General features: G+C 70.3%; 65 protein-coding genes and 1 tRNA gene (2 of these 66 cut by a window edge). 35 read left to right on the top strand and 31 right to left on the bottom strand.

Annotation, left to right across the window (positions count from 1 at the left end):
- Positions 1–872: the 5' portion of a hypothetical protein gene (locus BLT36_RS06625; protein ID WP_092093147.1), read on the bottom strand. It extends 457 nt beyond the left edge of the window; 872 of the gene's 1329 nt are visible here — the first part of the coding sequence; the start codon lies at positions 870–872; the stop codon falls past the left edge of the window.
- A complete protein-coding gene (locus BLT36_RS06620) occupies positions 869–1618 on the bottom strand; it encodes an ABC transporter ATP-binding protein (RefSeq protein WP_217638266.1) in 750 nt (249 codons plus the stop codon). Before BLT36_RS06620 ends, BLT36_RS06625 begins: the two co-directional genes overlap by 4 nt.
- A gap of 175 nt (positions 1619–1793) precedes the next feature.
- On the opposite strand from BLT36_RS06620, the gene BLT36_RS06615 reads away from it, so the two are divergent.
- Positions 1794–2633, top strand: coding sequence for a helix-turn-helix domain-containing protein (locus tag BLT36_RS06615; protein ID WP_092093145.1), 840 nt, complete (start codon positions 1794–1796; stop codon positions 2631–2633).
- A gap of 25 nt (positions 2634–2658) precedes the next feature.
- On the opposite strand, the gene BLT36_RS06610 is transcribed toward BLT36_RS06615, so the two are convergent.
- Positions 2659–4863 carry an ATP-binding protein gene (locus BLT36_RS06610; RefSeq protein WP_092093142.1) on the bottom strand — a complete coding sequence of 735 codons (2205 nt, stop codon included), beginning with the start codon at positions 4861–4863 and terminating at the stop codon, positions 2659–2661.
- A gap of 141 nt (positions 4864–5004) precedes the next feature.
- On the opposite strand from BLT36_RS06610, the gene BLT36_RS06605 reads away from it, so the two are divergent.
- Positions 5005–5835: a helix-turn-helix domain-containing protein gene (locus tag BLT36_RS06605; RefSeq protein ID WP_175529518.1), complete on the top strand. Its 831-nt coding sequence runs from the start codon at positions 5005–5007 to the stop codon at positions 5833–5835.
- Between the two features lie 14 nt (positions 5836–5849).
- On the opposite strand, the gene BLT36_RS06600 is transcribed toward BLT36_RS06605, so the two are convergent.
- From BLT36_RS06600 to BLT36_RS06590, 3 genes are read right to left on the bottom strand one after another with little or no spacing between them, the layout of a single operon-like run.
- Positions 5850–7133 (bottom strand): FAD-binding oxidoreductase, encoded by a 1284-nt coding sequence (locus tag BLT36_RS06600; RefSeq protein ID WP_092093136.1) that lies wholly within the window; start codon positions 7131–7133, stop codon positions 5850–5852.
- Positions 7134–7144: 11 nt separating this feature from the next.
- Entirely contained in the window at positions 7145–7921 is a 777-nt protein-coding gene (locus BLT36_RS06595; protein ID WP_092093133.1) for an SDR family oxidoreductase, read from the bottom strand.
- Positions 7918–8406: a MarR family winged helix-turn-helix transcriptional regulator gene (locus tag BLT36_RS06590; RefSeq protein WP_092093131.1), complete on the bottom strand. Its 489-nt coding sequence runs from the start codon at positions 8404–8406 to the stop codon at positions 7918–7920. The genes BLT36_RS06595 and BLT36_RS06590 overlap by 4 nt, the downstream gene beginning before the upstream one ends.
- Positions 8407–8610: 204 nt before the next feature.
- Here BLT36_RS06590 and BLT36_RS06585 point away from each other — a divergent pair, with 204 nt between their 5' ends.
- The 4 genes from BLT36_RS06585 (at position 8611) to BLT36_RS06570 (ending at position 11346) form a co-directional block, all read left to right on the top strand.
- Entirely contained in the window at positions 8611–8991 is a 381-nt protein-coding gene (locus tag BLT36_RS06585; protein WP_092093128.1) for a nuclear transport factor 2 family protein, read from the top strand.
- A gap of 29 nt (positions 8992–9020) precedes the next feature.
- Positions 9021–9482, top strand: coding sequence for a VOC family protein (locus BLT36_RS06580; protein WP_092093126.1), 462 nt, complete (start codon positions 9021–9023; stop codon positions 9480–9482).
- Positions 9482–10258 carry a GNAT family N-acetyltransferase gene (locus tag BLT36_RS06575; RefSeq protein ID WP_092093123.1) on the top strand — a complete coding sequence of 259 codons (777 nt, stop codon included), beginning with the start codon at positions 9482–9484 and terminating at the stop codon, positions 10256–10258. The genes BLT36_RS06580 and BLT36_RS06575 overlap by 1 nt, the downstream gene beginning before the upstream one ends.
- 173 nt (positions 10259–10431) lie before the next feature.
- Positions 10432–11346 carry a phosphotransferase family protein gene (locus tag BLT36_RS06570; RefSeq protein ID WP_092093121.1) on the top strand — a complete coding sequence of 305 codons (915 nt, stop codon included), beginning with the start codon at positions 10432–10434 and terminating at the stop codon, positions 11344–11346.
- Between the two features lie 18 nt (positions 11347–11364).
- On the opposite strand, the gene BLT36_RS06565 is transcribed toward BLT36_RS06570, so the two are convergent.
- Entirely contained in the window at positions 11365–11874 is a 510-nt protein-coding gene (locus tag BLT36_RS06565; protein ID WP_254787375.1) for a GyrI-like domain-containing protein, read from the bottom strand.
- A gap of 329 nt (positions 11875–12203) precedes the next feature.
- Complete coding sequence (locus tag BLT36_RS06560; protein WP_217638265.1) at positions 12204–13418, bottom strand: YbfB/YjiJ family MFS transporter; 1215 nt, start codon at positions 13416–13418, stop codon at positions 12204–12206.
- 113 nt (positions 13419–13531) lie between these two features.
- Between BLT36_RS06560 and BLT36_RS06555 the strand changes: the two genes are divergently transcribed.
- From BLT36_RS06555 to BLT36_RS06540, 4 genes are all read left to right on the top strand, one after another.
- Entirely contained in the window at positions 13532–14395 is an 864-nt protein-coding gene (locus BLT36_RS06555) for a LysR family transcriptional regulator (RefSeq protein ID WP_092093118.1), read from the top strand.
- Positions 14396–14426: 31 nt separating this feature from the next.
- Positions 14427–15011, top strand: coding sequence for a TetR/AcrR family transcriptional regulator (locus BLT36_RS06550; protein WP_092093115.1), 585 nt, complete (start codon positions 14427–14429; stop codon positions 15009–15011).
- A 79-nt stretch (positions 15012–15090) separates the two neighbouring features.
- On the top strand, positions 15091–15780 hold the full coding sequence (locus tag BLT36_RS06545) for a type 1 glutamine amidotransferase domain-containing protein (RefSeq protein ID WP_092093112.1): 690 nt from the start codon (positions 15091–15093) through the stop codon (positions 15778–15780).
- The gene (locus BLT36_RS06540) at positions 15777–16070 is read left to right on the top strand and encodes a DUF1330 domain-containing protein (protein WP_092093110.1); all 294 of its coding nucleotides are present in this window, start codon (positions 15777–15779) and stop codon (positions 16068–16070) included. Before BLT36_RS06545 ends, BLT36_RS06540 begins: the two co-directional genes overlap by 4 nt.
- A gap of 102 nt (positions 16071–16172) precedes the next feature.
- Here the strand turns inward: BLT36_RS06540 and BLT36_RS06535 are convergent, their stop codons facing one another.
- Genes BLT36_RS06535 through BLT36_RS06525 form a run of 3 tightly spaced genes read right to left on the bottom strand, consistent with a single transcriptional unit; the run spans position 16173 to position 18510 of the window.
- A complete protein-coding gene (locus BLT36_RS06535; RefSeq protein ID WP_092093107.1) occupies positions 16173–17111 on the bottom strand; it encodes an ABC transporter substrate-binding protein in 939 nt (312 codons plus the stop codon).
- A complete protein-coding gene (locus tag BLT36_RS06530; RefSeq protein WP_092093103.1) occupies positions 17111–17890 on the bottom strand; it encodes an ABC transporter permease in 780 nt (259 codons plus the stop codon). Before BLT36_RS06530 ends, BLT36_RS06535 begins: the two co-directional genes overlap by 1 nt.
- Before the next feature lie 2 nt (positions 17891–17892).
- Positions 17893–18510: an ABC transporter permease gene (locus BLT36_RS06525; protein ID WP_368086366.1), complete on the bottom strand. Its 618-nt coding sequence runs from the start codon at positions 18508–18510 to the stop codon at positions 17893–17895.
- A gap of 736 nt (positions 18511–19246) precedes the next feature.
- Between BLT36_RS06525 and BLT36_RS06520 the strand changes: the two genes are divergently transcribed.
- From BLT36_RS06520 to BLT36_RS18660, 4 genes are all read left to right on the top strand, one after another.
- A complete protein-coding gene (locus tag BLT36_RS06520; protein ID WP_092093098.1) occupies positions 19247–19636 on the top strand; it encodes a hypothetical protein in 390 nt (129 codons plus the stop codon).
- Between the two features lie 131 nt (positions 19637–19767).
- Positions 19768–20637 (top strand): AraC family transcriptional regulator, encoded by an 870-nt coding sequence (locus BLT36_RS06515; RefSeq protein ID WP_092093095.1) that lies wholly within the window; start codon positions 19768–19770, stop codon positions 20635–20637.
- A gap of 187 nt (positions 20638–20824) precedes the next feature.
- The gene (locus BLT36_RS18335; RefSeq protein WP_139166396.1) at positions 20825–21823 is read left to right on the top strand and encodes an AlbA family DNA-binding domain-containing protein; all 999 of its coding nucleotides are present in this window, start codon (positions 20825–20827) and stop codon (positions 21821–21823) included.
- A 56-nt stretch (positions 21824–21879) separates the two neighbouring features.
- Positions 21880–22017 carry a hypothetical protein gene (locus BLT36_RS18660; RefSeq protein WP_175529517.1) on the top strand — a complete coding sequence of 46 codons (138 nt, stop codon included), beginning with the start codon at positions 21880–21882 and terminating at the stop codon, positions 22015–22017.
- A gap of 61 nt (positions 22018–22078) precedes the next feature.
- Here BLT36_RS18660 and BLT36_RS18330 read toward each other — a convergent pair whose 3' ends face one another.
- Complete coding sequence (locus BLT36_RS18330) at positions 22079–22435, bottom strand: hypothetical protein (RefSeq protein ID WP_139166395.1); 357 nt, start codon at positions 22433–22435, stop codon at positions 22079–22081.
- 940 nt (positions 22436–23375) lie between these two features.
- On the opposite strand from BLT36_RS18330, the gene BLT36_RS06500 reads away from it, so the two are divergent.
- From BLT36_RS06500 to BLT36_RS06475, 7 genes are all read left to right on the top strand, one after another.
- On the top strand, positions 23376–23873 hold the full coding sequence (locus BLT36_RS06500; protein WP_092093088.1) for a hypothetical protein: 498 nt from the start codon (positions 23376–23378) through the stop codon (positions 23871–23873).
- Between the two features lie 190 nt (positions 23874–24063).
- Complete coding sequence (locus tag BLT36_RS18655) at positions 24064–24240, top strand: hypothetical protein (protein WP_175529516.1); 177 nt, start codon at positions 24064–24066, stop codon at positions 24238–24240.
- A gap of 124 nt (positions 24241–24364) precedes the next feature.
- Positions 24365–24757, top strand: a complete 393-nt coding sequence (locus tag BLT36_RS06495) for a hypothetical protein (RefSeq protein ID WP_139166394.1) — start codon at positions 24365–24367, stop codon at positions 24755–24757.
- Between the two features lie 129 nt (positions 24758–24886).
- Positions 24887–25138: a helix-turn-helix domain-containing protein gene (locus tag BLT36_RS19165; protein WP_368086365.1), complete on the top strand. Its 252-nt coding sequence runs from the start codon at positions 24887–24889 to the stop codon at positions 25136–25138.
- 314 nt (positions 25139–25452) lie between these two features.
- Positions 25453–25737, top strand: coding sequence for a YrhK family protein (locus BLT36_RS06485; protein WP_092093080.1), 285 nt, complete (start codon positions 25453–25455; stop codon positions 25735–25737).
- Between the two features lie 33 nt (positions 25738–25770).
- The gene (locus tag BLT36_RS06480; protein WP_092093077.1) at positions 25771–26265 is read left to right on the top strand and encodes a CBS domain-containing protein; all 495 of its coding nucleotides are present in this window, start codon (positions 25771–25773) and stop codon (positions 26263–26265) included.
- Positions 26262–27548 carry an ArsB/NhaD family transporter gene (locus BLT36_RS06475; RefSeq protein ID WP_217638264.1) on the top strand — a complete coding sequence of 429 codons (1287 nt, stop codon included), beginning with the start codon at positions 26262–26264 and terminating at the stop codon, positions 27546–27548. The genes BLT36_RS06480 and BLT36_RS06475 overlap by 4 nt, the downstream gene beginning before the upstream one ends.
- Positions 27549–27577: 29 nt before the next feature.
- Here BLT36_RS06475 and BLT36_RS06470 read toward each other — a convergent pair whose 3' ends face one another.
- From BLT36_RS06470 to BLT36_RS06460, 3 genes are all read right to left on the bottom strand, one after another.
- The gene (locus BLT36_RS06470; RefSeq protein WP_092093074.1) at positions 27578–28309 is read right to left on the bottom strand and encodes a DUF4396 domain-containing protein; all 732 of its coding nucleotides are present in this window, start codon (positions 28307–28309) and stop codon (positions 27578–27580) included.
- Positions 28310–28344: 35 nt separating this feature from the next.
- Complete coding sequence (locus BLT36_RS06465) at positions 28345–28776, bottom strand: cation:proton antiporter domain-containing protein (RefSeq protein ID WP_302847114.1); 432 nt, start codon at positions 28774–28776, stop codon at positions 28345–28347.
- Positions 28765–28836: transfer RNA gene (locus BLT36_RS06460), tRNA-Gln, on the bottom strand. The genes BLT36_RS06465 and BLT36_RS06460 overlap by 12 nt, the downstream gene beginning before the upstream one ends.
- Positions 28837–28916: 80 nt before the next feature.
- Between BLT36_RS06460 and BLT36_RS06455 the strand changes: the two genes are divergently transcribed.
- Positions 28917–29411, top strand: coding sequence for a MarR family winged helix-turn-helix transcriptional regulator (locus BLT36_RS06455; RefSeq protein ID WP_092093069.1), 495 nt, complete (start codon positions 28917–28919; stop codon positions 29409–29411).
- Between the two features lie 10 nt (positions 29412–29421).
- Positions 29422–29868 (top strand): VOC family protein, encoded by a 447-nt coding sequence (locus BLT36_RS06450; protein WP_092093066.1) that lies wholly within the window; start codon positions 29422–29424, stop codon positions 29866–29868.
- Between the two features lie 87 nt (positions 29869–29955).
- Here the strand turns inward: BLT36_RS06450 and BLT36_RS06445 are convergent, their stop codons facing one another.
- The 6 genes from BLT36_RS06445 to BLT36_RS06420 all read right to left on the bottom strand — a co-directional run bounded on the left by BLT36_RS06445 (position 29956) and on the right by BLT36_RS06420 (position 35414).
- Entirely contained in the window at positions 29956–31812 is a 1857-nt protein-coding gene (locus tag BLT36_RS06445; RefSeq protein ID WP_092093064.1) for an ABC-F family ATP-binding cassette domain-containing protein, read from the bottom strand.
- A gap of 353 nt (positions 31813–32165) precedes the next feature.
- Positions 32166–32564, bottom strand: coding sequence for a PLD nuclease N-terminal domain-containing protein (locus BLT36_RS06440; protein ID WP_092093061.1), 399 nt, complete (start codon positions 32562–32564; stop codon positions 32166–32168).
- A gap of 102 nt (positions 32565–32666) precedes the next feature.
- Positions 32667–33050: a molybdenum cofactor biosynthesis protein MoaE gene (locus BLT36_RS06435; RefSeq protein ID WP_254787512.1), complete on the bottom strand. Its 384-nt coding sequence runs from the start codon at positions 33048–33050 to the stop codon at positions 32667–32669.
- Positions 33051–33106: 56 nt separating this feature from the next.
- Positions 33107–33619 carry a MogA/MoaB family molybdenum cofactor biosynthesis protein gene (locus tag BLT36_RS06430; protein ID WP_092093058.1) on the bottom strand — a complete coding sequence of 171 codons (513 nt, stop codon included), beginning with the start codon at positions 33617–33619 and terminating at the stop codon, positions 33107–33109.
- Positions 33616–34044: a cyclic pyranopterin monophosphate synthase MoaC gene (moaC, locus tag BLT36_RS06425; protein ID WP_175529574.1), complete on the bottom strand. Its 429-nt coding sequence runs from the start codon at positions 34042–34044 to the stop codon at positions 33616–33618. Before moaC ends, BLT36_RS06430 begins: the two co-directional genes overlap by 4 nt.
- Positions 34045–34133: 89 nt before the next feature.
- A complete protein-coding gene (locus BLT36_RS06420; protein ID WP_092093052.1) occupies positions 34134–35414 on the bottom strand; it encodes a molybdopterin molybdotransferase MoeA in 1281 nt (426 codons plus the stop codon).
- A 117-nt stretch (positions 35415–35531) separates the two neighbouring features.
- Between BLT36_RS06420 and BLT36_RS06415 the strand changes: the two genes are divergently transcribed.
- The 9 genes from BLT36_RS06415 to BLT36_RS06375 all read left to right on the top strand — a co-directional run bounded on the left by BLT36_RS06415 (position 35532) and on the right by BLT36_RS06375 (position 43028).
- Positions 35532–36440, top strand: coding sequence for an MTAP family purine nucleoside phosphorylase (locus tag BLT36_RS06415; protein WP_254787373.1), 909 nt, complete (start codon positions 35532–35534; stop codon positions 36438–36440).
- Complete coding sequence (locus BLT36_RS06410) at positions 36437–37507, top strand: NAD-dependent epimerase/dehydratase family protein (protein ID WP_092093050.1); 1071 nt, start codon at positions 36437–36439, stop codon at positions 37505–37507. Before BLT36_RS06415 ends, BLT36_RS06410 begins: the two co-directional genes overlap by 4 nt.
- Before the next feature lie 279 nt (positions 37508–37786).
- On the top strand, positions 37787–38542 hold the full coding sequence (locus BLT36_RS06405; protein ID WP_368086364.1) for a glycosyltransferase family 2 protein: 756 nt from the start codon (positions 37787–37789) through the stop codon (positions 38540–38542).
- Positions 38539–39180: a TIGR04282 family arsenosugar biosynthesis glycosyltransferase gene (locus BLT36_RS06400; RefSeq protein ID WP_092093045.1), complete on the top strand. Its 642-nt coding sequence runs from the start codon at positions 38539–38541 to the stop codon at positions 39178–39180. The genes BLT36_RS06405 and BLT36_RS06400 overlap by 4 nt, the downstream gene beginning before the upstream one ends.
- The gene (locus BLT36_RS06395; RefSeq protein WP_092093042.1) at positions 39177–39839 is read left to right on the top strand and encodes a class I SAM-dependent methyltransferase; all 663 of its coding nucleotides are present in this window, start codon (positions 39177–39179) and stop codon (positions 39837–39839) included. Before BLT36_RS06400 ends, BLT36_RS06395 begins: the two co-directional genes overlap by 4 nt.
- A gap of 137 nt (positions 39840–39976) precedes the next feature.
- On the top strand, positions 39977–40915 hold the full coding sequence (locus BLT36_RS06390) for an alpha/beta hydrolase (protein WP_092093039.1): 939 nt from the start codon (positions 39977–39979) through the stop codon (positions 40913–40915).
- Positions 40912–42069 carry a sensor histidine kinase gene (locus BLT36_RS06385; protein ID WP_092093036.1) on the top strand — a complete coding sequence of 386 codons (1158 nt, stop codon included), beginning with the start codon at positions 40912–40914 and terminating at the stop codon, positions 42067–42069. Before BLT36_RS06390 ends, BLT36_RS06385 begins: the two co-directional genes overlap by 4 nt.
- Positions 42066–42662, top strand: coding sequence for a response regulator transcription factor (locus BLT36_RS06380; RefSeq protein ID WP_092093034.1), 597 nt, complete (start codon positions 42066–42068; stop codon positions 42660–42662). Before BLT36_RS06385 ends, BLT36_RS06380 begins: the two co-directional genes overlap by 4 nt.
- Before the next feature lie 120 nt (positions 42663–42782).
- Complete coding sequence (locus BLT36_RS06375) at positions 42783–43028, top strand: hypothetical protein (protein ID WP_092093031.1); 246 nt, start codon at positions 42783–42785, stop codon at positions 43026–43028.
- Between the two features lie 100 nt (positions 43029–43128).
- Here BLT36_RS06375 and BLT36_RS06370 read toward each other — a convergent pair whose 3' ends face one another.
- The 7 genes from BLT36_RS06370 to BLT36_RS06345 form a co-directional block, all read right to left on the bottom strand.
- Positions 43129–43668, bottom strand: coding sequence for a DUF805 domain-containing protein (locus BLT36_RS06370; RefSeq protein WP_092093029.1), 540 nt, complete (start codon positions 43666–43668; stop codon positions 43129–43131).
- A 184-nt stretch (positions 43669–43852) separates the two neighbouring features.
- Positions 43853–44191 (bottom strand): contact-dependent growth inhibition system immunity protein, encoded by a 339-nt coding sequence (locus BLT36_RS06365; protein WP_092093026.1) that lies wholly within the window; start codon positions 44189–44191, stop codon positions 43853–43855.
- A 109-nt stretch (positions 44192–44300) separates the two neighbouring features.
- Positions 44301–44615, bottom strand: a complete 315-nt coding sequence (locus BLT36_RS06360; RefSeq protein WP_139166393.1) for a contact-dependent growth inhibition system immunity protein — start codon at positions 44613–44615, stop codon at positions 44301–44303.
- Between the two features lie 9 nt (positions 44616–44624).
- The gene (locus BLT36_RS18325) at positions 44625–45215 is read right to left on the bottom strand and encodes an RNase A-like domain-containing protein (RefSeq protein WP_139166392.1); all 591 of its coding nucleotides are present in this window, start codon (positions 45213–45215) and stop codon (positions 44625–44627) included.
- Complete coding sequence (locus tag BLT36_RS06355; RefSeq protein ID WP_092093021.1) at positions 45196–46377, bottom strand: hypothetical protein; 1182 nt, start codon at positions 46375–46377, stop codon at positions 45196–45198. The genes BLT36_RS18325 and BLT36_RS06355 overlap by 20 nt, the downstream gene beginning before the upstream one ends.
- Complete coding sequence (locus BLT36_RS06350) at positions 46374–46736, bottom strand: DUF6507 family protein (protein ID WP_139166391.1); 363 nt, start codon at positions 46734–46736, stop codon at positions 46374–46376. Before BLT36_RS06350 ends, BLT36_RS06355 begins: the two co-directional genes overlap by 4 nt.
- Entirely contained in the window at positions 46733–47629 is an 897-nt protein-coding gene (locus BLT36_RS06345; protein WP_092093017.1) for a DUF6177 family protein, read from the bottom strand. Before BLT36_RS06345 ends, BLT36_RS06350 begins: the two co-directional genes overlap by 4 nt.
- Positions 47630–47707: 78 nt before the next feature.
- Here BLT36_RS06345 and pgm point away from each other — a divergent pair, with 78 nt between their 5' ends.
- Both pgm and BLT36_RS06335 read left to right on the top strand, forming a co-directional pair.
- Positions 47708–49327 carry a phosphoglucomutase (alpha-D-glucose-1,6-bisphosphate-dependent) gene (gene pgm, locus BLT36_RS06340; protein ID WP_092093015.1) on the top strand — a complete coding sequence of 540 codons (1620 nt, stop codon included), beginning with the start codon at positions 47708–47710 and terminating at the stop codon, positions 49325–49327.
- Positions 49328–49340: 13 nt separating this feature from the next.
- A complete protein-coding gene (locus tag BLT36_RS06335; RefSeq protein ID WP_092093012.1) occupies positions 49341–50246 on the top strand; it encodes a hypothetical protein in 906 nt (301 codons plus the stop codon).
- Between the two features lie 29 nt (positions 50247–50275).
- Here the strand turns inward: BLT36_RS06335 and BLT36_RS06330 are convergent, their stop codons facing one another.
- Positions 50276–51013 (bottom strand): alpha/beta hydrolase, encoded by a 738-nt coding sequence (locus BLT36_RS06330; protein WP_092093010.1) that lies wholly within the window; start codon positions 51011–51013, stop codon positions 50276–50278.
- Between the two features lie 124 nt (positions 51014–51137).
- Between BLT36_RS06330 and BLT36_RS06325 the strand changes: the two genes are divergently transcribed.
- Entirely contained in the window at positions 51138–53510 is a 2373-nt protein-coding gene (locus BLT36_RS06325; RefSeq protein ID WP_092093007.1) for an MDR family MFS transporter, read from the top strand.
- A 36-nt stretch (positions 53511–53546) separates the two neighbouring features.
- On the opposite strand, the gene BLT36_RS06320 is transcribed toward BLT36_RS06325, so the two are convergent.
- Complete coding sequence (locus tag BLT36_RS06320) at positions 53547–54488, bottom strand: DNA-methyltransferase (protein WP_254787371.1); 942 nt, start codon at positions 54486–54488, stop codon at positions 53547–53549.
- 42 nt (positions 54489–54530) lie between these two features.
- A protein-coding gene (locus BLT36_RS06315) for a hypothetical protein (protein ID WP_092093002.1) crosses the window boundary here: on the bottom strand, positions 54531–54685 show its 3' portion. It continues 1279 nt past the right edge of the window; only the last 155 of its 1434 coding nucleotides appear in the window; the start codon falls outside the window, past its right edge — the gene reads right to left on this strand; it ends in the stop codon at positions 54531–54533.

Genomic DNA, 54685 nt, shown 5'->3' with positions numbered 1-54685 from the left:
AGCCCGACGGCGACGAGGAGAGCGGCGAGCGTGGTGTCGCTCCGCGCCGCCGACCACCGGACCGTCGCCCGTGCCACGCCGAACGCGACCGACGCCGACGTCGGCACCACCGCGGTCCACGCCCGCACTGCCGGGGCACCGATCGACCGGCCGAGGACGGCGACCGCGGCCACCAGGACGGGCCCGATCAGGAGCGCCGGAGCAGCCCCGTCGGGCACCGAGCCCGGCAGGCCCACGAGCATGCTCGTCGCGAGTGCCCCGAGGGACACCGCGACCACGGCACGCAGCCCCCGGGAGCCGGGGGCAGGGGGCGTGCTCCGGAGCACGACGAGCGGCGGCGTCGCCGCGGCACGTCGGCTGCCGGACACGGCGGCACCCACCGCCACGACCACCGTCACGGCGACGACGGCCAGCACCTCCCACCGTGACGCTCCGACCTGGACGTCCCCGAGTCCGCTGGCACCTGCGAGCGAGGCCGTGACGAGGGGCGGGACGGCCACGACGGAGACGGCCGCGCCCGCCGCCGTCCCGACGAGGGCGACGAGTGTCGTCTGGAGGAGGACGGTCCAGCGCACCCCGCGCGGCGTGACGCCCACGAGCTGCCAGAGCGCGTACGTCCGCCCGAGGAGTCCAGCGGTGAGCCGGACCACCGCGGACACCACGACGAGGACCGCGATGATCCCGAACGCTGCCGTCGTCCCGGCGATGGACAGGAGCGCGAGTCCGCGGACACCCGTCGTCCGGAGGCCGCCGACCACGAGCACTCCGGGGACCGACGCGGCGACGGCGCTCACCGCGCAGACCACGAACAGCCCGGACCACACCCGCCACGACGACCGCAGGTCCGCCACGGCCAGGCGCCAGACGATCACGGCCGCACCGCCGCGTGCTCGACCGCCGCGAACAGGGCGTCGACCCCCGGCCGCTCCAGCTCCGCGTGGACCGTGCCGTCGCGGAGGACGACCGCACGGTCGGCGCGGGCAGCGGCGGCGAGGTCGTGCGTCACCAGCACCACGGCGCGGCCCCCGGTCGCCGTCTCGCGCAGCAGGTCGAGGACCCTCGCGCCGGCGACGGTGTCCAGCGCGCCGGTGGGTTCGTCGGCGAAGACGACGTCCGGGCGGCTGACGAGCGTCCGGGCGATCGCCACCCGCTGCTGCTGTCCGCCGGAGAGCGACCCGGGACGACGGTCCGCGACGTCGAGCAGTCCGACCGCGTCGAGCGCCGCGTCCACCGTCCGACGATCGGCGGTGCGACGCGCCAGCCGTGCGGGCAACGCCACGTTCTCACGCGCGGTGAGCGCCGGCAGCAGGTTGTACGCCTGGAAGACGAAGCCGACGCGACCACGTCGGAACCGCGCCGACCGCTGGCGCGAGAGTCCACCGAGGTCGACACCCTCGAGCTCCACGGTCCCGCCGAGCGGGGTCTCGAGTCCGGACAGGCACGCGAGGAGCGTCGACTTCCCCGAGCCGCTCGGGCCGACCACCGCGAGCAACTCGCCGCGACGGACGTCGAGGGAGACCCCGCGGAGGACCGGCACGGACGCGCCGGCGACACCGGGGTAGGCGTGCTCGACGGCTCGGGCACGCACGATGGGCTGGTCGGACGGTTCTGGGGGCACCGTCGGAGACTAGGGACCCGCAGCGCCCGGCTACGTGCCTCCGCCAGGGACAGGCTCACCGACGATTCCTGCCTGCGTTCTGCATGGTGTCGGCGGCGCCCGGCTGGTGGGGTTGGTGGAGGCCGTGCAGCCCCGTAGGGGACGGAGCGAGCAGCCGGCCAGGAGGAGCGGAGCCATGCCGAACACCGTCACACTGCTGGGCGAGTACCTCCGCGCCCGACGAGCACTCGTCCAACCGCACGACGTGGGCATCGTGTCGCTCACGCCACGACGGGTGATCGGCCTCCGGCGTGACGAAGTCGCCCGCCGAGCCGGGATCAGCCAGGAGTACTACCTCCGCCTCGAGCAGGGTCGGGACCGGCAACCGTCCGACCAGGTGCTGCACGCCCTCGGACGAGCACTCTGCCTGGACGCTGCGGGGGTGGAGCACATGGGCCGGCTCGTCCGGGTGCAGACCGGCGGTGCCGGTCCGGCTGCGGTCGGGGTCGCGACGCCCGCGTCGATGCGCACCCTGGCCGGCCTCCTGGACCAGTGGACCGGCACCCCTGCCTACGTCATGGACACCAACCAGGACGTCCTCGTCGTCAACCCGCTCGCGCGGGCGATGACCGGCGGCGCCCTCCGCCCCGGCGTCAACCTCGCACTCGCGGTCTTCTCACCGGCGGGTCGGGCGCTGGCCCGGGGCTGGGCGGAGGCGGCCGCCCGGACGGTGGCGACCCTTCGGTACGGCAGCGATCCGCGGGACCGGCGGCTGCAGGAGATCGTCGGCACCCTCTCCGTGCGTGACGAGGACTTCCGGCGGCTCTGGGCTCGGCACGACGCCCGCCCGTACACCAACGGTCCGGTGGAGCAGGACGTCCACGGGCACGGCAGGGTCACCCTGACCTGCCAGACGCTCGAGGTCCCCGGACCGCGACGGAACGTGCTCGTCGCGTTCCACGCCCCGGCCGGTTCGGACGGCGCACGGGCCCTCGCCGCACTCCGCGCCGGGTCAGCGCCGGCGATGGCGGGCTGAGCCGGTGCCCGCGGCACCGGGGCAGTCAGACGTCGGTGCCCCCGAGCGAGTCGCGGAGCGCAGCGAGTTCGCGCTGCAGCGAGTCGAGGCGGGCCGGTCGGACGCGGGCGGGCAGGGCCTGCAGGGCGCGGTCGACGTCGACGAGCGCCTCGGCACGGCGACCGAGCGCGCGGAGGACCGTCGCGCGGGTGCGCAGCAGCAGGCCGAGCGACGTCCCGCCGTCGCCGCGGACGTCGCGGAGTCCCGCGTCGAGGACCTCGAGCGCCTCCCCCTCGGCACCCGACTCGAGGAGCGACGCAGCGAGCTCGGCGCGTGCCAGGGCTTGCGCGTACCGGACGCGTTCGTCGACGGGGTCCAGGCCGGCGACGATGCCGTCGACGGTCGCCCGGAGCGCGACCACCGACTCGTCGTGGCGCCCCTGTGCCCGGAGCACGAGTCCGAGGAGCCCGCGGGCCTGGTGCAGGAAGACCGGGTCGCCGTCGTCCTCGAAGCCGGCGACCGCAGCCAGCGCGTGACGCTCGGCGGCGGTGACCGCGCCCTGCTCGAGGGCGGCCCACGCGACGTGGTAGTGCCCCCAGGCCACCAGGTCGCGCTTCCCGGAGCGTTCCGCGGCGGCGAGGGCGTCGGCTGCGTGCCCGGCTGCGAGGGCGTTGTCCGCATGCTCGACGTGCGCGGCCCAGGCGAGGTGGCCGGCGATCTGGGACGACGACGCGGCGTCACCCGTCGCCGCGGCGGCACGTTCCGCGACGAGGTTGAACTCGTACCACCGTCCCCAGTCCGGCCAGAGGTTCGCGAACCACTGCAGGACGCTCGTCAGGGTCACCACCGTCTCGGAGCGGCCCGCGGCGCCGGCGCGCCGGAACGCCGGCCACCAGTGGTCGACCTCGGTGACGATCCAGGCTCGTGCTGCCTCTTGGTCGGCGTCCGGCTGGGACACCGGCGCGCGCCCGGGGACGACGAACGCGGACCCCATCTGGAGCAAGCGGTCGAGCAGCCAGCGCGCGAGACGGTCACGGGCGGCGTGCTCGGCAGCCGGGTCCTCGTGGAGTCGTCCGAGCGCGAACAACCGGATGATGTCGTGCAGGCGGTACCGGTCAGCGCCACGTGGCTCGACGAGCCCGAGGTCCACGAGCTGCTCGAGGTGCGACTCCGTCTCGTCCGGGTCGGCGCCGAGCGCCGCCGCGACGATCTCGGCGCTGAACGTGACACCGTCGAGGGCCGCGGTCGCCCGGAACGCCTGGGCGGTCTCGGGATCGAGGTCGTCGTAGGAGACCGCGATCGCCGCGGCGACCGAGACGTCACCGGCGACGAGCAGCGCGAGCCGACGGTCCGGCGAACCGAGTCGGGTGACGAGGTCGGCGGCACTCGTCGCCGGGCGGCTGGCGATCCGGTTCGCCGCGACGCGGAGCGCGAGCGGGAAGCCGTCGCAGAGTGCGAGCAGGCGGTCGACGGACCCCGCGTCGCGCTGCCGGGGTGGGATCACGCGTTCGAGGAGCCGTCGGCCGTCGCCGGACGGGAGGACGCCGAGCACGATCCGCTCGGCGTCGAGCCCCGCGAGGGTGCGGCGGGACGTCGCGACGATCGTCGATCGTCCACCGACGAGGAGCGGCCGCACCTGGTCCTCGCCGGACACGTTGTCGAGGTGGACGAGCATCCGTTCGCTCGTGCAGAGCTCCGCCCAGCGCGCCCGGGCCGCCGTGACGGTGCCCGGCGGGTCGTCGGCGTCGCACTGCCGGAGCACGCGCTGCAGGACCTCGAGCGTGGTCACGGCGGGCCGGCCGTCACCGGCCAGGTCGACGAACACGCGTCGACCGGCACCGACCGTGCGGTCGAGGGCTTCCGTCACGAGGGACGTCTTCCCGATCCCGGGTGGGCCGGACACCACGACGACGGCGGGACCGGCCTGCTCGTCGAGGAGCCCGGCGAGACGGACGAGTTCGGCGGCTCGTCCGGTGAAGTCGAGGACCCGCGGAGGCCGCGAGGCAGCGCCGGTGCCGTCGTCTCCGACCCCGACCAGCGGCGCGCGGAGCCACTGGCGATCGGCCGCGTCGAGGCCGAGGCCGGTCACGAGCGCCTCGACGGTCCGAGCCTGCGGGTGCCGGCTCTTGCCCCGTTCGATGTCACTGATGCCCCGCACGCTGACACCGGATCGCTCCGCGAGCGCCTCGAGCGTCAGGCCTGCCGCGACCCGGAGCGTCCGGAGCCGCGCTGCGAGTCCTGGTTCACCCACGCCGCTCCTCCTCCGCGTTCAGGGTAGCGGGGCCGTGCGGGTGTCCCCGCCGTGGACACCCGGACGGGGTTCGCTCCCGCAGTGCGCCATGATGGGCCTCGGCGCCGGGACGACCGACACCGTGCGCCAGGGAGGACGAGCGTGCCGACAGCCGGATCACCACTGGGCGACTACCTCCGTGCGCGCCGCGGTGCGACCCGACCGGAGGACGTCGGCGTGCAGTCCCACACCCGTCGACGGGTGCCCGGACTCCGCCGCGACGAGGTCGCCCGGCTCGCCGGCATCAGTCAGGAGTACTACCTGCGACTCGAGCAGGGACGCGACCGGACGCCGTCGGACCAGGTCCTTCAGGCGCTCGTGCGTGCGCTGCGACTCGATGCCGCCGGTGCCGAGCACATGGCGCGTCTGACGACGGCCGAGCCGGTCGACATGGCCGCCGCCGAGGCCGCCGTGCCGACCGAGGCGATGGCCGCCCTCCTCGACACCTGGCCGGACACCCCCGCGTACATCATCACCTCCCGCCACGAGGTGGTGCTCTCGAACGCGCTCGCCCGCTGGGTGGTCCCGCTCGGCCTCGAACCGGGGAGGAGCATCCCGGAGGTCGTGTTCACGTACCCGGAGGTCCGCGCGCTCCCCACCTGGCCGGCCCTCGCCGACCGCACCGCACGGCGTCTGCGCTTCTACGGGCACCCGTACGACGAGCGCCTCCACGCGATCGGCGCGCGGCTCTCCGCCCTCGACCCGACGTTCCGCCGGCTCTGGGAACGGCACGAGGTCGACCCGTACACCGACGGCGACGTCCGTCCGTTCGTCGACGGGTACGGGCAAGTCCCGCTGCACCACCAGACGTTCGTCGTGCCGGACACCCCCGGCTACCTCCTCTGCGCGTACCACGCCGTGCCCGGATCGGAGAGTGCGGCAGCGCTCGCGCACCTGACGGACCGCATCAGGAGCGGCGCAGCGGTCCGGTGACGGCCGAGTGCCGGTCACCGCGGCACCGCGCCCGACGACACCGGCGTCACGTCGAAGTTGTGGTCGAACACGTCGTCGGGGTCCCACCGTGCCTTCAGCGACCGGAGTCGTCGGAGCGTTCCGGGCGGGAAGGCCTCGGCGACAGCGCTCGGGGCGTGGTCGCTCTCGAAGCTGAGGTACATGCCGTCCATCCGCGCGTGGACCGGCTCCCACGACGCGTCGAAGACCGGCCCGCCGGTCACCGAGACCGCCGTGACCGAGAAGTTCTGGTGGCGGTGCGCGTACGCCGTCGCGTCCGGGTCGACGTCGTTGACCGCGCCGCCGACCGAGCGGATCTGCACCATGTCGGCGCCGGACGTCCGGAGCAGCAGTGCGAGCCGGCCGGACAGGTCGTCGTCGAGGTGGACCGCGAGTCCCGTGTGGGTCGAGGCGCGCTGCTGCCCGGTGTGCACCGCACCCGTCGTGAGCGGGACCGACGCGTACGGGGTGACCACGGAGCGCTGGCCGGCGAGCCCGGGGATCCGCAGGAACCGTTCGATCTCGGGTCTGGCCGATTCGACGTCGTCCCCCGCGTACACGATGGTGGCCTGGGCGACGGGCGCGGGACCCCCACCGAGGTAGAGGAACGCCGACACCTCGCGCGGTGCCGCCTCGACCGTGCGCCCCCACGCCCGGAGGAACGCCGCCGTGTCGGTCGGCTGCCACACGGCGGTCGTCTGCACCACGTCGGCGACCTCGGCCGCCTCGAACTCGAACGACGTGACGATCCCGAAGTTCGCGCCGGCTCCGCGGAGCGCCCAGAACAGGTCCGGGGACTCGTCGTCGGACACGCGTCGGACGGCTCCGTCGGCGGTCACGACCTCGGCGGCGCGGAGTCGGTCGATGGTCAGTCCGTGCGCCCGCCCCATCAGCCCGATGCCGCCCGTGGTGGCGAGTCCGCCGACCCCGACGTCGCCGGAGTCGCCGGAGCTGATCGCCAGGCCGAGCGGTGCGAGCGACCGGGCGACGGCGCCCCAGCGCGCACCCGGGCCGATCCGGACGGAACGGGCACCGAGGTGCTCGACCGAGGCCAGCGCCCGCAGGTCGATGACGTCGCCACCGGTGTTCGTCGCGATGCTGCTCATCCCGTGCCCACCGCTCCGGATCGCGAAGGGCCGGCCGCCGTCCAGGACGGTGGCCAGCGCCTCGGCGACCTCGGCGCTCGTGCGCGGGAGGAGCACCGATCCGGGTCGACCGGTGCTCGAGTAGACGTGCCGTACGGCTTCGTACCCGCGGTCGGCGGGTCGGACGATCTCCATGGTGTCTCCGTTCAGCGGAACGCGGGTCCGGGGCGCGGGCCCTCGGAACGGTCGGTGAAGTACTGCAGTGGGGTGTCGGCGAGCGGTCCGACGCCGGCGACGAGATCGACGACGTGGTCACCGATCTGGGTGGCGTCGATCCAGCGGACGTCGTCGATCCCGGCCTGCTGCCGTGCCCTGGTCCGGACGACGCCGAGTACGAGCTGCACCACTCGAGGACCGCGGCCGCCGAGTTCGGCCGCCAGGGTGAGCGTCAGGGACTTCGTCGCGGCAGCGCTCAACGCGACGCCGGCGCTGCCCGGGAACGGGATGTCGGCGCTCATCCCGTTGAGCTGCAGGACGACCCCCGTGGGGGCGGTGCGCGGCAGGAAGGCGCGGAACAGCCGGAAGACGCTCGTCAGGTTGCCGTCGAGCAGGTCCTGCCACTCGCGGTCGTCGAGCGCGAGTGCCGGCTTCCGCCCCTGGTCGCCCCACGACGCGACGGCGACGACGACGCCGTCGAACGCGCCGAACTCGCGGGCCAGCTCGCCCACGTCCGCGTCGAGCGACGGAGCCATGGCGTCCAGGACGCGGGTGTGGAGGGTCCCGGGCAGACCCTCCGTCGCACGGCGTGCGGCGAGGCCCGCGAGCCGTCCCTCGTCACGACCGGTCGCGACGACGACGGCGCCGGCTGCGAGCAGGGACCGGACCACCCCCTCCCCCACGCCGCCGCTGCCGCCGACCACGACGACGGTCGCCCCGTCGAGCGCAGCTCCGTCCGGGACCCGGGTCTCCTCTGGTGCGTTCATCGTTCCTGTCCTGCTCCCTCCGGGCGCTGATCGCCCGGTTCCTCGGCGTCGAGCCGACGCATGTGTTCCGTGAGTGCCTGCAGTGCGTGGTCGAGACCGGCGAGCTGGGGCTGGTCGAGCGCGTCACCGAACCACGTCGCCGCGGCTCGGAGGTGCGCCCCGACCGCAGCCCGGTGGGCGCTTCGTCCCGTCGCCGTGATGACGATCGACGAGCTCCTCGCGTCGTGGACACCGCGGTGTCGTTCGACGAGCGCGCGGCGCTCGAGGCGGCGCAGCTGGTGGGCGAGACGGCTGGAGTCCCAGCCGATCGCCGCGGCGCACGCCGTCGGTCCGGCGCTGCCGCCCATGTCGACGAGGTGCGCCAGGACGGTGAACTCGGACTCCGACAGGTCGGCGTCCGCCCGCAGGTCGGCGCCGACGCGTCGGCGGAGTCGTTCCGTCACCACCTGCAGTCGCTGCCAGGTCGCGAGTTCTTGTTCGGTCAATCGTCGTTGCACGATGTGGGACAACTACCTGACGCGTCAGGTATTCCCGTGTCCAGGACGGAGACGGACTGGAGGCGCGGGGCGGGCCCGCCACGCGCCTCCAGTCCACCCGGTGCTGCGATCCTGCCCCAGGCGGGGACACGCACCGAGCGCCGGCTCCTGCGATGGTTCGTGACGGGGAACCCGGAACGAGAGGAACCACCGATGTCCACGAGCACGAACACCGAGACCGTCGTCGCCTTCTACACGCAGTCGTTCAACGACGGCGCGCCGGAGGCGGCCGCCGAGCGCGCCCTCGGGGGCACCTACGTCCAGCACAATCCCTCCGCGCCGGACGGCGCCGAGGCCTTCATCGCGTACGTCCACTCGATGCGCGAGCGGTTCCCGGACCTCCACCTCGACGTCAAGCGGACGGTGGCCGAGGGCGACCTCGTCGTCACGCACAGCGCGTTCCACCTCGTCCCCGGGGACCGTGGGATGGCGGTCGCCGACGTCTGGCGGCTCGAGGACGGCCGGATCGTCGAGCACTGGGACGTCATGCAGCAGGTCCCGGAGGAGTCCGCGAACACGAACACGATGTTCTGACACCCGAACCGATCCTGACGGGAAGCACCATGCGACGACCACCCATCGACGGCATCCACCACCTCAAGCTGCCGGTGTCCGACCTCCCACGGGCCCTGGCGTTCTACGAGCGCGTCCTCGGCGCCGAGCGCATCCCGGAGGCCGACCACTTCCGACCGAACGGGGACCTCTTTGCGCACATCTGCCGCGTCGACGGGCTCGGGACGATGCTCGAGCTCCGACTCCACCCCGTCCGCGCGGTCCTGCAGCGCGGATTCGACCCGATCACCGTCCTGGTGCCGGACCGAGCCGCACTGGACGCCTGGGCACGGCACCTCGACGAGGTGGGCGTGACCCACTCGCCGGTCCTCGTCGGGATCCAGGCCTGGCTGCTCGTGGTCCCCGACCCCGACGGCACCGTGCTCCGCCTCTACACGCGCGAGACCCACGGCCCGGAGCTGGCCGCCGACCACGACTCCCCCTGGCTCGACGAGTCCGTCAGGCTCTCCTGATGGACGCGGATGCCGCCGCCGCGCTCGAACGGGCGATGACGACGATCGCGGCCGCGTCCCCGAGCGGGTTCGTGACCGAGGTCGCACCCGGCGTGACCGCCTACGCGACGGGCGTCCCGATGGCGCGGATGAACGGCATCGTGCTCACGCGCCCGGATGCGCTCGACGAGGTCGCCTGGCGAGCGGCGCAGACGACGCTGACCGCGGCGGGTGTGCCGTGGACCGCCCAGCTCGTCGGACCCGGAGCCACGACCGGGACCGGCTCGATCGGCGCGGCCGCCGAGGCTGGCCTCGGCGACCGCGAACCCGTGGTCACGTGGGTCCTCGAGCCGGCCACCGGCGTCACGGCGGTCGCGGACGTCGAGGTCGTCCCCGTGGTCAGCACCGCCGACCGGGAGGGGTTCAGCCGGGTGCTCGGCGCCGCGTTCGGCAGCGGACCCGAGATCGGCCGTCCGCTGGTCGAGGCAGCTGAGCGCGACCCGAGGATCCGCGCCGTCGTGGTTCGCGGTCGGCGGGACGACGGGGTGGAGGACGTCCTCGCCACCGGGTACAGCGTGCTCGAGGGACCGGTCGTCGGGGTCTTCGCGATCGCGACCGCTGCACAGGCGCGGCGACGGGGACTCGGCGAAGCCGTCACACGGGCGGTCATCGCGGACGGCGTGGCGCGCGGTGCGACGGTCGCCGTGCTGCAGGCCAGTGCAGCCGGACGGCCACTCTACGAGCGGCTGGGCTTCCGCGACGCCGGGGACGACATCGTGTACCGGCGCGCGCGCTGACGTCGCTCGTCGACGCCGTGGGCAGTCCACCGTGGTCGCCTCCCACGGGGCGGGAACCGGCAGCGGCGCCGCACCGGGACCCTTCGTCTGCGCATCGCTGCCGATCCGCCCGCTGGACGCCGTGGACGGTGCTGGACGAGAGCGTTCGATGGTCGGGCGGGCATGATGGCCTCGTGGCGCACGAGCGGGTCGACCGGTCCTGGTTCCGGGCGGTCCTGGAACCGTTCGGCGCTGCAGTGGACGACCTGCACCCGCTCGGCGGTGGCGCGGTCAACCACGTCTACCGGTGCGATCGCGTCGACAGCAGCCCGATCGTCCTGCGGTTCCCGGTCGACCCCCTGCGTTCGGACGAGTTCCCGGTGGAGGCCTGGGCGGCCTCCGCGGCAGGACGGATCGGCATCCCGACCGCTACCGTGCTCGGTCACGGGATCGAGCGCGGCATCCCGTTCGCAGTGTCGGAGTTCGTCGCGCCGGACCCACGCCCGATCGACCGGCCGTGGACGTGGCTCGGTTCCTGTGCGCGCCGCGTCGGGACGATCCCGCTCCGGGGCGCCCCCGCGTCGCTGTACACGCGGTTCGGGTCCGACCTGCAGCACGCGTGGGCGGCCCACCTCGAGTACAACCGGTCCGCCCTCGGCGACGATGACCAGCTGGGTCTCGACGGCGCCTACGGCTCCGCGTCCGCCGCCGACGTCCACGACCTGCTCGCCCGCCTGTCGCCCGACCGCTACGACTTCGGCCTCGCGCACGGCGACCTGGCACCGCGCAACCTCGTGTCCCGCGGGCCGGACGAGCCACCCGTCCTCATCGACTGGGGCGCGGCCGAGACCGGGCCGACCCCGTGGACCGACGCGCGCCGGGTCCTCGCCTGGACCTTCTTGGAAGGGTCGGTCGACCGTCGGGACCACGACGAGTTCATGGCGGGTGCCGGACTGTCGTCGAGCGAGGATCACCGGACACTCGTGTCGATGACCGCCCTGCACCTGCTCGACGTCACTCGGTGGGCGCGCGAACAGCGGCCGGACCTGTACGGGGAGTACGTGGAGCGGTGCCGAGCGGGGCTGGAGCGGCTCCTGGCGATCGGGTGAGCCTCGTCGCGGGGCGCGTCAGTCGGCGGTCTTGAACGCCAGACGGGTCCGCCACCTCGTCAGGTCCGGTTCCTCGGACGGGTCGGTGAGGTACTCCTCCAGCCGGCACGTCCAGTGGTCGCCGTCCGTCGCGGCGGTGCGGTCCCAGGTGGTGCCAGCATCCTCTGCCCACCCGAGCAGCGCGCCGGTCGCGTCGATCAGCCCGTCCGGATGCCCGACGTGGACGGTCGTCACGTAGTCACCTGCCGGGAGGAGACCGGTCTGCACGTCCGTGCCCGCGAGCACCGCAGCATCCAGCGTCTCCGCCAGCGGGAACCCCACCTCGACGACCAGGATGCCTGCCATGTCGATGACCCGGTACCGCCAGAACGGCGGACCGGACGGCTGCAGGCCGTGCTCGGCGAGGAAGTCGGCGAGGCGTGGTGTCAGCGGCGGCAGCACCTCGGCCATCGACTCCATGGTCACTCTGGCTGCGATCGCCACGTACGGCGTGGCTGCCCGCTGCTCGATCGTCGGCGTGCTCGACATGATCAGACCTCCTCGTCCGATGGTCCCGCCGGGATGATGCGCCCATTCCAGCACGCGCGCAAGACGGTCGCCCACCCGTTCGTCACCCGAGCTGCACGACGAGCGCGACGGCGAAGAGGACGAAGGACACCACGGCGCGTGCCCGCGCCGTCGCGGCGCGTCGCGCGGGCGGAGGCGTCCGTGGTCATGCGGCCAACCTCCTTCCCTACCGGCCGGTAGTCAACGCTGTGCAGACGGACTGGAGGCGCGGTGCCAGCTGGCACCGCGCCTCCAGTCCGTCCGTCGTCCCGACCAGAGCCGTGGTCGGCCTCCTCGCCTCGGTCGGTGGGTCAGCGCGAGGCTCGCGAGGGTTCGATCGCGGTCCCGACGCGGTGCGGGAAGCGGAACCGGACGGCGAGACCGGCGAGGGCCGCGGCTGCGATGACCGCACCGCCGAGCAGCAGGGGGCCGCTGTAGCCGGCGGTGAGCAGCGGGCGGGAGAGCACCGGGCCGAGGATCTGCCCGACGGCGTAGCCGGTGGTGAGCAGTGCGACGGCGCGAGGCACCTGGAGGTGCGCACCGAGGGCGAGGGCGAGCGAGCTGATGCCCACGAACGTGCCACCGAAGAGCGCTGCGGAGACCAGTGCGCTGACGCTGCCGGGCAGCACCCCGGTGAGGGCGACGCCGACGGCCTGCACGCCGAGCGCGACGGTGAGCAGGGTCGGGCGGCTCCAGCGACGGCCGAGCGCGGTCCAGAGCGCGGCGCCGGGCATCGCGGCGAGACCGACGACGACCCAGGCGCCGTCGCCGAGCCAGGCGGGGCCGCTCTGCCCGATCGCGGCGACGAGGAACGTGCCCGCGATGATGTAGCCGATCCCCTCGAACCCGTAGCTGACCACGAGCGCTGCGAACCGGTGCCCCGTCCGCGGGAGGGCGGTGCCCGCCGATGCCGGCGCCGGCTGCGCGACCGCCGCCGGGCGCAGTCCCCACGCGAGGACGGTGAGTGCAGCGCTGAGCCCGGCGGCGATGAGCCAGGCGGCCTGCCACGTCGACGTCGCCCGGACGACGAGGACGACGAGGCCCGAGAGTGCGATGCCGGTGCCGATCCCGCCGAAGCCCCAGCCGACGAAGTGCGGCCCGACCTCGCGGAGGTGCGAGATCATCGCCGAGGTGGCGTAGATGAAGACCAGGGCGCTGGTCAGCCCGGCGACGAACCGGAGGGCCGTCCACCAGGACACGTCGGTCGCCGTGGGCATGAGTGCGAGCGACACGACGGTCAGGAGCATCGCGATCCGCATCACCCGGCGCGACCGCACCAGCACCGGGACCCCGATGCCCAGGAGCGCGCCGAGCAGGTAGCCGATGTAGTTGGCCGTCGCGAGTCCGGCACCGTCGCCGACGGAGAGCCCCGCCTGCGTCTGCATGAGCGGGAGGATCGGGGTGAAGACGAAGCGCGCGATCCCCGTGCTCGCCGCCAGGGCCGCTGCTCCCTGGAGGACGACCATCCCCGGAGAGGACACCCGCAGGGACGGGAGGGCGATCGTGTGGGTGGCGGTGATGGCCATGGGGTTCCCGTCTGTCGGTGTTCGGGGGCAGCGGTTCCGGCTGCAGGAGTGACGCTAGGAGCGCCCGGAGCCGGGCGGAATTGCCGGAGACGGCGGACTTATGCTTGGCGGTCATGGACGTCGAACTCCGCCACCTGCGCGCGTTCCTGCTGGTCGGCCGCCACCGCTCCTTCACCCGGGCGGCGGAGCAGCTGTTCGTGACGCAGCCGGCGCTGACCCGGACGATCAAGCAGCTGGAGGACCTCCTCGAGGTGCGACTACTGGACCGTGACACCCGTCGCGTGGCACTCACCGAGGCCGGCGCCGAGTTCTTCGAACAGGCCCGCTCCGCAGTGGCCGCAGTCGACCGAGCGGTCGCCTCGGTGCGGACGACCACGCCCCTCCGTCTGGCCTTCACCTGGCTGCTCCCGACGCCGTGGGCGCAGGACGCGATCGCCGAGTACGAGCGGCTGGGCGAGGGATCGGTGACGCTCGTCCGCACCGACGAACCGATCGACGCACTGCTCCGCGGGGACGTCGACATCGCGGTGCTCCGGGATCCGCGCGACGTCCCACCGGGGATCCGGGTCCTGCCGATCCTGCAGGAACGGCGGGTGCTCATCTGCTCCACCCGCGCCGATCTCCCGCCGGACCAGCCGGTGCCGTGGTCGACGCTCGACCGCCATCCGTTCGTCTTCAACGCCGTCACCGGGACGGTCGGGCCGTGGTCGTGGCCCGAGGGAGCCGGCCCGAGGACGTTCGTGGAGACCGCGAACTACGACGAGTGGCTGGAGACCATCGCGGCCGGACGCGGCGTCGGCGTCGTCTCGGCACTGGCGGCGCAGCGCACGATCCACCCCTCGGTCCGGTTCATCCCCCTCGTCGACGCTCCACCGAGCTCGGTGTCCCTGGGCTTCGTGCTCGGGGACCGCGACCGGGTGAAGCGACGGTTCGTGGAAGCGGGGACCGTGGCAGCCGCGGCGGGGAACGACTTGTAACTGATCGGTCTACTAGTGCTATGGTTCAGGCATGCCGACCGACACCGACTCCCGCCAGGCCATCCTGGACGCCGGGCAGCGCACCATCGCCCACAAGGGCTGGGCCGCGGTCGGGCTGAACGAGCTCCTGTCGGAAGCGGGTGTTCCGCGCGGGTCCTTCTACTACTACTTCAAGTCGAAGGACGTGTTCGGCGAGGCGATGATGCAGGAGTACTTCCGCGAGTACCTCGCCGACATGGACGAGGTCTTCGGCCAGCAGGACCTCCCCGCTGCCGACCGCCTGATGCAGTACTGGCAGCACTGGCGCGAGACGCAGAGCCTCGACGACTGCCAGGGCAAGTGCCTCGCCGTCAAGCTCGGCGCCGAAGTGTCCGACCTCTCCGAGCCGATGCGGATCGCCCTCAAGGACGGGACGACCGGGATCACCGAACGGATCGCCCGGATGATCACCGCCGGGCAGGCTGACGGGTCGCTCTCGTCCGAGATCGAGCCGGCGCGCACGGCCCAGATGCTCTACGACCTCTGGCTCGGAGCGAGTGTGATGGCGAAGATCCACCGCACGATGGACTCCGTGGACAACGCGTACAGCGTCACCGCGCAGACCCTGCACCCCTGACTCCCCAGCTCGTTCCATCCGACTGGGTTGCTTCATCTTTCCAATAACCGACCGGTCTACTAACAAAGGAACCACGCACATGAAGATCCTCATGGTCCTCACCTCGCACGACGAACTCGGCACCACCGGACGCAAGACCGGCTTCTGGCTCGAAGAGCTGGCTGCCCCGTACTACCGCTTCATCGAAGCCGGCGCCGAGATCACCCTGGCCTCCCCGAAGGGCGGCCAGCCGCCGCTCGACCCGGTGAGCAACGCGCCGGCGAACCAGACCGAGCAGACCCGCCGCTTCGAGCAGGACAAGGCCGCGACGGAAGCGCTCGCGAACACCGTCCGCCTCGACAGTGTCGACCTCGCCGACTTCGACACCGTCTTCTACCCGGGCGGCCACGGGCCGCTGTGGGACCTCGCCGAGGACCAGGACTCGGTGGCGCTGATCCAGGACACCCTCCGCTCGGGCAAGCCGATCGCGCTCGTCTGCCACGCACCCGGTGTGCTGCGGCACGTCACGAACGAGGACGGGACCCCACTCGTGCAGGGTCGCCGCGTCACCGGCTTCACGAACTCCGAGGAGGAGGGCGTGGGTCTCACCGACGTCGTGCCCTTCCTGGTCGAGGACGAGCTCGTCCGGCTCGGCGGCGACTACAGCAAGATCGGCGACTGGGAGTCCTACGTCGTCGAGGACGGCCTGCTGATCACCGGCCAGAACCCGGCGTCCTCGGCAGCCGCCGCCGACGCGCTCGTCGCGAAGCTCCAGGCGATGACCGCGTGAGTGCCTACGTCGTCATGATCCGCGAGGCACTCCACGACGCGGACGAGTTCGCGACGTACACGACGGCGGCCCGCGCGGCGCGTGCCGGTCACCCGGTGACGCCGGTCATCGGCTACGGCGAGGTGACCACCCTCGAGGGCGAGCCCGTCGACGGGATCCTCGTGAACGAGTTCCCGACCGTCGAGGACGCCCTCGCCTGGTACCACAGCCCCGCCTACCAGGCAGCACTCCCCCACCGACGAGCAGCGGCCGACTACCGCGTCCTCATCGTCCCCGGGGTCGATCGCTGACATCGGCGCGCAGATGACGTCGGCGCGCGGGCGTCGTCTGCGTAAGAAGGGCCGGGTCCCCCTCGGGGGTCCCGGCCCTTCCTGCGCTGGGCGATCGGTGGGCTACTTCAGCAGCCCCTCCTTGGTCAGCCAGTCCTTCGCCGCCGTCGTTGCCTGGGCCTTCTCGCTTCCCTCGACCCGGTTGCGCAGGGCGATGAGGTCGTCCGTCGTGAGCTTCGCGGAGATCTTGTTCAACACCGAAGCGAGCTTCGCGCTGTAGATCTTCTTGTTCAGGAACGGCAGGACGTTCTGCGCGGCGATCAGGTTCTCGGGGTCCTTCAGCACCTGCAGCTTCTTCGTCACGAGGTCGGGCGACGTCGTGTAGATGTCAGCGACCTGCACCGTGTCGTCGACGAGCGCCTTGACCGTGTCGGGTCCGCCGTAGTCCTCGATCGACTTGAACGTCACCTTGTCGACCCCGTACGTCGACTTGAGCCCCGGGATGCCGTAGGGAAGGGTGCCGAACTGCGGATTGGCTCCGAGCGTGAACGGCTCGATCTTCTTGAGGTCCGCGATCGACTCGAGGCCCTTCGCCTTGGCCTCCGCCTGGGTCACGACGTACGCGTCCTTGTCCTGGGCCGGAGAAGGGTCGAGCACCTGGAAGTCCTTCGGGATCTCGGTCTTCAGGGCAGCATCGACGTCCGATGTGGTCTTCGCGCTGGCCTTGGTGTCGTAGAAGAACAGCAGGTTGCCGTTGTACTCCGGCATCAGGTTGATCGATCCGTCCTTGAGCGCCGGGATCGTGGTCTGCCGCGGGCCGAGGTTGAACTTGGTCGTCACGGTGAACCCGGCGTCCTTGAGCGCCAGGGCGTACATGTTCCCGAGGATCTCGCTCTCCGGGAAGTTGAACGACCCGACCACGATCGGCGTGCTGCCGCCCTTGCCGCCCCCGTCGGAGGTCGCTCCGGTGGGGTCGGACGTGGAACACCCTGCGAGCGCCACGACCGCTCCGATCGCGATCGCGCCCGCGAGGATGCGTGTTCTGGTGCCTGCTGTGAACATCAGTGGTCCCTTTCGTCGACGGCGGATACCGTCACCGCGCGGCGCCTGGATGGCAGCGCACGGACGTGTGTGCGACGACGGCGGGTCGGGCTCGGGACGCCGCGTCGGGTGAAGTGCTGAGCGAGGGCGAAGAGCCCGTCGATCACGAGGGCGAGCACCGTCACGAGCAACGCACCACCGAGGATGAGGTTGTTGTCGTTCAGGCTGATGCCGGTGGAGATGATCGCGCCGAGGCCCCCGAGCGAGACGTACGACGCGATCACGACCGTCGCGATGACCTGCAGGACCGATGCGCGGATACCGCCGATGATGAGCGGCAGGGACAGCGGGACCTCGACCCGCAGGAGGATCTGCAGCTCGGTCATCCCGACCGAGCGGGCGGCGTCCACCGTCTGCGGGTCCACGGACTCCACCCCCGCGTACGCCCCGGCGAGGATCGACGGGATCGCCAGGACGACGAACGCGATGATGGAGGCGATGAACGCGGTCAGCGTGAACGGCACCGTGTACCCGATGACGACGAAGAGGGTGCCGAGCAGGCCCAGCGTCGGCAGCGCGCGCATGGAGCCGCTGAAGGCGATGACGAAGCCGCGTCCGCGCCCCGTGTGCCCGATGTACAAGCCGAGTGGGAGTGCGATCACGGCAGCGATGGCCACCGAGACCAGCGTGTAGAGGAGGTGTTCGACGATCCGGTCCTGGATCGGGAGCGGACTCTGGAGGCCGGCACGGTAGTTCGCCGGGTCGAAGAGCCATGCGATCGCGCTGAGGAAGTACTGCATGCTCAGGCCGTTCGTTCGATCGTCGCGAGCGCCGCACGCCGACGTGCCCGTCGTGGGGTCCGACGCGACCACGGCATCAGGATGCGCCCGATCGCCACCAGGACGGTGTCGATGACCAGCGCGATGACGAGGCTCGCCACCACGCCGACGAGGATCTCTTCGAGGAACTGCCGCTGCCGCCCGTCGGTGAAGAGGAAGCCGATGTTCGCGGAACCGACCAGGGCCCCCACCGAGACCAGGGCGACCGTGCTTGCGGAGACCACCCGCATCCCCGCGAGGAGGACGGGACCCGCCAACGGCAACTCGACCGTCCAGAACCGGGTCCACGCCGAGTAGCCGACCGAGGTCGCCGAGTCGAGGACGTCCCCCGGGACGGCGCCGAACGCGTCAGCGGCCAGTCGCACCATGATGGCGACCGCGTAGACGGAGAGCCCGACGACGATGTTGACCGGATCCGTGATGCGGGTACCGAGCACGTAGGGCAGGATCACGAAGAGCGGCAGAGACGGGATCGTGTAGAGCAGACTGCCGCCGCCGACGATGACGGATCGGACCGGGCGGAAACGGTTCGCCACCCAGCCCAACGGCACAGCCACGACGAACCCGAGTACGACCGGCACGGCAGCGAGAACCGTGTGTGTGACGGTCAGGCCCCAGATGAGGCCGAAGTTCGCGGTGATCCAGTTCAGGTCAGCATCCCAATCCTCGACGGACAGCCGGTGGATGGGGACAGTACCGTCCCGCAGGGCTGCTGCTTCGTTCTCAGGATAACCGAGCAGCGCGATCCTGACCGGGAAGGAGGGTGACGTGCGCCGATCGGCCGGGAGCGAGGTGTTCGGCTCATTCGCGGATGCCAGTGGTGGCGCGGATCGCGGATCCCAGTGCTGAAGGGCGTTCCACGGGTATCGGGATCCTGTTCCACCGGCATCGGCTGCACCAACTCCCGCACGTCCGTGCTCCGTGCCGCTTCCTCAAGCGAGAACGGCTGCGGCCACACCGAACGGCTCGAACGACGACGACCCACGAAACGGAACCTACGAGGAAGCACCGGCGCTCGGTGCGACCGTGTGGCGCCCCCGCATTGAGATTCGTTCCGGACCACCCATGTGCGACGGAGATGCTCGGTGCCATGCAGGACGGAACGGCTAACCGACCGACACAGCGAAGTGCCCGTCCGACGACCGGCTATCGGGCATGGCCAACCGGCTTCTCGTCGGGTATCCGCTTCGGCCCCTGGTTGGGAAAGAGGCTTTCAGAAGCGGCACGTCCTGCGCGCTGTTTGCAGTCCCTCTCTGCCATGCTCGTGGTGTGAAACTTCCTCGAGTAACCAGGCTGCGTAGGGCTGCCACATTCGCCGTGGTAATCACTCTCGGGATCTCGCTGTCCGGCTGCGCGCAAGAGAAGGCTGACCCGCTGGAGGTCACGAACAGCGTCACGATCACCGACATCACGGACAACACCGACACCGGCTTCTACTCAGTGGATTCCGCTGTGCTGAACACGACGTCGTTCGGTACCGAATTGACCCTCGGATTCACGATTAGCAACAGCAACGGCATCAAGTTCAGCCCGGTCTCCACGATCACGTTCAATGACGGCACTGAGCTGACCTGCGAGGCGGATGACCTCCGGAGGGTCCCGTCCCTGGTCGACACCACCGACTCCTGGGACTTTGCATGCGATGCGGATGAGTTCCCCGAAGACAGCGCCGGCGCCGCACTCGTCGTCGTCGACGAATACACCTGAATGCCCGACCGGAGTCTCGAAGGCCGATCGGCTAACGGGCATGTTCAGGAGCACAGAGGCGATCCGATCGGACCGCGATAGTAGGGTGCCGATCCTGTCGACCCGGAAGTGTGAGTGTCGAAGGAGGCGGCGTGATCGCGGAGCTGAACAGACTAGTCGAACTGGTCGAAGGTCGCCTGGACGACGACCTCGACGTTTCATCCTTGGCGAGGGAACTCGGCACGACGGAGTACCACCTCCGTCGGATGTTCTCGTCACTCGCTGGAATGCCCCTGTCGGAGTACATCCGGCGTCGCCGAATGTCAGTCGCGGCAGCGGATGTCCTCGGAGACGGAAACCTGTTGAGCATCTCGGTGCGGTACGGCTACGGCTCCACCGAGGCATTCGGTCGAGCGTTCCGCTCGGTGCACGGTGTCAGCGTCGGCAGCGTCAAGCGAAATGGCGGCCCCCTTCGAACGCAACCGCAGCTCAGGTTCCGCCTGACCGTAGAAGGGAACATCACCATGGACACCCGTATCACCGAACGACCGGCGTTTCTCCTCGTGGGTCACGCCACCCGCGTGCCCCTCATCCACGAGGGCATCAACCAGCAGATCCAAGCCCACATCGCCTCACTTCCGGCAGCAGAACACGCACACCTCAAAGCGCTCAGCGACACCGAACCGGGCGGCCTGCTCCAGGTCAGCGCAGACGTCGACCCGGACTACACCGAGGGGAGTGAACTGACCTACCTGCACGGAGTTGCCGTCACGGGCACGACTCTGGTGGCCGCGGATCTCGACACGATCGAGGTGCCGACTGGCACGTGGGCGGTGTTCCGCACCGAGGGTGAGTACCCGGCGGCGCTGCAGGAGGCATGGGCTGCGACCGCGACCGACTGGTTCCCATCGAACCCCTGGCGGCTCCGGCCTGGACCGTCCATCGTCGCGGTACTCGATCGTGCTGACGACTTCAGCACGGCCACCTGCGAGCTCTGGCTCCCTGTCGAGCGCGTTGAGTAGAGAAGGATCTGTCGTCCGTGGGATGCCGGCAACTCCGCCGCCCGTTGAGGGACCGGCGATCGAGACGCTGCACGTCCGCGCTCAGAGATTCGTGGACCGACAGCATCGCTCCCGGGTACGCCTCGGAATTCTCGGGCTGGGGCCTTGACGCCTGTTGGACACCCTCTCGGTGGGCGAGACTGGCTCGGTGCCTCTCAACATCGACACCTCACGTGCCCTCCGTACTCCTGACCAGTTGGTGGCGCTTGTCCGCAGCGTTCTTGATGCGCGTCCTGAGGATGAAAGTCGAGCGGTGGAATGGAAGTCACACTTTGACGATGTGACCTCGCCCGAAGCATCGTTCGTCATCGCCAGGGCAATCCTGGGCCTAGCAAATCGCCCCGTAAACGTTGCCCGAAGCGCTTTCGATGGCGTGGGGTACGTCCTCGTTGGCGTCGAGCCGGGCAGCCTGCATGGTCAGGGGGTACCCGACAGCGCAGAACTGCATAACGCCATCCGCCGATACGCCGGCAACTCCACGGCGCTGTGGGATCCTCGAAGCATCGAAGTAGATGGGCAGCAGGTCCTCGTGGTCACGGTCGAAGCTCCGCGCTCGGGCGACCGGATTGCGCTTTTGAACAAGAGCTACCAGCCGTCAGGTAGGAAGCCACTCGTCGAAGAGGGAACGATCTTCGTCCGGCAGCCAGGAGCAACCAATCGGGCGACGCGGCTGGATGTGGAGATGCTTCAGGACCGTCTCCTGGAGGGCACCGAAGTGCAGGCTGAAGCTGCACGACGTGCTGAACGGGACCATCGACTCCGTGAACTCGTGGGAGAGGTTGTCGGAGCGGCGACCCGTTGGGCGAACGCCGCTGAGGTCCTGATCATGGCGACCTCAAGCGACAAGTGGACCCAGAAGGATTGGATCGAATGGGTCAACACCGACAGCGGCAAAGCGATGGCCATCGATGCGCAGAACATGGAGGACCGCACGAGAAGCATTCGGTTGCTGACTGATGATCCGGTACTGCTGGCGCCCCTCGCGCAGGCCAAAGAAGTGATGAAGGACGGAGCCGTGTTCGAGGGTCTGCACGCGTCAGGGAGTGATTCAGGCGAGAGTCGAGCACTCGCCTACGGTCGACTAAAGGCTCTTCGGGCCTTGTTCTCTCAGCTAGAAGAGGCTGCTGCGGCTTCGCTGTCTCACTAAGAGACCGGCTTACGGGCATCGGATCCAGCCGCGCCTCCGATCGGTAGGCTCGCGCTGTGAACGCCTTCGCTTTCCTGGCCACAACCGGCGCCAACTCTCAAGATGGCGTTTCAGCGCCGATCTGGTTGATCGTTGCGGCTGTCGCGGCGATCGTCGTCATCGGGGTTGTGGTGTTCGCGCGCCGCAAGCGGTAGCTCGAAGACCCGGTCACCGATCGTTGAGCGGCCTTGAATCCACCGTTCCGCGGGCCCCGCGTCAGCCGCTCGGACCCGGCATCAACGAGCCTGGAGCCGGAACGCCGCTCGCTTCATCGAGGAAGTAGGTGACCTCGACACTCGCCAGCCTGCCGCTGTGACCGAATACAGGCAAGACCTCGATCGCAGGCTCGCTGCTGACCAGAGTAGGGACTTCCTCAGCGGCGGCAGTCGGAACCGGCCCAGTCAACGACACGTTGAAGCTTCCACATCCGCACCCGCAATTCGCAGCAACGAGCATCATCGCCGCCTGCTGACGGAGAGCGTTCATGCTCTCGCCTTGGGCCACGTCAGCAAGCGCATCGACGATCGCACGTTCGCCTGGCCGAGGCATCCGCAGTGCCTCGATCGATTTCACCACTTGATGATCATGGCAGAGGGGCCCGAGACGCCACCCTCGTTATGGCCGACCGAGGGGACTGCTCATCGCGGAGAGCGTCCGGTTCTCCACCGTCTATCGGCCAGCGGAACGCAGTTTGCCGGTACAGAGCGAACAACCACCAAGGCGTCAAAATCGGAGGATCGTCCCCGGGTAACCGATGTGCGGGACGTGTCGTTGACACCGGCAAAGACTGACGACGCTCAGGCGGCGAACGTTGCCCAAATCAACCCTCCGGTACAGAGCACCAGGCCTACCGTTGCGACGACGAGCGCCCAGGAGGATCGGCGCAAGCGATCCGCAGCTAGGCGGTCTGCTTTGGCTCTCTGCTCGATCACCCAAACGTCCAGGGTCTGCTGAGCGCCCCACGACACGTGGGGGCCACCAATCTCTCGCAAGACGTTCTCGATCCTGCGGATGTCCTCGGCGGACGGGGTAGGAACTTCGTGTGCGTTATCGATGGCCTTCATATCTCGAAGGATGCCGTCTTTCTCGCCCTCATGGGTAGATCGAGGTCGGGCCTAATCGCATACGCTCGAAGACACTCGCCCGGCTAGTCAACGAGTCAGGCTCCGTCTGAACTGATTCGGCAGTTGACGCAATTTGGATCCGGTCGCAACGCCTTCGTGGCCGTCCGCTCGTGGGTTGACCAGTGAGACGGTCCGTTGGTCGCTGGCGATCAGCGCCGCCGTGATCTTCGGCGCCCGTTATGCGACCCGCCGGGGAGACGCAGCGAACTACCGTCGCTTCGGGCTAGCAGCGAGCTTGAGCGAGCACCGGCGGACCTTCTGACTCTCGGTCTTCTCGCGTGTGACCTCCGAGGCGTCGCTGGTCGTCGCTCTTGCACGTCACCACTGCTCAAAGGGTTCCCGCAGCAGTCTCAGCCAATACACTTCTAGCCGCGACGAAAGGAATGCGTGTGAACTGGGAAGTGATGGCACCGTTCGCCGCCGTCGTCGTGACGGCCGCTCTCGGTGCATGGGGGATAGCTCGAGAGCAGAGCGCGATGCGACAGCTCGAGCGAGTCACCGCCGTGCTGAAGGATGCCGGGGACGACTTCGAGGGCCGAGCCGAGCTGTTGTGGCTACAAACCGCGTTGTCGCGGCGAGTGAACCGGCAGTACCGGGCACCTCAGAAGCGCGGCGTCCTATTCTATGCGTGGGCACTCCGCATCGCGAGCCTCGGAATGCTGCTTTGGGTGTATTTCGTTCTTACCAATGCGTTCTTCAGCCGTGCCCTCACAGACGAAGTCGGACAGCCCCGCGTAGGGGCGACTTGGGCGACGATCGTCGCAATCACTGTGCTTGGCGTTCTCGGAGCCATCGTCGGGGCCCTCCAGCTCAGGAGGCGCGAGAAGGAGCGCGCAGAGTGGTTGAGGGTGGCTGAACCTGACTCGAGTGAGGCAGCGCAGTTATGAGCCTTGAAGCGTTTTAGCCGGCCACTGGTTCGTGACCGGTCGCGGATCGGCAAGTGAGACGAACGACGTTGGGTCGGCGATCGCACCAGCGCGACGAGCTGCGGCCCGTCGAACGACCGGATATCGGGACACAGACTCCACGGCCACGCCGCCCACTCAAACTTGTGGCGATCACCGCTAGCTTGAAGTCATGCAGACGGCTGGTCGAATCGTCGCGGTCCTGGGCTTGGTCGGGGTGGTCGCGGCCATCGCCGTCTGGTTCTTCAGCCATCAGTGGGGGCTTTGGATCGGACTAGTGGACGCGGTCATCTGTGCTGCCGGAGCCGTCATGGTCGACTTCGGGCGGAAGCAGAAGCGCAGCAGCTAGACGGATGTTCTGCTCACTGCCCCGTAAAGGATCGTCTACCGGACGTGATTGCTCCACGCCTGGAGGCGGATCATGCTCTCTCCGGGCGTCGAGCCGTCTGCCCTCGTGCCAGGATCATGCGGTGGTGGCCGAGCGACGACACGACGAGCAGCACGACCAGGACGAGCTCGATGCAGCAATACGGGCATGGACCGCCTCGACTGGCCCGTCCGTCGCGGGGATCGCCGTCGCGGCCGTCCTGGCGGCGTGCTGCGTGCTCGGCGCCGGCTTCTGCGCGCTCGTTGCCTTCGCCGGGGCAGGAGCCGGCGTCGGAGATCCGGATGCCTACGACGGGTGGGCGTGGACGGCGCTCGTAGCCGGCCTGGTCGGCGCCGCCGGCCCGGTCGCGCTCGCGGTCGTGACGCTCAGGAGCCAGCCGGGCAGCGCCAGTGCGCTTGTGACGTTCGTCGTCGCTGGGGTCCTCGTGGTGTTCGGCGTCCTGGCCGCCCTGGTGGGCGTCGGCGTCCTCGCCGGGTGACGTCAGGCGGTCACCGCTGCGACAGCCTCGTCGACCATCCCCTACCGGAACGACCACCATCGGCTGAGGCAACGTTCGGTAGCCGATCCTTGGGTTCAGCCGGTCGTTGCAACACCACCGTGAATCGGAGTGCTGCAGACGGGATTCAGGCTGGAACACCGTGCTCGAGAGGCGCGGTTTTGGGAGCTATTGAGACAGGGCCTTGGGCGCACGGCGGCCTGTGATGCTGTCGGCGTGGACCGACGTCAGGGATACCGATGGGTCAAAGCAGCCGGCGGACGGAATCCGTTCGCCCACAAGCCCCGCTCGGACCGGCGCCTGAGCCATGAAGGGCGGCTCCAGCTCGCGGACCTTCGTCTCGCGGCGCGAGCGTTCGTGTGATCGCGGAAGCACTCGGTCGGGCACCATAGACGATCAGCCGAGAGCTGACAAGGAACGCCGCGGCCGGCGGCAGCTACCGGCCGTGCTCCGCGGAAAATCAATGCCGGGGACGAGCTCGGCGCCCGAAACTGCGGAGGATCGACCGCTGGAGCTTGCTCTGCAGGTCGACCTTCGGTTGGTGCCGAACTGGTCCCCGGAGCAGATCCGTGATGACCTCGAGCAGCACGTCAACGAGAAGGGGCGTCCGTCTTGCTCGGCGGAGCGAGTGCGTGAAGCCGAGTCCAGGGTCGACGTCGAGTTGGTTGACTCGGTGGATGGCCAGCGATGACGAGGACGTGACCTTGCGGGTCGGGCGGGAAGAACTCCGGATCCGGGGTGTCTACGAGACGGTCAGCATCGTGAACGACGTGATGGTCGCGCTGTGGTTCGTGGTGGGCAGCATCCTGTTCTTCTCGGACAGCACGACGACCGTCGGCACGTGGCTGTTCCTGGCGGGGAGCGTGCAGCTGCTGGTCCGGCCGGTCATCCGCCTGTCCCGCCGGGTACACCTCGGAAGGGTATCCGGAGGACGCCCCGCCGAGTCCGCTCGGGACTTCTGAACGCGGACGGAGCGATGACGAGAGGAGCAGACGATGCGTGCATCGGATATCGCCACGAGCCTGGTCGTGCTCGACCGCGGGACTCCGGCCACGAAGGCCGTCCGGCTGATCGCCGAGCGCGGCCTCCTCGGCTTGGTGATCGCGGAGGACGGGGAGCGGCCGTCCGAGGTGGTGTCGTCGCTCGACGTCCTGCGGTTCATGCTGCCCGGCTACCTCCTCGATGACCTCTCACTCGCGAACACACTCGGTGAGACGGGCGTCGACGACCTCTTCGAGGCACTGTCCGGACGAACGATCGGGGACCTCGTCGACGACGAGACCGTGACGGTCCGGCCGGTGCTCGTCGTGCCGCCCGACGCCGGGCTGGTGGAGGTCGCAGCACGGATGGCCGACGCTGGGACCCAGGTGGCGCTGATCGGCGGGCGGTCCCGGAGCGAACCGTCCTTCGTCACGCTGCCTGCGGTCCTGGACGGCCTCGTACGGTGCTGGGACGAGGCGGGCCACGACGGATCGGAGCCCCGCGCGTGAGCGTGCAGATTGTCCTGGCGATCGCGGTCTTCGTGGCCGCGTACGTGTTCATCGCCACCGAGAAGTTGCCCCGGGTCCTCGTCGCCCTCGGCGGCGCGGCGCTGATGGTCCTGATCGGGGCCACGGACGACGCGGCGGTGTTCTTCTCCGAGGAGACCGGGATCGACTGGAACGTCGTGTTCCTGCTCCTCGGGATGATGATCATCGTCGGCATCCTGCGCCAGACCGGACTCTTCGAGTACCTCGCCATCGGGTCCGCGAAGCTCGCCAAGGGGCGACCGTTCCGGATCATGGTGATGCTCATCGTGATCACCGCGGTCCTGTCCGCGTTCCTCGACAACGTCACCACGATCCTCCTGGTCGCACCGGTGTCGCTGCTCGTCGCGGGACGACTGGGGAAGTCGCCGGTCCCGTTCCTCCTCGCCGAGGTGTTCGCGTCGAACATCGGCGGGACGGCGACCCTTATCGGCGATCCGCCCAACCTCATCATCGGCAGCCGTGGGGACATCGGGTTCAACGACTTCATCACGGAACTCGCACCGATCATCGTCGTGCTGATCGCGGTGCTGATCGGCCTCTGCCGAGTGCTCTTCCGCTCGACGTTCGCCTACGACGCCGCACGGGCGGAACGGGTCATGGCGCTCGACGAACGAGAGGCGATCCGCGATCGCGGCCTCCTCGTCAAGTCACTCGTCGTCGTCGGGCTCGTGCTCGTCGGGTTCGTCACCTCGACCCTCACCGGCCTCGCACCCGCGATCGTGGCGCTGCTCGGAGCGGGACTGCTCGTGCTCCTCGCCCGGCTCGAGCCCAAGCGTGTGTTCGGCGACGTCGAGTGGGAGACGTTGCTCTTCTTCGCCGGCCTGTTCGTCATGGTCGGGTCCCTGGTCAACCTCGGCGTCATCGAGACCATCGGCCAGGCGGCCAAGGGAACCGTCGGCGAGAACTACTTCGGCGCCTCCGCCGTCCTGCTCTTCGGCTCCGCACTGTTCTCCGGCATCGTGGACAACATCCCGTTCGTCGCCACCCTCGCGCCGCTCACGAACGACATCGTCCAGTCAGGCGGGGCAGACGCCAGGCCGCTCTGGTGGGCCCTGGCGCTCGGCGCGGACCTGGGCGGGAACCTGACCGCCGTCGGCGCGAGCGCGAACGTGGTGATGATCGGCATCGCGAAGCGGAACGGCCACCACATCTCGTTCTGGGAGTTCACGAAGTACGGCATCGTCGTTACCGCTGTGACCGTCGGGCTCTGCTTCCCCTACATCTGGCTCCGCTACTTCCTCTGACCCCGGGGAGGACCGGTTCGGACGCCACGTCACATGGCTTCCTTGATGCCGCGGTGGATGAGCCACCAGTTGACCGGGTAGGAGCAGGCGAACCCCGCGATCATCGCGAGCTGCATGAGGACCCAGAACTCGGGAGTGAGCACCGATGCACGCCCGCCGAGCACCGCTGGGAGCACCGCGAACTGGCCGATCGCCATCAGCCCGTACATGCCGACCTGCCACGAGGTGATGGAGAGCGTGTCCGCCTTCAGGGCCGCGAGGATCCCGGCTCCGAGGGAGAGGTCGCGCATGGGTGCGATCGAGAAGTACTGGAAGAGGATGCCCACGACGAACGCGATGACGAAGTCGATGATCCACCCGGCGAAGACGCGATCCTGGTAAAGGGTGCCGAGCCCGACAACTGCGCCGAGCGCGGGAACCGCGACGAGTGCGAACTCGCCCACGAGGTCTCCGATGGCGCACCCGGCGCCGCAGTGGCTGGTGCCGATGGCGACGCTCGTCCACCGGCCGTGTCCTGAGTCGGACGCGCGCGTTTCGCGGCGGGGTGCTCGGCCGACGCGGAGGTAGAACAGCAGCCACACGACGCTTCCGAAGAGCATCGTGAGTGGCCACACCGCGTTCATCACGGCCATCTGCTGCGGTCGTCGGAGCAAGTCCGCGCCGACGAACACGGCGCAGGCGACCGCGAGCACCAGCAGGACGACGCAGATCGAGGTCAGCGTCGACGGGAAGTCGGTCGTCGTGAGTTCCGGCGTGCTCATGCAGCCAGGCAATCAAGGCATCTGTGACCTGTTTCTCAGTGTCGAAGAACGGGTTGCGGGCGCTCGTCATGGTCCGCCCGACGGGCGAATGCATCCGCGATCGGGACGTCCGTCGACGAGTGCGCGATGATCGACAGAACGACCGCGACGACGATCACGTGGAAGAGCCGGTCAGAATCCGGGACATCGCTGCCGAGCACCAGCAGCCCGTACAGAACGCTCGCGAACCCCTTCGGTCCGAACCACGCTGCCGTCAACCGTTCCCACCGCTCCAAACCGCTCCGCACGAGCGCGATCTCGACCGCGAGCGGCCGCGCCAGGACCAGGAGCAGCACCGCGAACACGTAACCGAGGACACCAACGTCTCCGAGGACGGCCGGGCTGATCAGCGTGCTGAACACGAGGATGGCGAGGAGCTTCACGATCTCGCTGATGATTTCCCCGAACTCCCGGAGCTCCGCCTCCAGGATTCGAACCCGGACCTAACGGCACCAAAGGCCGTCGTGCTGCCATTACACCAAGGCGGAACGCGCTCGGAGGCGCCCCACCATCCTCCCATGACCGGCGAGGCTGGCCGTGCACGCCCGAGTTCGGCCAAGATGGTGGGATGCCCCAGGAGGACGAGGTCGACCGGATCGTCGCTGCGTGGGGACGGGAGCGCGCGGACCTCGACTTCGGGCCGCTCGAGGTGCTGTCCCGGGTGGACCGGCTCGCCCGACACCTCGACCGTGCGCGTCGCGCGGCGTTCGACGAGAGCGACGTCGAGCCGTGGGAGTTCGACGTCCTGTCGGCGCTCCGGCGGGCGGGCGAACCGTACGAGCTGAGCCCGAAGACCCTGCTCCAGCAGACGCTGGTGTCGAGCGGCACGATGACGAACCGGGTGGACCGGCTCGCGGCACGTGGGCTGGTTGCCCGCCGTACCGACCCGCGGGACGGCCGGGGCATCCTGGTGTCCCTGACGAGCGAGGGCCGCGCAGCCGTCGACGCGGCGATCGCGGATCTGCTCGCGGCGGAGCGGGACATCCTGGCGGGGGTGTCCGACGCCGAGCAGGACCAGCTGTCCGGCCTCCTCCGACGCCTCATCCTGGGGCTCGGGGACTAGTCTGCGGCGCATGCACGCGATCACCCTTGCCATCGCCGACGTCGCACGATCGGCAGAGTTCTACCGCGCGCTGCTCGGCGTCGAGGGCAGCGGGGTGATCGGCACGGAGTACGCCGCGACCGAGACGGACGCGGGCGGGACGACGGCGATGTTCACGCTCGACGACGGCCTCATCGTGAGCGTCTACGGCCGAGACGACCTGGCGAAGGACTCGGGCGTGCAGCCGGGCACCTCGCCGAGCAGCACGATCGGGCACTTCGTCGACTCGCGTGCGGCAGCCGACGCGTTCCTCGAACGGGCGCGGGCGGCGGGTGCGACGATGCTCGCGGCGCCGTACACCCGGCCGTGGGGCATGTACTCCGGCTTCTTCCAGGACCCGGACGGGCACCTGTGGGAGGTCGTCGCGAACCCCGGTGGCGGCGACCCCGCCGATGCGCAACCCTCCGACACGGAGTGACAGGTCCCGAACCCGAACCCGAACCCGAACCTGAACCGGAACCGGAACCGGCAGCCGGCAGCCGGCAGCCGGCAGCCGACCGCCCGGCTACACCCCGAGCTGCTCGGCGACCTCGAGCCAGCGTTCCTCGAGCTGCTCGACCTCGGCCTCGAGCTCGGTGAGGCGACCCTGCAGTGCCCCGAGGCCGGCGTAGTCCGACTGGTCGTGCGTCGCGAACTCCTCGAGCAGCCGCTTCCGCTCCGCACCCACCTTCGCGATCTTCCGGTCGAGGGCCGACATCTCCTTCTCGGCCGTGCGGCGGTCCGCGCCCGACAGGCCGGACCCACCCGACGCACCCGCGGCACTGGCCCCGGCCACGGCACCGGCCGAGCCGGTCCCGCCTGCCGTGTCGGGCCTCCCGGCAGACGCGGCGGCAGCCGCTGACGCGGTCCCGCCGCCGGTGCCGGCCGACCGCAGCCGCATGTACTCGTCGACACCGCCCGGCAGGTGCCGGAGGTGCCCGCCGAGCACGGCGTACTGCTGGTCGGTGACGCGCTCGAGCAGGTACCGGTCGTGGGAGACGACGAGGAGGGTGCCCGGCCACGTGTCGAGCAGGTCCTCCATCGCGGCGAGCATGTCCGTGTCGAGGTCGTTCGTGGGCTCATCGAGGATGAGCACGTTCGGCTCATCGAGCAGGATGAGCATCAGCTGCAGCCGACGCTTCTGACCGCCGCTGAGATCGCGCACGGGCGTGGACAGCTGCTCCGAGGTGAAGCCCAGCCGCTCGAGGAGCTGCGACGGCGTCATCTCCTTGCCGTCCGTGACGTAGCTCGTCTTCTTGCGGGCGACCACTTCGCGCACGCGGTCGTCGGCGAACTGCGCGAGATCGGCGAGCTGCTGGTCGAGGACCGCGACCTGCACGGTCTTGCCGGTCTTCACCCGGCCGCTCGTCGGCTGCAGGCGCCCGGACACCAGGTTGAGGAGCGTCGACTTGCCGGCACCGTTCGGACCGAGGATGCCGGTCCGCTCCCCCGGCGCGATCCGCCACTCGATGCGGTCCAGGATCTGGGTGCCGTCGAACGAGACGCTCACGTCGAGGATGTCGACGACGTCCTTCCCGAGGCGTGCGGTCGCGGTCTTGGCGAGGGCGACCGTGTCACGGATCGGCGGCACGTCGTCGATGAGCGCGTTCGCCGCGTCGATGCGGAACTTCGGCTTGCTGGTCCGGGCCGGTGCGCCGCGCCGGAGCCACGCGAGTTCCTTCCGTGCCAGGTTCTGCCGGCGCTGCTCGGACGCGGCCGCCTGCCGGTCACGCTCGACGCGCTGCAGGATGTACGCCGCGTACCCGCCCTCGAACGGGTCGACGATGCCGTCGTGGACCTCCCAGGTGTCGGTCGACACCGCGTCGAGGAACCACCGGTCGTGGGTCACGACGACGAGGCCGCCCTGCGTCGGGGTCCACCGCCGGTTGATGTGCTCGGCGAGCCACTGGATGCCCTCGACGTCGAGGTGGTTCGTGGGTTCGTCGAGGAACAGCACGTCCCAGTCGCCGACGAGCAGCCGTGCGAGGGCGACGCGGCGGCGCTGACCACCACTCAGTTCGTCCACCGACACGTCCCACGGGATGTCCGACACGAGGCCGCCGATGATGTCGCGGATCTTCGGGTCGCCGGCCCACTCGTGCTCCTGGCGGTCGCCGACGACGACGCTGCCGACGAGTTCGCCCTCGGGCAGGATGTCGCGCTGGTCGAGGTAGCCGATCGTCAGGCCGCGCCGGTGCGTGACGCGGCCGCCGTCCGGCTCGAGCCGCTGGGCCAGCAGGGCGAGGAGCGTCGACTTGCCGTCGCCGTTCCGGCCGACGACGCCGATGCGGTCCCCCTCGTCGATGCCGAGGGTGACGCCGTCGAAGACGACCTTGGTGGGGAACTCGAGATGCAGGTTCTCGGCGCCGAGGAGATGAGCCACCCGTCAAGGGTAGGCGGCGCGGTGGGGTGCGTGGTGCGGGAGGGTGGTGCCGCGCGCGTTCGGGGGTGGCGCGTGGGCGAGCGCGGAGAGCTTGCGAATGGTGCGAGGTTGCCGACGTGGTGCGACGCGCCTGACCTCGCACCGTGTGCACAACCCCGCACCGTGCGGGTGCGGGTCCGCCGCACCGTGCGGACTTCGCCGGTGCGGGCGGGGTTCGTCGGTTGGTGCGAGTCTGTAGCGGGGCACGGGACGATCAACCTCGCACCGGATGACGGAGCCGGCACCGTGCTCCGGCCGCGCGCCACGGCAGCGCACGGCAGCCACGGCAGCGCACGGCGGCCTGGAGGCGCGGGTCAGTTCCCGGGGGTCGGCTCGCCCTCGCCAGCGGCCTCCTTGGCACGGCGCAGGCGCGCCTGGGCCTCCCAGTACTCGATCTCGCGCTCGAGCTCGGCGAGCTCCTGCTCCGTGCCGGTGACGCGCTTCGCACCGTGGGCACTGCGGGCGTCGCCGAGGGTGGCGTACTGGTCCTCGTGGCGCTTCGGCTCGATGTACCGGCCGTGGTTGCGGTCGTTCTGGCTCCAGTCGTGCCCGACGGCGAACCACACGATGCTGCCGACGACGGGCACCAGGATCACCAGGAACACCCACGCGATCTTCGGCAGCCCCCGCACCTGGTCGGCGCCCCGGGTGAGGATGTCGATCAGGGCGAACACCAGCAGGACGATCGAGGCCCCGGACAGCAGCACGCTCATGAGCAGCGATTCTATGGATCGGCTCGGAACGGTCGCTACGCCCCGAACGCGTGCCGCGGTTGCGATCCGGCAACGGTCTGCTGCGGGGTCACACAGCCTCGGTCAGAGGGCGGCGACCCACTCGTCGGAACCGTCGGTGAACCGCTGGTGCTTCCAGATCGGGACGCGGTCCTTCACGAGGTCGACGAGGGCCCCGCACGCCGCGAACGCCTCGGCCCGGTGCGGCGACGACACGGCCGCGGCGAGCGCGACGTCCCCGACGGCGAGCGCTCCGACGCGGTGGAGGACGGCGATCCGGACCTCGGGGTGGGCCTCGGCGATGGTCCGGGCCACCTCGGCGATGACCTCGCCGGCGCTGGGGTGCCGCTCGTACTCGAGGGCGTTGACGCCCTTGCCGCCGTCGTGGTCGCGGACGACCCCCGCGAAGGTGACCACGGCGCCGTCGCGGTCCGTGGCGACGACCGCCGACACCTCGTCCACGGTGATCCCGCGGTCGACGACGTCAGCGACCACCACACGGTCGCCGACGGTGACACCCCCGGTCACGAGGCACTCCGCGGAGCGTGTCCCGCGCCGTGCACCTGGTCGAGGAGGTGGTCGAGCAACCCGTCGAGCACGGCGAGCCCGTCGGCGACGCCCCCGCGGGACCCGGGCAGCGTCACGACGAACGCGCCGGTGCTGGTGATCCCGGCGATGCCGCGGCTGAGGAGCGCGGTCGGCCCGGCAGCGGCGAGCCCGCGGCGCCGGATCTCCTCGGTGATCCCGGGGAGCTCGAGCTCGAGGAGCGGTGCGACGGCCTCGGGCGTGCGGTCGGTCGGCGTGACGCCCGTGCCACCGGTGGTGATGACGACGCGTGCACCGCCCACCGCAGCGGTCTGCACGGTCTCGGCGATCGGACCGCCGTCGGGGACGATGAGTGGTTCGTCCACGGTGAAGGCGCGCTCGCGCAGCCAGGCCGCGATGACGGGCCCCGTGCGGTCGAGTGCGGCGTCGACGGACGCCTGCGTGGACACCACGACGACGGCCGCGCGTCCCCTGGTCGGCTGCGAGGTCATCGGTTGCTCCAGTCCCCGGAGCGCCCGCCGTGCTTCTCGAGCACCCGGACGTCCGTGATCGTGGCCGTGCGGTCGACGGCCTTCACCATGTCGTACACGGTCAGCGCCGCGACACTCGCGCCGGTGAGCGCCTCCATCTCGACGCCCGTCCGTGAGGTCGTGCGCACGGAGACCTCGACCACCACGCGGTCCCCGTCGCCGGTGATGTCGACCTGCACCCCGGCGATCGGCAGCGGGTGACAGAGCGGGATGAGGTCGGAGGTCTTCTTCACCGCCATGATCGCGGCGATGCGCGCGGTGCCGATGACCTCGCCCTTGGGGAGCGATCCGTCGAGGATGCGAGCGACCACGTCGGGCCGGGTGACCAGGGTGGCCGTGGCGGTCGCCGACCGGGCGGTGACGTCCTTCTCGGAGACGTCGACCATGTGCGCGCTGCCGTCGGCACGGACGTGCGACAGCTGGGGGTCGGTCGGCTGCGGATCGGTCGGCTGCGGGCCGGTCGGCTGCGGGTCGGTCAACGGAGTCTCCAGACGGTGAGCGGGTCGCCGGGTTCGACGGTGGCGGTGCCGACGGGGACGTGCACGAGGTGCGTGGCGGCGGCGTAGTGGGCGAGCAGGTGCGAGCTAGGTCCGCCGACGAAGTGCACGCGGCCGTCCTCGACTCGGCCACGACGCACCTGGTGCTTACCGGGCGGGGACGTCGCCGCGTCGGCGGCGGGCAGGACCTGGGCGGCACGGTCGTCGGGGAGCCCGGCGTCGGCGGCGAGGAGCGGGCGGAGGAGGACCTCGAACGAGACGAGGGCCGACACCGGGTTGCCCGGGAACGACACCACCGGCACCGGACGACCGGCGAAGGTGACCGTGCCGGACGCCTGGGGACCGCCGGGCTGCATCGCGACCGGGGTGACGGCGAGCCCGCGTGGTTCGAGGGCCTGCCGGACGACCTCGTACGCGCCCGCGCTGATCCCACCCGTCGTCAGGACGAGGTCTGCCCACTCCCCCACGGCGTCGTCGAGCGCGGCCAGGAACGCCGCCTCGTCGTCGGGCACCCGGACGGCCCGCGTGACGGCCCCGACCTCGGCGAGCGCTGCGGACAGGGCGATGCCGTTCGCGTCGCCGATCATCGCCGACGCCGCACCCGAGCTCGATCCGGCGTCACCCGAGCTCGATCCGGCGTCAGCCGACGCTCCGAGCAGCTCGGACCCCGTGGACACGACGAGCACCCGGAGCGGCCGGACGACGTCGACCGACGCCACCCCGGCGGACGCGAGCGCTCCGAGCAGGGCGGGGGTCACCGGGGCTCCTGCCGGCGCCAGTTCCCCGCCCTGCGGCAGGTCGGTGCCCGTCGCGCGGACGAAGGTCCCCACGACGAGGTTGTCCGGCACGCGCACCTCGGCCAGGCCGAGCGCCGCCGGGAACGCACCGGCCTCGGTCGCCTCGACCGGGAACACGGCGTCCGCGCCGTCGGGGATCCGTGCCCCGGTCATGATCGGCGCCGCCGTCCCGGGTTCGAGCGGCGACGGGACCACTCCGGCGGGGATCGGCAGGGCGACGCGCAGTACCGTGCCCGCGTCGGCGGCACGGACGGCGAAGCCGTCCATCTGGCTGTTGTCGAACGGTGGGAGGGGAACCGGTGCGACGACGGCTCGTCCGAGCACCCGGTGCCCCCGTCCGACCCCGGCACCGGTCGCGAGGTCGACGATGCGCTGCGCCTCCGGGTCGGTGAACCGTCTGCCGGACAGGACCGGCGCGACCAGCGCGGCGATCTCGTCTCGGTGCTGACCGATCGTTCGCACGGGGGCCTCCGAACAGGTGGGAGTTGCTCGCTCCCGGGTCGTCCCGGGGCGGTCTCAGTAGCGTAACCAGGGCGCAGAACGCGCCGAGGACCATTCGGAGGACCTGTGGAGAACGACGTGACCACGACCGGGGCTGTGGACGAGACGGTGGGCATCGGGGTGATCGGGGGCTCCGGCCTGTACGAGCTCTTCGAGCCCGGCACCGCGGACGAGGTCGACGTCGACACCCCCTTCGGCGCCACGTCGAGCCCGATCAGCATCGGGACGATGGCCGGCAAGCGGGTCGCGTTCCTCACCCGGCACGGCCGCGCGCACTCCGTCGCACCGCACCGGATCAACCACCGGGCGAACCTGTGGGCCCTGCGGTCGCTCGGCGTGCGGGCCGTCGTGTCCTCGAGCGCCGTGGGCGGCCTGCACCCCGACTACGCCCCGGGCACCTTCGTCGTGACCGACCAGCTCATCGACCGGACCTGGGGGCGCGCGGACACCTTCTTCGAGGACGACGTGCAGCACCTGTCCTTCGCGGACCCGTTCGACCCGGTGCTCCGACGGGTGGCGGTGGCTGCGATCGAGCAGCTCGACGTGCCCTTCCGCCCGACGGGGACCTGCGTGGTGATCCAGGGGCCGCGGTTCTCGACACGCGCGGAGTCCGTCTGGATGCGCGGGGCTGGCGGCCACACGATCAACATGACGATGACGCCCGAGGTCCCGCTCGCGGCGGAGCTCGGGATCGGGACCGTGAACCTCTCGTTCGTGACCGACGCGGACGCGGGTCTCGCCCCCACCGAGGACGAGGCGGCCGCAGCAGCGGCCGACGCCGGAACGGCCGGCGAGACCCCCGTCACCCACGCCCTCGTGATGGAGCGGCTGGCGCGTGCGAACGAGGTGATCGTCCGGGCGATCGGCTCGATCGTCGCGGCGATCCCGGACGACTACACCCCGCGCGAGCTCGTGCCCGCAGCAGCGAGCGAGACGATCACGAGCACGAGCACGACCACCACGAGCACCGCCGGAGCCACCGCGTGACCCGCCTCCTCGTCACCGGCGGCGCGGGCTTCATCGGCTCCGCCATCGTCCGTCGCGCGATCGCCGACGGCCTCGAGGTCCGCGTGCTCGACTCCCTCCGCGACGACGTGCACGGCGACCCCGGGGCCGTCGTCACCGCCCACCAGCAGCAGGGCATCGCCTTCGTCCACGGCGACGTCCGCGACCGGGTCGCCCTCGACGCTGCGCTCGACGGCGTCGACGTGGTCTGCCACCAGGCCGCCAAGGTCGGCCTGGGCGTCGACTTCCAAGACGCTCCCGACTACGTCTCGTCCAACGACGCCGGCACCGCGCACGTCCTCGCCGGCATGGACCGGCACGGCATCGGCCGCCTGGTCGTCGCGAGCTCGATGGTCGTCTACGGCGAGGGTGCCTACACGACGGCTTCGGGCGACCCGGTCCGACCGCCGGCACGCCGCCGTGAGGACCTCGACGCCGGCCAGTTCGACCCGATCGGTCCGGACGGCCGTTCCCTCCTGCCCGGGCTCATCGACGAGTCCGCCGCGCTCGACCCGCGGAACGTCTACGCGCAGACGAAGGTCGCGCAGGAGCACCTCGCCTCCAGCTGGGCGCGCGCGACCGGTGGCCGCGCGATCGCGCTCCGCTACCACAACGTCTACGGACCGGGCATGCCGGCGAACACGCCGTACGCGGGCGTCGCGTCCCTCTTCCGCTCCGCGCTCGCGCGCGGCGAGGCACCGCGGGTGTTCGAGGACGGGCGCCAGCGCCGCGACTTCGTGCACGTGGAGGACGTGGCCGGTGCGAACGCCGCGTCGATCGCCGCGACGGCCGACCTGCCGTCGGAGTCGTTCCGTGCGTACAACGTCGGGTCCGGCGTCGTCCACACGATCGGCGAGATGGCCGCGGCGATCGCCGGTCCGGAGGGCCCACAGCCGGTCGTCACGGGCGAGTACCGGCTCGGTGACGTCCGGCACGTCACGGCGTCGTCGGACCGGATCGCGGCCGAGCTCGGCTGGCGTGCCGACGTCGACTTCGAGCGCGGCATGCGCGAGTTCGCGACGGCGCCACTGCGCGCGGCCGTCCGCTGACGCGCGTCGCGCGCTGCCGCACCGCCGTCCCCACGCGCTGACGCGCCGCCGTCCCAGCGCGCTTCCGCCCGGAACGCACCACCCACCGGCCTGGAGGCGCGGGGCGGCGCCGCCCCGCGCCTCCAGGCCGTCACCCGGTCACCATCCGGCGGACGCGCGCCTGTGCGCCGACCGGACACGGGGTACGAGCTCCCTGAGCATCCTGCGGCACCGTCGGGTTGCCTGATGTGCATGGCAACGTCGACCAGTCGAAACCCGCGAGCGCACCGAATGGTCGGCATGAAGGTCGACGTCATCCTCCCCTGTCTCGACGAGGCAGACGCCCTACCCACCGTGATCGGGCGGCTGCCGCAGGGGTACCGCGCCATCGTCGTCGACAACGGGTCGACCGACGGCTCCGCGGACGTCGCACGCGCGCTCGGCGCACTGGTCGTCACGGAGCCCCGCCGCGGCTTCGGCTCGGCCTGCGACGCCGGCGTCCAGGCGGCCACCGCTGACTTCATCGCCTTCTGCGACGCGGACGCGTCGATGGACCCCGCCGAACTCCCGCCGCTCGTCGACCGCGTCGCCTCCGGCCGCGTCGACCTCGCACTCGGCCGACGCATCCCCACCAGCCGCGGCGCATGGGCGCCGCACGCACGCTTCGCGAACCGCGTCCTCGCTGTCCTGATGCGCCGCGCGACCGGCTACCGGCTCCGCGACCTCGGGCCGATGCGCGTGATGCGTCGCGAGGACCTCCTCGCCCTCGACCTGCGGGACCGCCGCAGCGGCTACCCGCTCGAGATGGTCCTGGCGGCGCACGCCGCCGGGTGGCTCGTGGACGAATCCGACATCGGCTACGCGCAGCGCGTCGGCGACAGCAAGGTCACCGGCACCCTGCGTGGCACCGTCAACGCGGTGCGCGACATGTCGCGGCTGCTCCGTGCGTACCGCCGGGAGGCACGCGGCCGCGTCGTCGCTCCGGGCCGCCTCCGACAGACGGCGGGTTCCACCCCCGAGGCGGTCGGTTCGGCGAGCGAGGGGGCGCGCTCGTGAGCGGCACCACCGTCGACGTCACCGTCGTCGTGATCGCGAAGGAGTGCCTGCCCGGTCGGGTGAAGACCCGGCTGACCCCAGCGCTCTCCCCCGAGGGCGCGGCCCGCGTCGCCGCCGCCAGCCTCGACGACACCCTCGCCACGGTCGCCGCACTGCCGGTCGCGCGCCGGGTCCTGTTCTTCGACGGCACCGTCGTCCCCGACGCAGCAACCGGGTTCGACGTCCTGCACCAGCCGGGCGGTGGCCTCGACGAGCGCCTCGGGTTCCTGTTCGACACGATGACCGGACCGACACTGCTCGTCGGCATGGACACCCCGCAGCTCACCGCCGCGGCCGTCGCGCCCGTGCTGGAGCGACCGGAGCGCGACGCCTGGTTCGGCCCCGCCGAGGACGGCGGCTTCTGGTCGCTGTACCTGCGGGCACCGAACGGCACCCACCTCCGCGGCGTCCCGATGTCCCAGGACGACACCGGAGCGGTGCAGCTCGCCCGACTGACCGGTGCCGGCCTCGACGTCGGGGTGCTCGACTCGCTGCTCGACGTCGACACCGTGGCCGATGCCGACCGCGTCGCCGACCTCGTGCCGGACTCCCGGTTCGCCCGGGCACTGCACGCCGAGACCGCCTGGAGCCTCCGATGACCATGCACGCACCCGTGTCCTTCGGTGCCGGCGGCGGCGAGCCGTACGCCCGCGCCCTCCGCACCGACGGCCGCATCCGCCTGACCGACCCGTCGCGACCGGACGCCGCCGTGACGCTCGACGTCGGCCGGTGGAACGCCGCAGCCGACCGGGTCGACCGGTCCCTGCTCGACGGCGCCGACGGTCCGGTCATCGACATCGGCTGCGGCCCCGGGCGGATGCTCGTCGCCGCGCGGACGCTCGGGATCCCCGCACTCGGCGTTGACGTCTCCGCCGAGGCCGTCGCGATCGCGCGACGCTCCGGCGGCACCGCCTTGCAGGGCTCCGTCTTCGACGCGATCCCCGACGAGGGCCACTGGGACACGGCACTCGTCATCGACGGGAACATCGGCATCGGCGGCGACCCCACCGCCCTGCTCGAGCGCTGCCGTGACATCGTCCGCGACGGCGGGCGGGTCATCGTCGAGACCCACGTCGACCGCTCCGCCGACCGCACGTACACCGCTCGCGTGGTGGACGCCGACGGGCACCAGAGCGCCGAGTTCCCTTGGGCCGAAGTCGGCGTGGACGCACTCCTCGACCACGCTGAGCGTGCCGGGCTGACGGCTCGTCAGAGCTGGACGGCGGGCGGGCGGACGTTCTGCGAGCTGCTGGCCTGAGGCCTCCAGGGGGTCGTCTGCGAACGTGACACGTGTCACGGACGGCCGTGACATCCGGGCACATCCGCTGGCGGCCGGCCGCGGCTTGACTGATCGGACCCGCCGCGCTCCTGCGTGGCCCGATCGGAACGAGCACCATGCGGAAGTCCCTGCGCGTCACCCTCATCACCCTCGGCGCGCTGGCGACCGTGCCGGTGCTGGCCCTGGCGACCACATCCGTCGTCAACGTCGTGGCGACCCACTCGGAGGCGTCGGACATCGCGGACTACGGCGAGCGCGTCCCGGTCGACGGCAAGGAGATGAACGTCGTCGTCCGCGGCCACGGTGCCGAGACGGTCGTGCTCCTGCCGGGACTCGGCACCGCCGCCCCCGCGCTCGACTTCGAGCCGCTCATCGACCAGCTCGAGCGGACCTACCGGGTGGTCGCCGTCGAGCCGTTCGGCACCGGGCTGAGCGACCAGACCGAGGTGCCGCGCACCGCACGGAACATCACCCGCGAGGTCCACGAGGCCCTGCACCACCTCGACATCGACCGGTACATCCTGATGGGGCACTCCGTCGCGGGCATCTACGCGCTGCCCTACACCGAGGCGTACCGCGACGAGGTCACCGCGTTCGTCGGCATCGACAGCAGCGTGCCGCGGCAGTCGAGCTGGGACGAACCGATCCCGACCGGTGCCATCGTGGCGCTCGACCGACTCGGACTCCTCCGCGTGGCGAACGCGTCCGCGCCGGACACGTACGGCGACGCGTACGACGGCCGGACGAAGCGGCAGATGCAGCTGCTCACCGCGAAGAACGGTGCCGCCCCGACGATCATCGACGAGATGGAACGGGCGCCGGAGAACTTCCGGTCGGTCGAGGACTCCACCTTCCCGGCGGACCTCCCCGTGCTGCTGTTCGTGCGCACGAACGACAACGACGTGCCGAACTGGGTCCGGCTGCACGACCGTCAAGCGGCGAGCGTCGAACACGGCAGGGTCATCGGCATGGTCGGCGACCACTACCTGCACCACACCCTGTCGAAGGAGATCGCCAGGGACACCGTCTCGGCCCTCGCTACCCTGGGCGGGTGACGCACCCCGTGGACGCACGGCCCCGCGCCGAGACGGACGTCCGGGTGGTGCGCTGGTCCTCGATCGCCTCACTGTGGTGCGTGGTGGTCGTCGGCGGCACCGCGCAGGTCCTCGTCGGCACGGACGGACGGCTCCCGGACCGCGCTCCCTTCCTGGTGGTGCTCTCCGTCGTCGCGGTCGTCGCGGCACTCGGAACGATCCCGCTGCTCCTCCGGCCGGCCGAGACCGCGTCCGCTCGGCACCCCCTCGTGCTCGTCCTCGTCCTCACGTCGGTCGCCGTGTGGATCGTGTCGCTCGTTCCGCCCGCAGCCGGCCCGGCGTGGTCGTTCACCCTCGCGATCGCCGGCGGCACGCTCGGGTGCCTGCTCCGGGGCTGGCCACGCGTGGTCGTGCTCGCCGCGACCATCGTCGTGGTCGTCGGCGGTGCGGATGCGGACGCACCGGCCGGTGAACTCGTCCTCGTCGGCACGCTCGCGCTCTTCGTGCTGATGCCCCTGAGCGTCGTGTGGATCCACCGGGTGGTGCTGCGGTTGGAAGCGGCACGGCGCACCGCGTCGGACCTCGCCGTCGCCGAGGAACGGCTCCGGTTCGCCACCGACCTGCACGACATCCAGGGGCACCACCTGCAGGTGATCGCGCTCAAGAGCGAGTTGGCCGAACGGCTGCTCGACGCGGATCCCGCGCGGGCGCGCGGCGAGCTCGACGCGATCCGCTCGGTGGCGCAGGCCGCACTCGAGGACACCCGTGCCCTGGTGCACGACTACCGGACGGTCACCGTGGCCGTCGAGGTCCGGAACGCCGCCGCCGTCCTCCGCTCGGCCGGGATCGACTGCGCCGAGCACATCGACACCGCCGGGATGCCCGATGCCGTCGGTGCTGTCTTCGCCGTGGCCATCCGCGAGGCCGCCACGAACACGATCCGCCACAGCCGGGCCACCGCTGCCGGCATCGAGCTCCGGCGCGTGGGCGACGAGTACCGGCTGACGGTGTGGAACGACGCCCCCCGCGCATCGGCACGACCCGATGGTGGGATCGCCGGGCTCCGGCAGCGGGTCGTCCGGCACGGCGGGACCGTGGAGGCCGAGCGCCGGGACGACCGCTTCATCCTGGTCGTCCGCATCCCGGTGCCCGAGACCGAGGTGATCCGCGCATGATCCGGATCGTCATCGCCGACGACGAGGAGCTCATCCGCGGGGCACTCGTCGCGCTGCTCGACCTCGAACCCGACATCCAGGTGTTGGCCGACGTCGCGGACGGGGCACAGGCAGTGACCGCTGCCCGAGCCCACCGTCCGGACGTCGTCCTGCTCGACCTCGAGATGCCGGTCCTCGACGGGGTGGAGGCCGCGCGGAGCCTCACGGAGGCGGTGCACACGGTGATCGTGACCCGACACGCCCGACCCGGCACCCTCAAACGTGCCCTCGCCGCCGGTGTCCGTGGCTTCGTGCCGAAGTCGACACCTGCCGCACGCCTCGCCGAGATCATCCGCGCCGTGGCCGCCGGCGAGCGGTACATCGACGCCGGACTCGCAGCGGCGGCCATCGCCGAGGACGAGAGCCCGTTGACCGGGCGTGAGGCGGACGTCCTCCGGCTCACCCGGGACGGTCTCGCGACGAAGGAGATCGCCCGGTCGCTCTCGCTCGCGCACGGCACGGTCCGGAACCACCTGTCGGCCGCCATCGCCAAGCTCCACACCGACAACCGGGGCAGCGCCGCGGCGATCGCCTGGGACCGCGGATGGATCTGACGACGACCGCTCTTTTGCATTCTGCAAAACAAGCGGGTAGGATGGATGTCATCAAGCCGACGGCGTCGCGGTCGCCGGCCTGGTGACCGACGAGCCTCGGCACGACGACGAGGAGCTCACATGCAGAACCGTCAGAACCCCCTCGGCGGTACGTTCATCAGCGGCCTCGAGCAGCGTGACGAACTCGGCGGCTACGCGGTGAACGCGACCTGGCGTCCGGTCGGCACCTACACCGGAACCGGCATCGGCCGCGCACTCGGCCGCTTCGTCGACACGCAGTTCCGCCGTCCGGGCACCGCGACGTCCACGACGCGCACCGTCACCGGCTCGCTGCGCACGGCGACGGGTTCGTTCCGCACCGCCTGACACACCGATCCCCCAAGACCGCGAGCGGTCGCTCCCCCGGGAAGACCCCCCTCCTTCCCGGTGCGGGCGGCCGCTCGCTTCTTGGTGCGAGCGACTCGGATCAGCGCCGAGCCTCGTCCGGGTGATCGAACTCTGCGCCGCTCCGCTCACTGTCCTGCACGTTCCAGACCAGCAGGGTGATCGGTCCGACGATGGGCACCAGCTGGACCAGCATGAACCAGCCACTGCGGCCCGTGTCGTGGAGCCGTCTCGCCTGCAAGGTGATGTTCGGGATGGCGGTGACGATGAGCCACACGACCAACGCGATCATCAGCGGGCTGCGCGCATCGTCGGGAACGGCACCGACCGCGGCCCACAGGGCGACACACACCAGCCCCCAGATGACTCGAGCCAACCAGAACTCGGAACGGCTCGCCCTCCCGTCGGCCGTCACGGCGTTCATCACGAACCGCACGACAGCGACTCGCGGACTCGCACCTCGGATCGGACGCGACGCCCGCTGCGATCCCGGTTCTCCGACGACGGCCGACTCGGGCGGCGCGAGTGCCCCGGCAGCTGCGTCGAGATGCTCCACCAAGAAAATACCTCCCAGGACATTAGCCATGTGCGGTGCGCTCTTCTTGAGCTCCTCGAAAGCCATTGCTTCACCATTTCCTCGGGGTAAGGCACTGACGATGCGGAACCCTCCAGGCGAGTCTGCTCGCCCATGTTGGGACGGATGATGTGACGGGAGCTGACAAGGATCAACGCTTCGGCCACGCTCGAGCCGGAGACGGACGGCTCTTGCGCGTCAAGAGGCCTGCGTCGCCTCCATTTCGATCTGATCAGACCCCCGACAACCCTGACTGCATCCGATCATGAAGATGCTTCAGCCAGGTTCGTGGAGACTCGTCAATGTCGATCCCGGGCACGAGCCCCGACCCCAAGAAATCGAGGAGCACTACGAACTCATCGTCAGAGTGCAACGTCCGGAGGAGCAGTTGGGCTTCCCGGAGGAGCTCACGCCTGCGCGTCTCGTCAGCCTCATCGATCCGCGCCTTGAGCACTGCCTCCACTGACCCCCAGTCCAGCGTCCAATCCTGATTGAACTCAGCACCGAGAAAATTCTTCAGTCGCGGTGCCTGCTCCAGGGCTAGCCGCACGTTGATTTCAAGCTCAGCCATCGGATTTCGCCTTTTATCCGAGTGATTTACTTTAGGTTTTTGTTTCGCGGGAAGGCTGTCTGCACATTCGCCGGAACTCCTGCTGACCACAACCACTCCTAGGACGTCTTCACCCATCAAGCGAGGCCGCCACTCGCGCACTGAGCGACCTCACCCACGCCTTCGCCTCCATGCCTGCGTCGATGTCAGGCGAGAAGCCGGAACCGAGATTGAGCAGCAGATCATCGATTTCATCCCCTGAGCACGAGTCGTCGATGAGTCGAAGGTCGCTGAGCAGCTGACGCCGGAATTCAGGATAACCACTGAGGATGGATGCGAACACTTCTTCCGCGGAACTCCATTCGTCTTCCCAGTCCTGATTGAATGCGCCGCCCATCAGCGTGGAAAACGCTGGTACGCGCGGTAAGATTTCTCGACTGTTCATGACGCTCTTTCAGGCTTGAGGGTAGGCTGATTGAACTCGGTAGCCAGATGGATAGGTCGGGTCATACTTCAGGAACACTCGAACGCTTCGGCCATCGAAGAAGCCATTTTTAGGGTTCCAACCACGCCCGATGCTCTCACCGGCGGGCCAATTGAATCCCTCGCCGTACCTCGGATTGACCACACCCTCCCGCTCTCTCACAAGCCATCGTTGAATGGCTTCGTGATTGTAATCCAACGTATTTGCGATGAGCCTGTTCACCTGAGCTTCCGTGCCGGTGAACGCACTGTTGAGCTTCGGCGGATTGCCGCGATGACTCAGCTCGTGGTCGAAAGACGGGCCATGGGCACCGGTCCGCAGGTGACGCGCCTTTGTGTGCGGCCCGTACTCGCCGTCTTTTGCTTCATAGGCACTGATTCCCCCGTGCTTTGTGAATCCGTCCGATTCGATCGCGTGTCTTATGAAGTCAGGGTGGGCGAGCTGATAAGCCTCGACCTTCTCATCCCAAATCTGCTTGAAGGCCGCATCGTCGAAGGGGTTACCGCCGACTTCGTGGTGACGCGCCCACTCGGTGAAGCTGTCATCGAACCGCTCGGCCAACGCATCGAGGTGCTCCCGGGCGACGCCTCTTGCCGACCAGGATTCCACCGCGCCTGCCAGGTCCTTCGCTCCGAGCTTGCCGAGACCGGACGCGAGTTCCTCCGCCCGACCGGCACGCCCCGCCCACGACTCCGGTCCGAGGAAGCTGGTCCCCACGGGCGATGCCGCAGCACCGGTCGCGAGCCCTGGGTTGTCCTGTGCAGCCGACCACGGACGCAGCCTCGCCCGCCTGCCCCAGCGTCTTCGCCGACTGTCCCTTCGGGTCCATGGCGGCATCGAGCCACGACATCGGGTTCACCATCAAGCTGAACGCCACGGCGCCGTCCCCGACGCCCTTCCACGCCGACCCGAGGTTGCCCCAGCTCCAGTCGCCGCTGTTGTCCCAGCCGCCGAGGTGGACCAGACCGATCACGGTCTTGAGGAAGTCGTCCTTGAATCCCTCCTCGAACTGCTCACTCCAGGACTTTCCCTTGGCGGTCCCCACCCGGGACCAGGGGAGGTCGACCCCGCGCTCGTTCAGGTCACTCTCGGTGGGAGCGATGAAGGCCTTCTTCACGGAGGCCCCTGCCGCCTTCTTGATCGCGAGCGCGCAGTCGGCCTGAGCGGCCTGGAGCAGCGCGACCTGCTCGTTGATCCGCTGGATCAACTGGTCGTTCTCGTACCGAGTGCCGACGTCCTCGTACCACGGAACGGTCTTCGACTGCGGCTTCGGTTTCTCGGCCTGGTAGCCGTTCCACGAGCCGGACACCGGGGCTTCGGGCTTCGGCGTGAAGGCCGACTCGAACCGCGGAACTCCACCCTTGACCCGTTCCACGAACGCGGCAGCCTCCACACGCAACTCGTCGAGCTTCCGCTTCGGATCCGCGGCAGACGACGCGTAGGTCTCCAGCGCCGAAGCCACCTTCCGCGCAACGGTCCCGATGGTGTGGACGTCATCGGTCACCGGGTTCATGAGGGAGAACACCTGGTCGGACTCCGGCGACTCGTACACGCCGGAGAGCTTCTGCCACTTCGACGGGAGGTCGTCCGCGACGGTCTTCATCGACTCGCCAGCGGACTTGATGATCCCCGCACCGGACGACACCGCAGTGAGGTCGAGCTCGGCGCCGGGGATGCCGTCCGGGTTGACGAGCCCGTGGTCGCCGTACGCGACTCCGCTCATCGACGCTGCTCCGCGTTCTTGATGAACAGCGAGAGGTCGTGGTTCTCGTGCGCTCGCAGACCGGCCGTTTGCGCGTTCGCCGCCATCTCCGTGTCGCCAGCACGGTAGGCCTCGACCGCATTGGTGACGCCCTGCACACCGCCGATCAACCGGTACGTGACCTGGTCGACGTCGTCCTGCGTCTTCGTCAGGAACGCTCCGAGCGCTTCGTTCACGACATCACCCGCGCCGCCGGCGACCTCGCCCACACCGCTCCGGACGGACTGCAACGCGCTCGCGGTGCCTTTCACCGACGCACTGACGTCCGACAGCACCGATTCGACCCCTGCGAGATCGATCCGCCATTCCTGTGCACTCATCGTTCTCCCCCCGTAGCCGTCCCATGGTCGCGGGTCCCGTCGTCGCGTCGCAAGTCCTCGGAATGGACGTCACCTGCTCGGGTCTGCCGCAGCGCGTGCCCGAGGGCAGCCGCACGTCGCCAGCGGTCCTGCTCACTCCCCTCGAACCAGAACACGACCCCCGGAGCTCGGCGCGGGCCGATGAGGCGCCCGCCGAACGGCCGCGCCAGCCCCAGCAGTCCGCGCTCGCGGACGGCTCGCGATCCCGAGAAGACGCCGAGCGGTGACGGCGGTCCAGCGATGTCGGTGTCGACGACACCGTCGACACGGCCTCGGCTGGTCGAGAACTGCGCCGACCGCACGTGGTGACGGTCCGTGACGGCCTGGAGGCCCGCCTCCAGTCCGTCACGCAGCATGCGCGCGTCGTGGGTCGCGCTCGGCACCGCGACCATGCACCGGAGCGTCTCGAAGACGGTCCGCGGACCGCGCTGGACCGTCAGCGTGCCGCCGACGGCGGTTCCGCCCGTGCCCGTCACCACGAAGGTGGCGTCCTGCGGGGAACGGCGTTCGGCCATCGATGTCAGCCGTCGGGGATCGAGCGCGGGCATGCCCTCCGCGAGTGCGAAGCTGATCTCGGCACCCAGCGCAGCCTCGGCGAACCGCGCCGGGATCGCCCCGAGCACGACTCCCGCGCCGGGGTCGTGGTCGATCGTGACGTCGATGTGGAGCCGCACGCCGGTCGGCCCGCGCTCCCCCGCGGACGGGTCGTCCGGGGCCCAGCGGAACCCGTGCTCGGCGAGCAGGTGCAGCGCCGCCCACGAGACGACGGCACCACGTGCTGTGTGCAGCGTCGCCCCGTCCCCGGCGTGCACCTCTGCGAGCAGTGCCGCGTCGGCACGGATCGTGACCCCCATGCGACGATCGTAGCGCTCCGCATTGACATTCCGGATACCGCGAGAACGCCCCCGGGGTCAGGGTGCCAGGATGGACCCATGAACGACCGTGCCGGCACCCCAGCGACCGCAGACGACCTCGTCGACCTCGACGCCCTCATCGCCGCCTACCACGAGCGCGTGCCCGACGTCTCGAACCCCGAGCAGAAGGTGGTGTTCGGCACCTCCGGTCACCGCGGCTCGTCGCTCGACTCAGCGTTCAACGACGCCCACATCGCCGCCATCACCCAGGCGATCGTCGAGTACCGGCAGTCCCAGGGCACCGACGGCCCGCTGTTCATCGGCCGCGACACCCACGCCCTGTCCGGCCCTGCGGAGCACACCGCGCTCGAGGTCCTCGCGGCGAACGGCGTGCACGTCCTCGCGGACAGCGACAACGGCTACGTCCCGACCCCCGCGCTGAGCCACGCGATCATCGCCTACAACCGTGCCGGCAACACCGACACCGCCGACGGCATCGTCATCACGCCGAGCCACAACCCGCCGCGTGACGGCGGCTTCAAGTACAACCCCCCGCACGGTGGACCGGCCGACAGCGACGCCACGTCGTGGATCGCCGACCGAGCGAACGCGATCATCGCGGGCGGCAACACCGAGGTCCGCCGCACCGAGCAGGCGACGCCGGACCGCTACGACTTCCTCGGCGCGTACGTCGCCGACCTCGAGAACATCATCGACATCGACGCGATCAAGCGCGCCGGGGTGAAGATCGGCGCCGATCCCCTGGGCGGGGCGTCGCTGCCGTACTGGAACCGGATCCGCGACCACTACGGGCTCGACCTGACCGTGGTGAACCCGGACGTCGACCCGACGTGGTCCTTCATGACGCTGGACTGGGACGGCAAGATCCGGATGGACCCGTCCAGCCCGAGCGCGATGGCGTCGGTGGTCGCGCGCAAGGACGAGTTCGACGTCCTGACCGGCAACGACGCCGACTCCGACCGGCACGGCATCGTCACGCCCGACGGTGGCCTGATGAACCCGAACCACTACCTCGCCGTGGCGATCGAGTACCTCTACGCGCACCGCCCCGAGTGGCGCGAGGACGCGGCGATCGGCAAGACCCTCGTGTCGTCGAGCATCATCGACGGCGTCGCCGAGTCGCTCGGCCGTCGTCTGTGGGAGGTCCCGGTCGGCTTCAAGTGGTTCGTCCCCGGGCTGATCGACGGTTCGGTCGCGTTCGGCGGCGAGGAGTCCGCGGGGGCGTCGTTCCTCCGTAAGGACGGCACCGCGTGGACGACCGACAAGGACGGCATCATCCTGGCGCTCCTGGCGTCGGAGATCATCGCTGTCACCGGCAAGACGCCGTCGCAGCTCTACACCGAGCTCACCGACCGCTTCGGTGCGCCCGTCTACCAGCGGGTGGACGCGGCGGCGAGCAAGGAGCAGAAGGCCCGACTCGCGAAGCTCGACGGTGACGCGATCACCGCGGAGACCCTCGCGGGTGACCCGATCACGGCGAAGCTGTCGAAGGCTCCAGGCAACGACGCCGCGGTCGGCGGCGTGAAGGTCGTCACCGACAAGGCGTGGTTCGCGGCCCGGCCGTCCGGCACCGAGGACGTCTACAAGATCTACGCCGAGAGCTTCGTCGGCCAGGAGCACCTCGAAGAGGTGCAGCGCGAAGCCAAGGAGATCGTGGACGCGGCGCTCGGAGCCTGACACCATCGCAGGCATGGGGTGGTTCGGACGGAAGAAGCCCGAGACCGAGGCGACGAGCCTGGTCGCGCTCGCGCAGCGTGCCCTCGCGGAACGCGGCCTCGAGACGACGGTCGAACCACCCGCCGGTGACCTCGAGCACGCACGTCTCGTCGGGACCGACGGGCGCGTGTTCCTGCTCGAGAACCTCGCGTCGCAGGTGCAGGGTGAGCCGCCCGCGACCCAGGCGGACATCGTCGCCGAGCACTTCGACCGCATGATCCAGGCGTACAGCGAGCCGCCGGTCGAGGAGCTCGGCCCCGACGAACTGCGCGACCGGATCCGCCTTCGGGTGCTCGCCGAGGACAGCGGCGTGCCGTCCGACCCGACGGACCTGTCGTACGCCAGGCCGTTCGCGCCGGGTCTCGTCCTCGGGCTCTGCGTCGACTACCCGACGATGGTGAGCACGATCTCCACCCCGACCCTGTCGGCCCTGCCCCTCGGCGTCGACGAGCTCTTCGCGATCGGGCAGCTCAACACCGACGACGAGCCGGTCGACGAGCACACCGAGCTCGCCCCGGGCGTCTTCGTGGTCGAGGGCGAGTCGCTCTTCGTGGCGTCCAAGGCCGTGAACCTGCCGGCCGTGTTCGGCGCGGCCCCGTACGGCACCGTGTTCGCCGTGCCGCACCGCCACCTGCTGCTCGCCGTACCGATCCGCGACGCGGACAGCATCCGAGCGGTGCAGACCCTGGCGGGCATGCTCGTGCAGGTCCTCACCGACACGGGCCGCGGCCTGCCCGGCGGCGTGCTCAGTCCGCTGCTCTTCTTCTCGCGGAACGGGCGGGTCAGCGCCGCGTCCGGCTTCGACGAGGAGACCGGTGCGATGCGCATCGAGGTCGACGAACGGTTCCAGCAGGCGCTCGAGCAGGCTGCCGCGGCCTGACCGAGGGCGGCCTGGAGGCGCGGATCGCCTCAGTCGGTCAGCACGCGCTGGTACCGCAACCAGTTCTCGCAGAGACGCGTCCACTGGGAGGTGTGCGGTTCACGGACCGCGGTCCCCAGCCCGTGGCGTCCGTGCGGGAAGACGTGCACCTCGACGTCCACCTCGTTCCGGACGAGCGCGTCCGCGTACGACAGTGCGTTCGTCGCGCGGACGATCCGGTCGTCGGCGGTCGTCCACACGAAGGTCGGCGGGGTCCGTCGGTCGACCCGGGTCTCCATCGACAGTTCCCGGCGTTCGCGCCACGACGATCCCTCGCCGAGGAGCCCCACCAGCGGACGCGGGCGGGTCGGGGTCTCCATGCTGATCACCGGGTAGCTGAGGACGCAGAACGCGGGGCGGTCGAGTGTCGGGTCGTCGATGCCGTTCGCCAGGCACGCGGCCAGGTGTCCGCCGGCGCTCGACCCGACGACCCCGATCCGTTCGGTGTCGACGGACAGCCCGGAGCCGGGGGCGCCGTCGCGCAGCCAGGCGAACACGCGCCGGGTCGCGTCGATCGGTTCCGGGTGGAGCGGCCCGCGGCGGTCGGGCGTCCGGAGCGGGTAGCGGAACAGGAACGCGTGCACGCCGATGCCCGCGAACCAGTCCGCCATCGGTTCCGAGCTCGCCCGGCCGTGCTCCTCGTAGCCGCCGCCCGGCAGGACGATCACGGCCGGCCGGGAACCGGCCACCGCGCTCGGGCGTACCGTGACGGCGTCGGGCGTGCTCATGACGGCGACCCTACTGTTCCGGAGCGGGTGCTGCCGATCCACTCAGGAACCCTCCCCGACGTGACCAACCACTTGCGGCAGATGTAACTTTGCAGCCAGCGCAAAGTTTTCGGGAGACCCTGTCATGACCCAGACCGCGACCGCACCCGCGGCACCGACCACGTCGTCCAGCGCCGTGATGAACCACCGGCAGATCCTGCTGGTGATCTACGGCCTGATGGCCGGCATGTTCCTCGGCGCCCTCGACCAGACCATCGTCGGCACCGCGATCCGCACGATCGGTGACGACCTGCACGGCCTCGACCAACAGGCCTGGGTCACCACCGGGTACCTCATCGCGTCGACGATCACCACGCCGATCTACGGCAAGCTGTCCGACATCTTCGGCCGGCGCCCGCTGTTCATCACGGCGATCGGCATCTTCATCGTCGGCTCGTTCGCCGCGTCGTTCTCCACCTCGATGCTCATGCTCGCCGGCTTCCGTGCGCTGCAGGGCCTCGGCGCCGGCGGCCTGATGTCGCTCCCCCTCGCGATCATGGGCGACATGCTCGCCCCGCGGGAGCGTGCGAAGTACCAGGGCTACTTCCTGGCGGTGTTCGGCATCTCGAGCGTCATCGGCCCGCTCGTCGGCGGTGTCTTCGCCGGCGCGAACGAGCTCCTCTTCATCTCCGGCTGGCGCTGGGTCTTCCTGATCAACGTCCCGATCGGTGTCATCGCGCTCTTCATGGTGCTGACGTTCCTGCACCTGCCGAAGTTCGGCGACCGCGGCAAGCCCCGCATCGACTGGTGGGGCGCGAGCCTCGTCATCGTCACCCTCGTCCCGCTGCTCCTCATCGCCGAGCAGGGCCGCGAATGGGGCTGGAGCTCGGCGGGCGCCTTCGCCTGCTACGGCATCGGCGCTGCCGGACTGATCGCCTTCATCTTCGTCGAACGCGCGATGAAGGACGACGCGATCCTGCCGCTCAAGCTCTTCGGTTCGCGGGTGTTCTCGATGTCCGCGGTGCTGTCGGTGCTCGTCGGCTTCGGCATGTTCGGCGCGATGCTGACGATCCCGCTGTACCTGCAGATCGTGAAGGGCGTCACCCCGACGGAGTCCGGGTTCGCGATGCTCCCGATGGTGCTCGGCCTGATGATCTCCTCGATCGCCTCGGGTCAGATCATCTCGCGCACCGGCAACTACCAGGTGTTCCCGATCACGGGCACCGCGTTCACGGCCATCGGCTTCACGGTGCTGACCTTCCTCACCGCGGACCGCCCGCTCTGGTTCCTCATGCTCGGCATGTTCGGGATCGGCCTCGGGCTCGGGCAGCTCATGCAGACCCTGACCCTGGCGGCGCAGAACTCCGTCAGCCCCCGGGACATCGGGGTCGCGACCAGTGCGGCCACGTTCTTCCGCCAGATCGGCGGCACCATGGGTACCGCCGTGCTGCTGTCCGTGCTGTTCACGCTCATGCCGACGAACATCACGACGGCGATGCAGAACGAGAGCGATCTCAAGCCCGCCCTCAACGCGGCCCTCACCCCCTCGGTGGCGAACGCCTCCGAGAACAAGGGCGTGATGGACCAGATCTGGGGCAAGATCGTCGACCCGGTGAAGCAGAACGTGCAGGACGGCCTGAACAAGGGTGCGGTCCAGGCGAAGCAGGCCGCGGACGACGCGGTCACCCAGCAGGTCACGGCTGGCGTGCAGGCGCAGGTCGCCGCCGGCAAGGTCCCGGCGGCATCGGCCGACGACGTCATCGCGCAGCAGGTCGCCGCGGCCAAGCCCGCAGCCGAACAGCAGGCGCTCGAGACCGCCGCGTCCAAGGCGAACGCCGAGGTCGTCGACGGCACGCTCCAGGTCGACTACTCGAACGCCGACCAGCGCCAGAACGTCGTCGACGAGGTCGCGCCGACGCTGGTGAAGCAGCTGAAGAGCGGCGACTCGAAGGCCAGTTCGTCGACGAGTGCCGCCACGAGCGACACCTCGTTCCTCAACGGGGCCGACAAGCGCCTGACCCGGCCGTTCCTCGTCGGCTTCAGCGACTCCGCCGTCGTCGTGTACTACGTCGGACTCGCGGTGATCCTGCTCGCGTTCGTCCTGACCTGGTTCTTCCGGGTGCCGCCGCTCCGCAAGGTCTCGGCCCTGCAGGAGCAGGCGAACGCCGCCAAGGACGACGCCGACCGGCTCAGCGTCGACGCCCAGGGTGCCGCCGCCGGGACGGGCTCGCTCGTCTCGCCGGACACCGGGTCGATGGCGGTCGTGCCGACGTCCCCGGACGTCTCGCCCCGACCGCGGTCCGCCGACGACACCCGGGCGCCGCTGCCGAACGCGACCACGCACGGTGCGCACTCGGCCGCTGCCCCGGTCGACGAACCCCCGGCGACCACCGGTGCGATCCGGACGCGCGCGGCGCACGCCGCGGCGACCAGCGACGCGACCGCGGCCGACGAGACAGACCCGAGCCGCGCCTCCCGGCCGGACGAACACGCGCACGGCCGTCACTCGGCCGAGTAGCCGACCACCTCGGCACCCGACCGCCCGTCGCCCCGCTCAGCCAGCGGAGGCGGCGGGCGGTTCCACGATCTCGAAGGACGCCGACGGCAGCCGACGACGCATCACGTCGATCGCGACGGGGTTGTCGTCCACCAGCACGAACCGGCGGCCGAGCGCCTGGGCGACCGCCCCGGTGGTCCCGCTGCCGGCGAAGAAGTCGAGGACCCAGTCGCCCTCGCGCGAGGACGCCTGCACGACCCGGCGGAGCACCCCCTCCGGCTTCTGCGTGGGGTAGCCCGTCTTCTCCCTGCCCGTCGGCGACACGATCGTGTGCCACCACACGTCGGTCGGGAGCTTGCCGCGCTCCCGCTTCTCGGGTGTGACGAGACCCGGGGCCATGTAGGGCTCACGGTCCACGGCCTCGGAGTCGAACCAGTACCGCGAGGGGTCCTTCACGTAGACGAGGATCGTGTCGTGCTTGGTCGGCCACCGGGACCGTGACTTCGCGCCGAAGTCGTACGCCCAGACGATCTCGTTGAGGAACGCGTCACGCCCGAACAGCGCGTCGAGCAGGACCTTGGCGTAGTGCGACTCGCGGTAGTCGAGGTGCAGGTAGAGGGTGCCGTCGTCGGCGAGGAGTCGCCACGCCTCGAGCAGTCGGGGCTCGAGGAACGACCAGTAGTCGTCGAACCGGTCGTCGAACCGCATCAGGTCGCCGCGGATGCGCTCGTAGGTGCGGCCGCGAAAGCCGGAGACGCGGGTCTCGGGGCGAGCGCGCGGGACCAGGGCCGGGGTCGGGCCCGTCGGGGCCGGGCCGGTGACGTCGGTGCCGGCGTCCGCTGCGACCGCCGTGCTCGCGTGCCGACGCTGGTAGCGGCCGGTGTTGAACGGCGGGTCGAGGTAGACGAGCGTGAACGAGCCGTCGGCGAGGGTCGGGAGCACGTCGAGGTTGTCCCCCTGGACGACCCGGTCCGGGCCGCGATCGTCTCCGCTGTGCACGCGACCATTCTGCTGCACGGGCGAGCCGGGAGCCGTGACGCCTCAGCCGCAGGTCACCGACTCGAGCCGGGCGTCGTCGTCGGACGACCACGTCCCCGCCGCCCAGACGTCGACGGGCTGCCCGGCACGGAGCCGCGTCGTGACGACCAACTCGTGCGGCCCCGGCAGCGATGCCACCTCCTCGTCGACCGCGAACT

The sequence above is a fragment of the Curtobacterium sp. UNCCL20 genome, from assembly GCF_900101675.1.
GTDB lineage: Bacteria > Actinomycetota > Actinomycetes > Actinomycetales > Microbacteriaceae > Curtobacterium.
The sequence above is the reverse complement of the archived record's forward strand: the minus strand, read 5'-3'. Positions and strand labels throughout refer to the sequence as shown.

What these genes read in the sequence shown, in the direction of transcription:
- BLT36_RS06350 (WP_139166391.1), bottom strand. Translation starts at nt 46,736, where the DNA reads ATGAGTGCACAGGAATGGCGGATCGATCTCGCAGGGGTCGAATCGGTG.
- BLT36_RS06380 (WP_092093034.1), top strand. Translation starts at nt 42,066, where the DNA reads ATGATCCGGATCGTCATCGCCGACGACGAGGAGCTCATCCGCGGGGCA.
- BLT36_RS06405 (WP_368086364.1), top strand. Translation starts at nt 37,787, where the DNA reads ATGAAGGTCGACGTCATCCTCCCCTGTCTCGACGAGGCAGACGCCCTA.
- moaC (WP_175529574.1), bottom strand. Translation starts at nt 34,044, where the DNA reads ATGGTCGACGTCTCCGAGAAGGACGTCACCGCCCGGTCGGCGACCGCC.
- BLT36_RS06370 (WP_092093029.1), bottom strand. Translation starts at nt 43,668, where the DNA reads ATGGCTTTCGAGGAGCTCAAGAAGAGCGCACCGCACATGGCTAATGTC.
- BLT36_RS06595 (WP_092093133.1), bottom strand. Translation starts at nt 7,921, where the DNA reads ATGAACGCACCAGAGGAGACCCGGGTCCCGGACGGAGCTGCGCTCGAC.
- BLT36_RS06575 (WP_092093123.1), top strand. Translation starts at nt 9,482, where the DNA reads ATGGACGCGGATGCCGCCGCCGCGCTCGAACGGGCGATGACGACGATC.
- BLT36_RS06450 (WP_092093066.1), top strand. Translation starts at nt 29,422, where the DNA reads ATGCACGCGATCACCCTTGCCATCGCCGACGTCGCACGATCGGCAGAG.
- BLT36_RS06440 (WP_092093061.1), bottom strand. Translation starts at nt 32,564, where the DNA reads ATGAGCGTGCTGCTGTCCGGGGCCTCGATCGTCCTGCTGGTGTTCGCC.
- BLT36_RS06360 (WP_139166393.1), bottom strand. Translation starts at nt 44,615, where the DNA reads ATGAACAGTCGAGAAATCTTACCGCGCGTACCAGCGTTTTCCACGCTG.
- BLT36_RS06390 (WP_092093039.1), top strand. Translation starts at nt 39,977, where the DNA reads ATGCGGAAGTCCCTGCGCGTCACCCTCATCACCCTCGGCGCGCTGGCG.
- BLT36_RS06375 (WP_092093031.1), top strand. Translation starts at nt 42,783, where the DNA reads ATGCAGAACCGTCAGAACCCCCTCGGCGGTACGTTCATCAGCGGCCTC.
- BLT36_RS06545 (WP_092093112.1), top strand. Translation starts at nt 15,091, where the DNA reads ATGAAGATCCTCATGGTCCTCACCTCGCACGACGAACTCGGCACCACC.
- BLT36_RS06365 (WP_092093026.1), bottom strand. Translation starts at nt 44,191, where the DNA reads ATGGCTGAGCTTGAAATCAACGTGCGGCTAGCCCTGGAGCAGGCACCG.
- BLT36_RS06355 (WP_092093021.1), bottom strand. Translation starts at nt 46,377, where the DNA reads ATGAGCGGAGTCGCGTACGGCGACCACGGGCTCGTCAACCCGGACGGC.
- BLT36_RS06330 (WP_092093010.1), bottom strand. Translation starts at nt 51,013, where the DNA reads ATGAGCACGCCCGACGCCGTCACGGTACGCCCGAGCGCGGTGGCCGGT.
- BLT36_RS06600 (WP_092093136.1), bottom strand. Translation starts at nt 7,133, where the DNA reads ATGGAGATCGTCCGACCCGCCGACCGCGGGTACGAAGCCGTACGGCAC.
- BLT36_RS06470 (WP_092093074.1), bottom strand. Translation starts at nt 28,309, where the DNA reads ATGAGCACGCCGGAACTCACGACGACCGACTTCCCGTCGACGCTGACC.
- BLT36_RS06560 (WP_217638265.1), bottom strand. Translation starts at nt 13,418, where the DNA reads ATGGCCATCACCGCCACCCACACGATCGCCCTCCCGTCCCTGCGGGTG.
- BLT36_RS06550 (WP_092093115.1), top strand. Translation starts at nt 14,427, where the DNA reads ATGCCGACCGACACCGACTCCCGCCAGGCCATCCTGGACGCCGGGCAG.
- BLT36_RS06530 (WP_092093103.1), bottom strand. Translation starts at nt 17,890, where the DNA reads ATGCAGTACTTCCTCAGCGCGATCGCATGGCTCTTCGACCCGGCGAAC.
- BLT36_RS06535 (WP_092093107.1), bottom strand. Translation starts at nt 17,111, where the DNA reads ATGTTCACAGCAGGCACCAGAACACGCATCCTCGCGGGCGCGATCGCG.
- pgm (WP_092093015.1), top strand. Translation starts at nt 47,708, where the DNA reads ATGAACGACCGTGCCGGCACCCCAGCGACCGCAGACGACCTCGTCGAC.
- BLT36_RS06345 (WP_092093017.1), bottom strand. Translation starts at nt 47,629, where the DNA reads ATGGGGGTCACGATCCGTGCCGACGCGGCACTGCTCGCAGAGGTGCAC.
- BLT36_RS06480 (WP_092093077.1), top strand. Translation starts at nt 25,771, where the DNA reads ATGCGTGCATCGGATATCGCCACGAGCCTGGTCGTGCTCGACCGCGGG.
- BLT36_RS06325 (WP_092093007.1), top strand. Translation starts at nt 51,138, where the DNA reads ATGACCCAGACCGCGACCGCACCCGCGGCACCGACCACGTCGTCCAGC.
- BLT36_RS18655 (WP_175529516.1), top strand. Translation starts at nt 24,064, where the DNA reads ATGCAGACGGCTGGTCGAATCGTCGCGGTCCTGGGCTTGGTCGGGGTG.
- BLT36_RS06585 (WP_092093128.1), top strand. Translation starts at nt 8,611, where the DNA reads ATGTCCACGAGCACGAACACCGAGACCGTCGTCGCCTTCTACACGCAG.
- BLT36_RS06485 (WP_092093080.1), top strand. Translation starts at nt 25,453, where the DNA reads ATGGCCAGCGATGACGAGGACGTGACCTTGCGGGTCGGGCGGGAAGAA.
- BLT36_RS06430 (WP_092093058.1), bottom strand. Translation starts at nt 33,619, where the DNA reads ATGACCTCGCAGCCGACCAGGGGACGCGCGGCCGTCGTCGTGGTGTCC.
- BLT36_RS06615 (WP_092093145.1), top strand. Translation starts at nt 1,794, where the DNA reads ATGCCGAACACCGTCACACTGCTGGGCGAGTACCTCCGCGCCCGACGA.
- BLT36_RS06580 (WP_092093126.1), top strand. Translation starts at nt 9,021, where the DNA reads ATGCGACGACCACCCATCGACGGCATCCACCACCTCAAGCTGCCGGTG.
- BLT36_RS06395 (WP_092093042.1), top strand. Translation starts at nt 39,177, where the DNA reads ATGACCATGCACGCACCCGTGTCCTTCGGTGCCGGCGGCGGCGAGCCG.
- BLT36_RS06565 (WP_254787375.1), bottom strand. Translation starts at nt 11,874, where the DNA reads ATGTCGAGCACGCCGACGATCGAGCAGCGGGCAGCCACGCCGTACGTG.
- BLT36_RS06555 (WP_092093118.1), top strand. Translation starts at nt 13,532, where the DNA reads ATGGACGTCGAACTCCGCCACCTGCGCGCGTTCCTGCTGGTCGGCCGC.
- BLT36_RS06335 (WP_092093012.1), top strand. Translation starts at nt 49,341, where the DNA reads ATGGGGTGGTTCGGACGGAAGAAGCCCGAGACCGAGGCGACGAGCCTG.
- BLT36_RS06455 (WP_092093069.1), top strand. Translation starts at nt 28,917, where the DNA reads ATGCCCCAGGAGGACGAGGTCGACCGGATCGTCGCTGCGTGGGGACGG.